Origin of the sequence: Streptomyces sp. WMMB303 (assembly GCF_029351045.1) — a bacterium.
Lineage (GTDB): Bacteria > Actinomycetota > Actinomycetes > Streptomycetales > Streptomycetaceae > Streptomyces.
On record NZ_JARKIN010000001.1, the window covers coordinates 2331425 to 2389095 of the forward strand.

A 57671-nucleotide genomic window follows, 5' to 3' on the forward strand; every position below is an offset into this window, starting at 1 on the left:
GCGCGAGATGCGGCTGCTCTCCTTCCACTCCGAACCCGAGGAGACCCGCTTCCCGGACGCCCCGGTCGGCTACGTCCTGCTGGTCGTGCGGCACGCCGAGAAGCTGCTGATGGTGCACGTACGCAGCCGCGCCTGCTGGGAGCTGCCCGGCGGCGGCATCGAGGAGGACGAGAGCCCACGTCAGGCCGCCGTCCGCGAGCTGCGCGAGGAGACCGGCCAGGCGGTCGACCCGGCGGCCCTGCGCTTCGCCGGGTTCGCACGCACCTCGCTGGGGCCCGAGCAGCGGGTGCTCTACGGCGCCGTCTTCACCGGCGAACTGTCCGAGGTGCTGCCCTTCACCCCGACCGAGGAGATCTCCGCGCTGCACTGGCGCAGCGGTTCGGAGCCGCTGCCCTACGGGCAGGTGCAGACAGTGGACGAATATCTGGTCGGCCTGTGCGACGCCTGAGGCGTACTGTCGGCGCATGCCGCAGCCACACGGATTCACCTATGAGCAGCGCGGACCCGCCGGGACGGTGGTGATCAGCCACAGAGGCCGCCCGGTCACCACCCTGCGCGACGGGCGGGCGCAGCGCTTCCTCCAGGAAGTGGCTGCGGGAGACGAGCAGTTGGTCATGGCCCGCTGGACGGGCAACTACAAGCGCGGCAACGAGCGCACCGCCCGGGCGCACCCGCGCAACCGCGGACGCTGACCGCACCAGGCGAAGCGCCCGGCGCCCGCGGCGCGGGCAGCCGGGCACCCGTGGTGCGGGCCCACGGCGCCGCACCACGCGGGCTCACACCACGGCGTGCTCGGAGCCGCCCGCCGTCTCCCCGGCGAAGGTCCGCCACAGCTCGGCGTAGCGCCCGCCGAGCGCCACCAGCTCTTCATGGGTGCCGTCCTCGGCAATCCGGCCCTGGTCCAGGACGATCACGCGGTCGGCGCGCGCGGCCGTCGTCAGCCGGTGCGCCACCACCAGTGTCGTCCGTTCCCCGGCCAGCCGGTCGGTGGCCTGGTTGACCAGCGACTCGGTCGCCAGGTCGAGCGCCGCCGTCGCCTCGTCCAGCAGCAGGACCGCCGGGTCCACCAGTTCGGCCCGGGCCAGCGCGATCAGCTGCCGCTGTCCGGCCGAGAGGTTGCGGCCCCGCTCGTCCACCTCGTGCAGATAGCCGCCCGACAGGGAGGCGATCATGTCGTGCGCACCGACGCCCCGGGCCGCCGCCTCCACCTCCGCGTCCGTCGCGTCCATCCGCCCGTAGGCGATGGCGTCCCGCACCGTCCCGGGGAAGAGGTAGGGCTCCTGGGGCACCACACCGATCCGGTGCCGGTAGCCGGTCAGATCGATGCCGCGCAGGTCCCGGCCGTCCGCCAGGACGGCGCCCCGGGTCGGGTCGTAGAACCGCGCGACCAGCTTGACCAGAGTGGACTTGCCCGCACCGGTCTCGCCCACGAAGGCGACCGTCTGCCCGGCCGGAATGGTCAGCCGGATGTCCGAGAGCGCCGCCTGCTCCCCCTGGGCGCCGGAGGGGTCCTCTGTGCCGTAGTGGAAGTGCACGTCCCGGAACTCGATCCCGCCGCGCAGCGCGGTCACCTCCTGCGGCGAGGTGGCGACGGGCGTACTGCTCTCCTCGCGCAGCAGTTCCTGGATGCGGCGCAGCGAGACGGCTGCCTGCTGATAGCCGTCGAAGACCTGCGAGAGCTGCTGCACCGGCGCGAAGAACAGCTCGATGTAGAGCAGGTAGGCCACCAGGGCCCCGGCCGTCAGCGTGTTGTTCTCGATCCGTCCGGCGCCCACGACGAGTACCGCGGCGGTCGCCATGGCGGCCAGGAGCTGTACGAAGGGGAAGTAGACCGAGATCAGCCACTGGCCGCGCACCCGCGCCCGGCGGTAGCCGTCGCTGCGGCGTTCGAACTGCTCGGCGCCGCGCTCCTCGCCGCGGAACGCCTGCACCATCCGCAGCCCGGCGACCGACTCCTGCAGGTCGGCGTTGACCACGCTGACCCGCTCCCGCGCCAGTTCGTACGCCTTGACGCTCTGCCGGCGGAAGAAGTAGGTGCCGACGACCAGCAGCGGCAGCGTCGCGAAGACCACCAGCGCCAGTTGGACGTCGAGCACCAGCAGCGCGCCGAGGATGCCCAGGAAGGTGAACAGCGACACGACAGCGGTGACCAGCCCGGTCTGCAGGAACGTGGAGAGCGCGTCGACGTCGGTCGTCATCCGGGTCATCACGGCACCCGCCTGGTGCCGTTCGTAGTATTCGAGGCCCAGCCGCTGCAGTTGCGCGAAAATCTTCACCCGCAGGGCGTACAGCACCCGCTCGCCGGTGCGTCCGGTCAGCAGCAGCGAGCCGGTCTGGGCGGCCCACTGCGCGACGACCACGGCCAGCGCCAGCCCGGAGGCGAACCAGACCGCGCCCAGCGCGCCCTTCTCCACACCGTCGTCGATGCCGTGCCGGATCAGCACGGGCAGCACCAGCCCGAACCCGGCGTCCAGCGCGGCGAAGACCAGGGCGACCAGCAGGGCGGCGCCGAAGCCGCGCAGCAGGCGGCGTAGCCCGTAGGAGTCCTCGCGCCGCTCCGCGCGCTCCTCGTCCACGTCGGGGAGGTCGTCGGCCGGGGGCAGCGCCGCCACTCTGGCGAGCAGTTCGGGGCTGCCGGGCAGGCCCGCCAGTTCGGCGCCGAAGGCTCCGGGCCGGCCGGCCTGCGCGGCGGCGGTTCCGCTGCCGCCGCCCGGCGGAGCGCCCTCGGTCCCGGGCTCCTGCTCGCGCACCCACAGCTCGGGGGTCACCCCGTCGACGGTGTCGTGCGCGTCGTGCACGGCCATTCCGGCCGGGTCGCGCTCCACGTCGCCGAGTTCGTCCGGGTCGGTCAGCAGCCGCCGGTAGAGGGCGCAGCGCTCGACCAGTTCCTCGTGGGTGCCGATGTCGGCCAGCCGGCCGCCGTCCAGTACCGCGATCCGGTCGGCCAGCGCCAGGGTGGACTGGCGGTGGGCGATCAGCAGGGTGGTGCGGCCGGCCATGACCTCGCGCAGCGCCTCGTGGATCTCGTGCTCCACGCGCGCGTCCACGGCCGAGGTGGCGTCGTCCAGGAGCAGCAGCCGCGGGTCGGTGAGCAGGGCGCGGGCGAGCGCGATGCGCTGCCGCTGGCCGCCGGAGAGGGTCAGTCCCTGTTCGCCGACGGCGGTCTCGTAGCCGTCCGGCAGCTCCCGGACGAACCGGTCGGCCTGGGCGGCCCGCGCTGCGGTGCGGATCTCCTCGTCGGTGGCGTCGGGAGCGCCGTAGGCGATGTTCTCCCGGAGGGAGGAGGAGAACAGGAAGGGATTCTCGGGGACGAGCCCGATGGCGGAGCGCAGCGAGTCCAGGGTCAGCTCGCGCACGTCCCGCCCGCCGACGCGCACCGCGCCGCCGGTGACGTCGTAGTAGCGCGGCAGCAGCATGGAGACGGTGGACTTGCCGCTGCCGCTGGCCCCCACCAGGGCGACCGTCTCGCCGGGTTCGATGCGCAGGCTGAAGCCGTCCAGCACGGGGGTGTCCGCCGCGTACCCGAAGCTGACGTCCTCGAACTCGACGGAGGCGTCCGCGGAGGCGGGCAGGTCACGGGCGTGCGGGCTCTCGGCCATCTGCGGTTCGGTGTCGATCAGGTCGTAGACCCGCTCGACACCTGCCCTGGCCTGCTGTCCGACGGTGAGCATCATGGCCAGCATCCGGACCGGGCCGACCAGCTGCGCCAGGTAGGTGGAGAAGGCGACGAAGGTGCCCAGCGTGATCTCGCCGCGGGTGGCCATCCAGCCGCCGAGCGCGAGCATGGCGACCTGGCCGAGCGAGGGTACGGACTGCAGGGCCGGGGTGTAGCGCGCGTTGAGGCGCACCGTGCGCAGCCGGCCCGCGAACAGCTTCCGGCTGACGGCCCGGAGCTTCCCGGTCTCCTGCGCCTCCTGGCCGAAGCCCTTGACCACGCGGACGCCGCTGACCGAGCCGTCCACCACCGAGGCGACCGCTCCGGCCTGCTGCTGCGCGTACCAGGTGGCGGGGAAGAGCCGCTTGCGGCTCAGGTCGGCGACCCACCACAGCAGCGGGAAGACCGCGACCGACACCAGGGTCAGCAGCGGCGAGAGGACAAGCATCACGACGAGCGCCACCAGGAACAGCAGCACGTTGCCGATCATCATCGGCAGCATGAACAGCAGGCTCTGCACGAGCTGGAGGTCGCTGGTGCCGCGGCCGACCACCTGGCCGGTGGACAACTCGTCCTGGCTGCGGCCGTCCAGCCGGACGATCGAGCGGTACATCTCGGTGCGCAGGTCGTGCTGGACGTCCAGCGCGAGCCGCCCGCCGTAGTAGCGGCGGGCGTAGGTCAGTACGTAGATGACGGCTGCCGCGGCGACGAGCAGCCCGATCCAGACCCACAGGCCGCCCTGTCCGCCGACCACGACGTCATCGATGATGACCTTCGTCAGCAGCGGGACGAGCGCCATGACGGCCATGCCGCCGAGCGAGGCGCCCAGTGCGAGCACCACCGCGCGCCTGTACCGCCAGCAGTATCCGGCCAGTCGCCGGGCCCAGCCCGGCGCACCCGCACTCTCCTCCGTCACCGCGTCCCCAGTCCCTTCACGTCGGCCCGCGCCCTACCGTTCCTGCCGAGTGCCCAACATCGGGAGAGCGGACTTTCATTCCGGACCGCGCCGGAGCGGGTGGGAACAGTCTGCCGGGAGGCGGAGCGGGGGCCGGGAAGGGACGAAGAGTGGCCGAAGGCGGCCAGGGGAGCGCGTGGCTCCACCGTGGCCGCCCCGGCCACCGACGGCGCGTCCCTGGGTGCGTGCGGGCCGGCACCCCCCACGAGGCCAGCTCCGCGACCGCTCCGCGCCGTCTTCCCGCGGGATCGCTTGTGCAGTCTGTCGATAACTTCCACGAAATGCACATCGACCGATCAAATTCAGTAACGTCCCGTATTAAACCAGTGGCGCTGCGTGACTGAGCGGATGTTTTCCAGAACCCCGTCAAGCCCCCGCCGACCTGGGCCGTTCGGCGTCCCGAACGGGAGCGGTCCGCCCGCCGGGCGCGGGGACCGTCCGCACACGTACGAACGGCCGGAGGGGCCGCGGCCGCAACACGGCCGGAACCCACTCATCCGGGGCGCTTCCGTCAGCTCCGAGCGGCCGCGATCTGCCGCGTCATCAGCGTCGTCAGCTCGTACGCCGTGTGGGAAGCCGCGACAGAGGTGATCTCCGCGTGGTCGTAGGCGGGAGCGACCTCCACCAGGTCGGCCGAGACGAGGTGGCAGTCGGAGAGTCCACGCAGGATCTCCAGCAGCTCCCTCGAGGTGATCCCGCCCGCCTCCGGCGTGCCCGTACCCGGAGCGTGCGCCGGATCGAGCACGTCGATGTCCACCGACACGTACAGCGGACGGGAACCGATGCGCTGCCGGAGCTGGTCGGTCACCTCGTCCACGCCGCGACGCATCACATCAGCGGAGGTGACGATGCCGAAGCCCATCTTCGCGTCGTCGTCCAGATCGCGCTTCCCGTACAGCGGACCCCTGGTGCCCACGTGGGAGAGCGCCGCGGTGTCCAGCAGCCCCTCCTCGGCCGCCCGCCGGAAGGGAGTGCCATGCGTGTAGGCGGCACCGAAGTAGGTGTCCCAGGTGTCCAGGTGCGCGTCGAAGTGCAGCAGCGCGACGGGGCCGTGCTTGCGCGCCATCGCGCGCAGCAGCGGCAGCGCGATGGTGTGGTCGCCGCCCAGCGTCATCAGCCGGGCGCCGGAGTCCAGCAGGGAGCCGGCCGCCTCCTCCACCGTCTCGACGGCCTCGCCGATGTCGAACGGGTTGACGGCGATGTCCCCGGCGTCCGCGACCTGCGCCAGCGCGAACGGCGAGGCGTCCTGCGCCGGGTTGTAGGGCCGCAGCAGCCGGGACGCCTCCCGGATCGCGTTGCCGCCGAACCGGGCACCCGGCCGGTAGGAGACACCGGTGTCGAAGGGGACGCCGACCACGGCGACGTCGGCACGGCCGCCCGTCTCGTCGATCCGCGGCAGCCGCGCGAAGGTCGCCGGACCGGCGTAGCGGGGCACCCGCGAGGAGTCGACGGGGCCGCGGGGAGTCGGAGCGCTGTCGGGGGTAGGTATGTCGCTGCTGGTCATACCGTCGAGCCTAGGCGGAACGCATGCGTCCGCCGTTGGACGGTTCGCAGGAGCGTTCCCCGCCTTTTGGACACTCCGTCCATCGAGCGACAGTACGAGCCACAATGGGTACATGTCGCAGCCGCTCTCGCCCGTGCCCCTGGCCCTGCCGCTCCCGCCGGCGCCCTCCCGTGCCGAGCTGACCAGCCACCTGGTGCGCGCCCGGATCGCGGGGGACGTCGCCACGCCGCGGGAGAACAACCTCTCCCACTACCGCAAGCTCGCCAACGGCGACCGCCACTACTGGCTCGGCCTGGAACTGGGCGAACGCTGGGCGGACGAGCAGGACGTCCTCGCGGTGATGGCGGAACGCTGCGGCGTCAACGACGACCCGGACTACCGCACCGGCCAGGACACCATCGACCCGGAGCTGACCGTGGCGGCCCTGGACCGGGCAGCCGCCGAACTCCGGAAGGCGGCGGAGGCACGCGCCCGGGTGCTGTTCGCCACCGGTCACCCCGGCGCGCTGCTGGACATGCACGGCACCCTCGCCACCGCGCTGCGCGCGGCCGGCTGCGACATCGTCCGCACCCCGCTGCGGGTCTTCGCCGACGAGGGCGTCATCGTCCAGTTCCAGGGCGTCGCCGTCTACGAACGGGGCGCCTCCCTGTGGCACACGCACTCCCCCCAGCCGATGGCGGGCGTCCTGCTGGGCCTGGAACAGGCCGGCGAACCGCTGCCCGACCTGGTGGTGGCCGACCACGGCTGGGCGGGCCGGGCCGCCCAGCAGGGGCTGACCACCGTCGGATTCGCCGACTGCAACGACCCCGCCCTCTTCCTGGGCGAGGCGGAGGGCACGCTGGAGGTCGCCGTGCCCCTGGACGACCACGTGGTCGACCCGCGCTACTACGAGCCGATGACCGCCTACCTGCTGTCCGCCGCGGGGCTCGCGGGCTGAGCCGCCGCCCGCCCCGCCGCGGCACCCGGCTCCTCCGCTCGCCGTGCCCGGGGAACCCGGACGACACCCTCCTGGATGACGGAGACGACGAGCCGCCCGTCACGGGTGAAGATCCGTCCCTTGCCGAGCCCCCGGCCGCTCTGCGACGTGGGCGACTCCTGGTCGTAGAGCAGCCACTCGTCCGCCCGGAACGGGCGGTGGAACCACATGGCGTGATCCAGCGAGGCCCCGACCACGTCACCGACGGCCCAGCCGCCCCTGCCGTGCGCGAGCAGCACGGAGTCCAGCAGCGTCATGTCCGAGACGTAGGTCGCCAGGCAGATGTGCAGCATCGGGTCGTCCAGCTCGCCGTCCAGCTTCCCGTTGGTGCGGAACCACACCTGGGAGCGCGGCTCGCTCCGGCTGCCGACCCGGGCGAACGGCGGCTCCTCGACGTACCGCAGATCCACCGCGGCCCGCGCCCGCAGCAGCCGCTCGGGCACCTGCGGGTCGACGAACAGCTCCCGGTAGCGCGGCACCGTCTCCTCAGCCGTCGGCAGCGTCTCCGGATCGGGCGCCGGGGGCATCGGCTCCTGGTGCTCCATCCCCTCCTCGTGCGTCTGGAACGAGGCGGACAGATGGAAGATCGGCTGCCCGTGCTGCACCGCCACCACGCGGCGCGTGGTGAAGGAGCGGCCGTCGCGTATCCGGTCCACGGTGTAGACGATGTGCGCCCCGGGGTCCCCGGGACGCAGGAAGTACGCGTGCAGAGAGTGCGGCAGCCGCCCGGCCGGGACGGTGCGGCAGGCGGCGACCAGCGCCTGCGCCGCGACCTGCCCGCCGAAGACCCGGGGCACCAGGGAGGCGCGGCTGCTGCCCCGGAAGATGTCCTGCTCGATCCGCTCCAGGTCGAGCAGATCGAGCAGGTCGGTCAGTTCCTGGCTCATGTCGCCGCGGCCGCCCGGTGCAGCCGTGTCGGCGCCGGGCCGCTCACAGGCCCATCGACTTCGCGACGATGGAGCGCATGACCTCGCTGGTGCCGCCGTAGATCCGCGAGACGCGGGTGTCGGCGTACAGATTGGCGATCGGGTACTCCAGCATGTAGCCGTATCCGCCGTGCAACTGGAGGCACTTGTCGATGACCCGGGCCGCGGTCTCGGTGGTGAACAGCTTGGCCGAGGCGGCGTCCGCGGGGGTCAGCTCACCGGCGTCCAGCGCCTCCAGCGCGCGGTCCACGACTGCCTGCATCGCGTCCACGTCGGACTTGCAGTCGGCGAGCACGAACTTGGTGTTCTGGAAGGAGGCCACCTCCTTGCCGAAGACCGTCCGCTCCTTGACGTACTCGTGGGCGAAGCGCACCGCCGCCGCCGACATCGCGTAGGCGCCGAGCGCGATGCCCAGCCGCTCCTGGGGCAGATTGTGGGTGAGGTAGGAGAACGCCTTGCCCTCCTCGCCCAGCAGGTCCTCGACCGGCACCTTGACGTCGGTGAAGGACAGTTCGGCGGTGTCGGAGGAGCGCAGCCCGAGCTTCTCCAGCTTGCGGCCGACCGCGTAGCCCTCGCTCCTGGCGTCCACCACGAGGATGGAGATGCCGCCGCGCCGGTCGGCGGGGTCCGGAGCCGCGGTGCGGGCGCAGACCAGCACCCGGTCGGCCTGGACGCCGCCGGTGATGAAGGTCTTGGCGCCGTTGAGGATGTAGTGCGTGCCGTCCTCGGACAGCTTGGCGGTGGTCTTCATCCCGGCCAGGTCGGAACCGGTGCCCGGCTCGGTCATGGCGATCGCGGTCATCATCTCACCGGAGACGAAGGCCGGGAGCCAGCGCTTCTTCTGCTCCTCGGAGCCGTACTTGAGCAGGTAGGGGAGGCAGAGCGCGGTGTGCACGCTGGAGCCGCCGAAACTGACCCCGGCGCGGGCGCACTCCTCGGTGATCACCGCGTTGTACTTGAAGCTCGTCTCCCCCGCGCCGCCGTACTCCTCGGGGACCTCGATGCCGAAGACGCCGAGCTGGCCGAGCTTCTTGTAGAAGTCCTTGGGGACGTAGCCCTGCTCGGCCCACTGCGGGTAGTGGGGGACGACCTCCGCCGCGATGAAGTCGCGGATCGTCCGGCGGAACGCTTCGTGGTCCTCGTTGAACACCGTGCGGCGCACAGCACGCCTCCTCGTCGCCTCGGCATGGCTAAGCGCTTGCTCAGCCTACACGCGTCAAAGCTACCGAGCAGTCACCTCAGCTGTCCAGGGCGAACCGGAGCCGGCCGCGGGCCGTGGCCGACCCACCCCCGGAGGAGAACCGCCTCGCCTGCCGTCAGACCGGGGCGCCCGGCTCCCCGTGCCCCGCGGGCGGGTACGCGGCCCGCACCACGGGGCCGCCGCCCGGCCCCTCCGGCGCGGGCGCGGCCGACGAGAGCGCACCCCGGGCCAGGCGGTGCAGCAGCGCCGCCGTCGTCTCCCGGTCCGGCAGCGCCGAGGGGCCGCTCAGGTGCGGCGTCGAGTTCAGCAGCCCGAAGACGGTGTGCACCGAGACCCGGGCCTCCAGCTCGGTCAGTCCCGGGTACAGCGCACGGACGGCCGAGACCCACAGCTCGACGTACTGCCGCTGGAGCTTGCGGACCTGCTTGCGGTCGGCCTCCCGCAGCCGGTCCAGCTCGCGGTCGTGCAGGGTGATCAGCTCGCGGTCGTCCAGCGCGAAGTCGATGTGCCCCTCGATCAGCGCGTCCAGCGCGGCACCCGGCGGCAGATCCGCCGCCGACGACTCCTCGGCCCGGCGGCGCCCCCCGTCGTAGAGCCGCCGGCTGATCCCGACCAGCAGCTCGGCCAGCATCGCGTCCTTGCCCGCGAAATGGCGGTAGAGGCCGGGGCCGCTGATGCCGACCGCCGCCCCTATCTCGTCGACCCCCACCCCGTGGAAGCCGCGCTCGGCGAAGAGCCGTGCGGCCTCCCGCAGGATCTGCTCCCGCCGGCTGGGTGCGGCCGTGCCTGCCGTCTTCGTGCTCATGCGGACCATTCTAGACAGCCGCGTTAGTCAGCGTTAACCTTGAGGCGTCGAGTTAACGATGACTAACCGCCTTCGCCGGCCACGGTGATCGCGTTGGCCGCGTCGACTCGTGGTGCGCCGTGCCGGACATGAGGTGGTGCGGCGGAAAGGGCGTGGTGTCGTGCGAGCGAGGGGGCCGGTCGGATGAACGAGCGAGCAGTGCGGGACGTGAGCGGGCACGGACCCGCGGCGCCGCGCCTGAGCAGCACCCTCGACCCCGGCTCGGACTCCGCCGGGGAGAACCGCAGGGCCCACCGCGAACTGGCCGGACAGCTCCGGGAGAAACTCGCGCGTGCCCGGCTCGGCGGTGGAGCCCGGGCACGCGAGCGGCACACGGCGCGCGGAAAGCTGCTGCCGCGGGATCGCGTGGACGCGCTGCTGGACCCCGGCTCCCCTTTCCTGGAGATCGCGCCACTGGCGGCCGACGGGATGTACGACGACGCGGCGCCCGCCGCCGGAGTGATCGCGGGGATCGGCCGGGTGGCCGGCCGCGAGGTGGTCGTCGTCGCCAACGACGCCACGGTCAAGGGCGGCACCTACTATCCGATGACGGTCAAGAAGCACCTGCGCGCGCAGGAGATCGCCCTGGAGAACCGGCTGCCGTGCCTCTACCTGGTCGACTCCGGCGGCGCGTTCCTGCCCATGCAGGACGATGTCTTCCCCGACCGGGACCACTTCGGCCGGATCTTCTACAACCAGGCCCGGATGTCCGCCGCCGGTGTCCCGCAGATCGCCGCGGTCCTCGGCTCCTGCACCGCGGGGGGCGCCTACGTCCCCGCGATGAGCGACGAGGCGGTGATCGTGCGCGGGCAGGGCACGATCTTCCTCGGCGGGCCGCCACTGGTGAAGGCGGCGACCGGTGAGGTCGTGACGGCCGAGGAGCTGGGCGGCGGCGAGACGCACTCGCGGATCTCCGGAGTGACCGACCACCTCGCGGAGGACGACGCGCACGCGCTGCGCATCGTCCGCCACATCGTCGCCACCCTCCCCGCGCCCCCCGCCGCCGCGGCCCTGCCCTGGTGCGTGCGCCCCGCCGAGGAACCGGCCCTGGACCCGGCCGGTCTCTACGACGCGGTCCCCGCCGACTCCCGCACCCCCTACGACGTGCGCGAGGTCATCGCCCGCGTGGTGGACGGCTCGCGGTTCCAGGAGTTCAAGGCGGAGTACGGCACCACCCTGGTCACCGGCTTCGCCCACGTACACGGCCACCCGGTCGGTGTGGTCGCCAACAACGGCATCCTCTTCTCCGAGTCGGCCCAGAAGGGCGCCCACTTCATCGAGCTGTGCGACCAGCGCGGCATCCCGCTGCTCTTCCTGCAGAACATCTCCGGCTTCATGGTCGGCAAGGACTACGAGGCGGGCGGCATCGCCAAGCACGGCGCCAAGATGGTCACCGCGGTGGCCTGCGCCCGGGTGCCGAAACTGACAGTCGTGATCGGCGGCTCCTACGGCGCCGGCAACTACTCGATGTGCGGCCGGGCCTACAGCCCACGCTTCCTGTGGATGTGGCCGAACGCCAAGATCTCCGTGATGGGCGGAGAGCAGGCGGCCTCGGTGCTGGCCACCGTCAAGCGGGACCAGCTGGAGGCCCGCGGCGAGGAGTGGAGCGCCGAGGAGGAAGAGGAGTTCCGCGCACCGGTCCACGCACAGTACGAATCCCAGGGCAACGCCTACTACGCCACGGCCCGGCTGTGGGACGACGGGGTGATCGACCCCCTGGAGACCCGACAGGTGCTGGGGCTGGCCCTGACCGCCTGCGCGAACGCCCCGCTGCCCGGACGCGATCCGGAGGCGCCCCGCTTCGGCGTCTTCCGGATGTGAGGGGCCGGACGTGACACAGCCGAACGCGAAACGGACCGCGGACGTGGCCGGATCCACCACCGGGGCGGAGCCCTCCGGGACCGGAAGCCACGGGGTCGTGAGGACGAGGAGAGGGCCGATGTTCGACACGGTGCTGGTCGCCAACCGCGGCGAGATCGCGGTGCGGGTGATCCGTACGCTGCGCAGGCTCGGCATCCGCTCCGTCGCGGTGCACAGCGACGCGGATGCCGACGCCCGCCATGTGCGGGAGGCCGACACCGCCGTGCGGATCGGGCCCGCTGCGGCGGTCCACAGCTATCTGAGCGCGGACCGGCTGCTGGAGGCGGCCCGCCGCAGCGGCGCCCAAGCTGTCCATCCGGGGTACGGCTTCCTCGCCGAGAACGCGGCGTTCGCCCGGCGCTGCACCGAAGCGGGCCTCGTCTTCATCGGCCCGCCCGCGGAGGCCATCGAGCTGATGGGCGACAAAATCCGCGCCAAGGAGACCGTGTCCGCGGCGGAGGTGCCGGTGGTGCCCGGCTCCGCGGGCACCGGGCTGACCGACACCGAACTGGCCGCCGCAGCCCGGCAGACGGGTCTGCCGGTCCTGCTCAAGCCGTCGGCGGGCGGCGGCGGCAAGGGCATGCGGCTGGTGCGGGACGAGGCGGCACTGCCCGACGAGATCGCCGCGGCGCGGCGCGAGGCCAAGGGCGCCTTCGGCGATGACGGACTGCTCGTGGAACGGTGGATCGACCGACCGCGGCACATCGAGATCCAGGTCCTGGCGGACGGCCACGGCACCGTCCTGCACCTGGGCGAGCGCGAGTGCTCACTCCAGCGCCGCCACCAGAAGATCATCGAGGAGGCACCCAGCCCGCTGCTCGACGCGGCGACACGCGAGGCGATGGGGCAGGCGGCGGTGAACGCGGCGCGCTCGTGCGGCTACCGGGGCGCGGGCACGGTCGAGTTCATCGTGCCGGGCGACGGCTCCGGGTCCTACTACTTCATGGAGATGAACACCCGGCTCCAGGTGGAGCACCCGGTCACCGAACTGATCACCGGGCTGGACCTGGTGGAGTGGCAGGTGCGGGTGGCCGCCGGGGAGCCGCTGCCCTTCGGGCAGCAGGAGATCGCCCTCGACGGTCACGCGGTGGAGGCCCGGATCTGCGCGGAGACGGCGCGGCGCACGCCCGGTGCCGAGGACGGGCACGTGGACTTCCTGCCCTCGGCCGGGCGGGTGCTGCTGCTGGAGGAGCCGCAGGGCGACGGGGTGCGCACCGACTCCGGGCTCGCCGAGGGCACCGAAGTGGGCACGACCTACGACCCGATGCTCTCCAAGGTCATCGCCTGGGGCCCCGACCGGGCCGCCGCGCTGCGCGGGCTGCGCGCGGCACTCGCCCGCACGACGGTGCTCGGGGTGGAGACCAACACGGCGTTCCTGCGCGCCCTGCTCGGCCACCCCGAGGTCGCCTCCGGCGACCTGGACACCGGTCTGGTGGACCGCGTGGCGGCCGAACTGCTGCCCGGGAGCGTGCCCGACGAGGTGTACGGCGCCGCAGCACTGCTGCGGCAGGCGGCGCTCGCTCCGGGGGCCGGGACGGCACAGCCCCCGATCGGCCCGCCGCAGAATGCGGCCGCCGCGTCCGCGGCCGGCGGCTGGGTCAGCCCGTTCTCCGTGCCGTCCGGGTGGCGGCTCGGCGGGCAGCGGGCATGGACGGTGCACTCGCTGCGGGTACCGGGCCGCGACCCCGTGGCGGTCCGGGTCCGGCCCACCGCACCGGACGGCAGGCGCCCCGAGGAACTACCGGCGCCGGGCGAGATGGAGGTCAGCGTCGACGGCGCCACCCCGGTACGGGCGCGGCTGGCACCGGGCACCGAGACCGACGGCCCGACCGTCCGGCTCGACTGGGACGGCATGAGCCGCACCCTCAGCCGCGTCCGATGCGGGGACGGTGACACCCCGGGCGTGTGGCTGGGCAGGGACGGCGAAGCCTGGCAGGTGCGCGACCACGACCCGGTGGCGGACGCGTTGCGGCGGGCCGGTGGCGCACACGGTGCCGACGCGCTGACCGCGCCCATGCCGGGCACCGTCACGGTGGTCAAGGCGGCCGTCGGCGACGAGGTCGCCGCGGGCCAGAGCCTGCTGGTGGTGGAGGCCATGAAGATGGAGCACGTGATCACGGCACCGCACGCGGGCCGGGTGGCCGAACTGGAAGTCACGGCGGGCAGCACCGTGGCGATGGACCAGGTGCTCGCCGTCGTGGACCCGGCCGCCGACGGCGCACCGGCGACCGGAACGGAAGCGGCGACGGAGGCGATGGGATGACGGACGCGACGAACTCTGCGGAACACACCGCTCCGGGGCGCCCCGCGGCTCCGGCCGCCGGCCCGGCGGACAGCGGCGGCACCCCGGGTGAGCTGCCGATGGTCTTCCCCATGGAGGGGCTGCCCACCCGGGTGCGGATCCACGAGGTCGGGCCGCGGGACGGGCTGCAGAACGAGTCGGCGATCGTCCCGGTCGAGGTGAAGGCGGAGTTCATCCGGCGGCTCGCCGCGGCCGGGCTGAGCACCGTGGAGGCCACCAGCTTCGTGCATCCCAAGTGGGTCCCCCAACTCGCCGACGCGGAGGAACTGTATCCGCGCCTGGCAGAGCTGGAGGGGGTGCGGCTGCCGGTGCTGGTGCCCAACGCGCGCGGCCTGGAGCGCGCGTCGGCGCTGGGCGCGCGGGAGGTGGCGGTGTTCGCGAGCGCCACGGAGTCGTTCGCCAAGGCCAACCTGAACCGCACGGTGGACGGCGCGCTGGAGATGTTCGAGCCCGTGGTGGCGCGCGCCAAGAGCGCGGGCCTCCGGGTGCGCGGCTATCTGTCGATGTGCTTCGGCGACCCGTGGGAGGGCCCGGTCCCGGTCGACCAGGTGGTGCGGGTGTGCCGGGCGCTGGCGGGGATGGGCTGCGACGAGCTGAGCCTGGGTGACACGATCGGCGTGGCCACTCCCGGCCATGTCCACGCGCTGCTCACGGCGCTCGGTACGGCAGGGCTGCCCGCTTCGGGCGTGCCCGCCGATTCCGCTCCGCCCGGCGGCCCCACGCTCGCCGTGCACTTCCACGACACCTACGGCCAGGCGCTCTCCAACACCCTGGCGGCACTCCAGCACGGAGTGGCCACGGTGGACGCCTCGGCCGGCGGGCTGGGCGGCTGCCCGTACGCCAGGAGCGCCACCGGCAACCTCGCCACCGAGGATCTGGTCTGGATGCTGCACGGCCTCGGCATCGAGACGGGTGTCGACCTGGCCCGGCTCAGCGCCACCAGCACCTGGATGGCGCAGCAGCTGGGCCGCCCCAGCCCCTCCCGGACGGTTCGCGCCCTCGCCGGCCCGGCCGCTTCCTCCGCTTCCCCCTCTTCCGCGGAGTCCCGGAACACCCCGGACTCCCCCGCCCGCAAGGAGCAGTGAGCATGGCACTCGACCACCGCCTCACCCCCGAACACGAGGAACTGCGCCGCACCGTCGAGGAGTTCGCCCACGAGGTGGTCGCCCCCAAGATCGGTGAGTTCTACGAGCGGCACGAGTTCCCGTACGAGATCGTCCAGCAGATGGGCTCCATGGGCCTGTTCGGCCTGCCCTTCCCGGAGGAGTACGGCGGGATGGGCGGCGACTACCTCGCGCTCTGCCTCGCCCTGGAGGAGCTGGCCCGGGTCGACTCCTCAGTGGCCATCACGCTGGAGGCGGGGGTGTCGCTGGGCGCGATGCCCGTGTACCTCTTCGGCACCGAGGAGCAGAAGCAGGAGTGGCTGCCCCGGCTGTGCGCGGGCGAGCTGCTGGGCGCCTTCGGACTGACCGAGCCGGAGTGCGGTTCGGACGCGGGCGGCACCCGCACCACCGCTGTCCTGGACGAGGAAGCCGGGGAATGGGTGATCAACGGCAGCAAGTCCTTCATCACCAACTCCGGCACGGACATAACGGGCCTGGTCACGGTGACCGCTGTCACCGGGCGCAAGGAGAACGGCGGCCCGCGCATCTCCACCATCATCGTCCCCTCCGGCACCCCTGGGTTCACGGTGGCGCCCGCCTACTCGAAGGTCGGCTGGAACGCGTCGGACACCCATGAGCTGTCCTTCACGGATGTGCGCGTACCCCGCGCCAATCTGCTCGGCGAGCAGGGCCGCGGCTATGCCCAGTTCCTGCGGATCCTGGACGAGGGCCGAATCGCGATCTCCGCGCTGGCCACCGGGCTCGCGCAGGGCTGTGTGGACGAGTCGGTCCGCTACGCCAACACCCGTACGGCGTTCGGCAAGCCCATCGGCGCCAATCAGGCCATCCAATTCAAGATCGCGGACATGGAGATGCGGGCTCACACCTCCCGGGTGGCCTGGCGGGACGCAGCCGCCCGGCTGCTGGCCGGCGAGCCGTTCAAGAAGGAGGCGGCGCTGGCCAAGCTGTACTCCTCCGAGAGCGCCGTCACCAACGCCCGTGAGGCCACCCAGGTCCACGGCGGCTACGGATTCATGAACGAGTACCCGGTGGCACGCATGTGGCGGGACGCGAAGATCCTGGAGATCGGCGAGGGCACCAGCGAGGTCCAGCGCATGCTGGTGGCCCGCGAGTTGGGCGTGGGCGAGTGACCCCCGTACCCCGCGGCTGAACAGAGCCCCCGGCCCCGGCCGCCCCCCCGTCCCGGAGGGATGCGCGCCCTTGATGCTTCGACCGGGGCGGGGTTCTGGCCGTCATTCGTGGTGCCGGTTGCGGCGATAGAGGGCGTCGACCGACTCCGGAACGGCATCGGGATCGACAGGCAGCCGGGCACACACCCCGCACCGCCACTCCTCCAAACCGGGACCGGTGCACCGGGCATGGATGACCAGGCGCAGATCCCACCTGGCGGGGCAGACCGCACAGCGGTAGGGAGCTGCGGGCAGCGCCCCGGTGCGGGCAGCGGCCAGAAGCCGCACACACGCCTCCAGTTGCACGGGTGGCGGATCATGCGCCAGCCAGTACAGACCGAAGCGGACCGGCGGAAGACCCACGCCCGCATCGCGGGCCACTCCCCACGCCCACGCCTCCCGCTCGGCAGCCAACGCCAGACGACTGGCCGGATGCGTGGCCGGATACCGGATCTCCGCACCCCGAGCCCGCCACGCCAGATGCGAGAGAACCGCCGTCCTCTCGGCAAGCGGTGCATCCGTCCACACGGTGGGGGCGGCCACCTCGGCGCCGTCCCCGTGCTGTCCCAGCCCCTCGACCACGACCCCCAACAGAACGAGCGGCACATCCTGGCCAGCGGTCACGACTCACTCTCCCGAGCGGCGGCCTCGGGCAGGCAGTATCGGCAACGAGCACTGACCACGCGCCCCTTCCCCTTACGGTTGCTGGTCAGTTCGAGGGGCTGCGCGCAACGACGGCAGGTGCCGTACCAGGCACCGCGCCGAGGCACTCTCGCCCGGGACTCAGCCGACACCGCGAACGCCCCCTCCCCAGCAACGCGCACACCGACACGGCGGCCACGCCGAGCTGACAGCGCAACGTCCACGGCCCCGCAGTCGGCGCCACCGCCCCCAGGTGCGACCTCCATCACGGGAGACCCGGACCCGCAGCGCGCTCATACCCGACGACTCCCCACCAACCGCCGTCCAAGCTCACGCAACCCGCGAAGTCTCCGCTCCAACGCGGCGTCGTGCTCCGCACACTCCCCGGCCGTGGCAGGACGCACGTCCTCCGGGCGAGCCCGCCACTCACCGCCGGTCGGAGCCACCAGGACATACCGCGCCGGAGAACCACCGCAGACAAGCTGGGCCCGCCCCACCCATGGCACCTCGGACGGCACCACCTGCCGCGTCGCCTCATCCACCACATAGTCACCACGCCTGTGGCGCGGGGTGTCCTGCCGTTCGGCATCCATGACGACTCCTCTGCTGAGTGATCAGACAGTCACCGAACGTAGGAGTCGCAGCGAGCAAGAGGAGACACAGAATGTGCCCCCTCCATACGGGTGACGCTCAGGCCGCCAGGACGCCGATCCTCACCGCGAGTTCGGCGGCCCTGCGCCGCCGCTCCGGGCTCCTGGCCTCTGTCTCCTCCAGCACGATCCGCCGCGCGTAGCCGTTGTAGCGGATCGTTTCCGGGGCCGCCTCGAACGCCTTGTCCAGCGTGGCCAGCGCCGCCTCCGGCTGCCCGTCCAACTGGTAGCCACGCGCCTCCTCGATACGGTGCCGGGAGCGGCGGGGCCGGGAGGGGATCGTGGTGGCGTCCGCAGCGGCCGCCTGCCGCGCACTCTCGCCACCTGCGTGGAGCTCCACGGCGATCGTCAGGGCGTGGGCGTCCATGATGGGTCGCGAGAAGGACGTGACCGGGTGGTAGTACGTCTCAGGCAGCCGAAGGGCCTTCGCACGGGCCTTGTCCCACCATCCCCACGCCGATCCGGTGTCGCCCCGCCGGGCCGCGGTGTATCCCGCCTCGAACTCCAATGCCCCCGCGATGGCGAGAACCTCGTGACCGGCGTCAGGAAGGCCGGACTCGAGGTACTCCAGGGTGCCCATCGTGACGGCGTCGGCGGCATCGAATTGTGCGGAGTCGCGGTGAGCCTGGGCGGTGAGCCACGCGGCGACACCGATGGCGTGCGGATCCTCCGACTCCTGCGCGGCGACCATGGCACGCTCGACGATGCGCCACAGCAACGCCGGATCCGGCTGGTAGGCGACGAAGAACTGCGCCAGGCAGTACACCTCGGACAGCACGGCCTGTGCGGCCCGCCGGTCAGCGGCTGTGTCCGCCTGGCGCACGGCGAGTTGCGCGTCGCGGATCAGATCGGGCAGGAGCACGCCGATGACGTCTCGATGGTTCGCCGCCTGGTGCCGCGCCGTCCATGCCTGGGCCAGCCGAGCGGCGACATGCTCGCGCGGGGACGCTTCCCGTCCGAGGTCCAGAGGGAAGCGACCCACTGCCGCGGCGACCGCGGGAAGGCGTGCATGCCCGGGACCGATGAAGAGATCCACGTCCGCGCGCCGGTCGCCCGTCAGCTCCGCGAGGGACCGGACGCGGAGGATCTCGGCGATGCGCAGGATCATGGGAAGTCTCGGGGTCTGGAGCCGACCGTTCTCGACCTGCTTCACCCAGCTCGGCGACATGCCGAGCAGGCCGGCGAGCACGGTGCGCGGGATGCCACGCCGTTCGCGGAGGATCTGCATCCGCTGGCCGAATGCCAGCGGCTCGGTGTCAGGGATCGGGGAACCATCTCGAGACACTGCCTTGCCCCTCTCTGCACGGCTCGACGCCGCCAGGATATGGGCGTGGGGCCGTAGTTGTACCCAGGCCGAGAGCGCACCTCGTCGCCGATGGTGAGCCGCACCCGCGAAGCGGGCAGGCAGCGCGGCATTCCGGTGGGAACGGCGACTCGAAAACCGGGTATGCGCCGGCGAGCCGATGGAACTGCTCGAAGCGGGCTCCGCAGGGGTCTGGGGTCTCCGCAGGGCCCGCGGCGCCGCGCGGTGACGGCGCCGCGGACCCGGTACCGCCCCGGGTGCGGTCAGCGGGGCCAGGGGACCTGAGGTGAGCGGTAGTAGTTGATTCCCATCCGCTCCCAGCGGCTGCCCTGCCGGGCCAGGCGCTCCCGGTAGCCGTCCCAGTCGTGGGTGGCGGCGGGCGACCAGCCCAGTTCGGCCAGCCCCGGCAGGCGCGGGAAGGCCAGGTATTCGAGCTGTGCGCTGGTCTCGGTGGTCTCCGACCACAGCGGCGCCTCGATTCCGAGAACGGCTTCCTCGGGTACTCCTTCCAGATAGCGGGCCGGGTCCCAGTCGTAGGAGCGCCGCACCGGCACATATCCGGCCCAGGAGAGCCCCAGCGGAGTGTTCTTGTCGTACTTCATGTCCAGGTAGGCCCGGTCGGCCGGGGAGAGCACCAGCCTGGTGCCCTGCCGCGCGGCCTCGGCGACCTGGCGGCGCTCCTCGGCTCCGGTCCGGTCGTAGCCCCAGTACTGGGCGACGGTGCCGGGAGCGGGGGCGGCGGTGATCTGGTGCCAGCCGACGGCCTGCTTGCCGTGTGCGGCGACGAGGGGCTGTACCCGCCGCATGAAGGCGACGTAGTCCTCGTGGCTGGTGGAGTGCGCCTCGTCGCCGCCGATGTGGAGGTAGCGGCCGGGGGTGAGGGCCGCGAGTTCGCGGAGCACGTCGTCGACGAAGTCGTAGGTCCGTTTCAGGGGCACGCACAGGGAGCTGAATCCGACCTCGGTGCCGGTGTAGCGGGGCGGCGCCTCGCCGTCGCAGTTGAGTTCGGCGTAGGAGGCCAGTGCCGCGTTGGTGTGTCCGGGCATGTCGATCTCGGGGAGGACGGTCAGATGCCGGGCCGCGGCGTAGCGCACGATCGCGCGGTAGTCGGCCTTGGTGTAGAAGCCGCCGGGCCCGCCGCCGACCTCGGTGCCGCCGCCGTAGTCGGCCAGCCGGGGCCAGGAGTCGATGGCGAGGCGCCAGCCCTGGTCGTCGGAGAGGTGCAGATGGAGGGTGTTGATCTTGTAGAGGGCGAGCTGGTCGATGTACCGCTTGACCGCCGGGACGGGGAAGAAGTGGCGGGAGACGTCCAGCATGGCGCCCCGGTAGGCGAAGCGCGGGGTGTCGGTGATGACGCCCCCGGCGAGCTGCCAGGGGCCGGGCTGCTCGGTACGGGCTTCGACGGCGGCGGGGAGGAGCTGCCGGATGGTCTGCACCCCGTGGAAGAGCCCGGCGGCGTCCCGGGCGGTGAGCCGCGCGGCGTGGGCATCGACCTCGAGCCGGTAGCCCTCGCCGCCCGGCGCCCGGTCGCCGTCGAGCCGCAGGTGGATGCCGTCGCGCCCGGGGCGGGTGGTGATGGGCAGCCGGTAGCCGGTGGCGGGCCGCAGCAGTGCGGCGAGCTGCTCGGCCACCTCCCGTGCCGCCCGCGCGGACCCCGCCTCCTGCGCGGTGCTCGTGGTGCCGCTGTCCGGCCCGCCATGCTGCGGCCGGTTCCCGCGGCGGTCGGGCGCCCGGTCGGCCGCGGTGTGCACGCGGATCACCGTCCGCGGGGTGAGCGTGTAGGGCCTGCCCCGTTCCTGCACCGAGGCGGGTGCGGGTATCACCTGATCGAGTGGTGTGGGCCGGGCTCTGGCACGCGCGGAGGCCGCATCGGCTGCGCCGGGGGTGGCGGGCAGTGCGGAGGCGGCGAGCAGCGAGGCGCACAGGACCAGTAACGGTGTGAGTCGTCGTCCCATCAGCGATCCCTCCGGGATCCGCGGCGGGCCCGGGTGAACGGTCCTTCACCCGGGGTGGCGCACTCTCAACGAAAGCCGTGTTCAGGACACTTCGTCATACTGACGGCCGCACATGAAGCCGGGAAGGGATCGGTACGTACCTATTCTGGTCCGTTTTCGCCACGCCGTGCCCGCTATCGGGCAGATTTCTTGCGATCGGGACGCGGAAACCGCAGTATCGACGGGTGCTCGACGCCCCGACACCGGTCCACGACGACCTCATCGACCACCTGGTCCGCACCACGCCGCTGCAGCGCGGCGAGGCGGTCCGGGTGGTGCTGGACGTCCTGTCGTATTTCGACGAGACGGCTACCGAGTTCGTCCGCCGTCGGCACCGCGAGCTCCAGGCCAAGGGCCTGGCGAACCCGGAGATCTTCGAACGTATCGAGGCCGAGCTGCCACACCGGGCCGTCGCACCGCCCGAGCTGTCCCTCAGACAGCTCCGCCGCATCGTGTACGGCTGAGCGCGGAGCAGCGCCTGCAGAGGCAGACCATCCTCAACAACGGCACGACAGAGAGGCAGGGCATCAGCAGTATGTGCGGAATTGTCGGGTATATCGGTAAGCGTGACACCGCCCCGCTCCTGCTGGAGGGCCTCCAGCGACTGGAGTACCGCGGCTACGACTCGGCGGGCATCGCCATCCAGACCGGTACGGGCGGCAAGGCGGGCGGACTGAAGACCGCCAAGACCAAGGGCCGGGTCCGGGACCTGGAGGAGCGCGTCCCCAAGCGGTTCACCGGCAGCGCCGGCATCGCCCACACCCGCTGGGCCACCCACGGCGTGCCCAACGACGTCAACGCCCACCCGCATCTGGACCCGGCCGAGAAGGTCGCCGTCGTCCACAACGGCATCATCGACAACGCCGCCGAACTGCGCGCCAAGCTCACGGCGGAGGGCGTCACCTTCGTCTCCGACACCGACACCGAAGTGCTGGCCCACCTCATCGCCGCGGCGCAGGCCGAGCGCCTGGAGGCTCGCGTCCAGGAGGCGCTGCGCCACGTCGAGGGCACCTACGGCATCGCCGTGCTGCACGCCGACTTCCCGGACCGCATCGTGGTGGCGCGCAACGGCTCGCCCGTGGTGCTGGGCATCGGCGAGAACGAGATGTTCGTCGCCTCGGACGTCGCCGCGCTGGTCTCCCACACCCGCCAGGTGGTCACGCTGGACGACGGTGAGATGGCCACCATCAAGGCCGGTGACTACCGCACCTACACCACCGAGGGCTCCCGCACCTCCTCCTCCCCGGAGACGGTGGAGTACGCCGCCGAGTCCTACGACCTGAGCGGCCACGACACCTACATGCACAAGGAGATCGCCGAGCAGGCGGACGCGGTGGACCGGGTGCTGGCCGGGCGTATCGACGACCGGTTCGCCACCGTGCACCTCGGCGGCCTCAATCTCGACCCGCGCGAGGCCCGCGCCGTGCGCCGGGTGAAGATCCTCGGCTGCGGGACCTCGTACCACGCCGGCCTCATCGGCGCCCAGATGATCGAGGAGCTGGCCCGCATCCCCGCGGACGCGGAGCCCGCCAGCGAATTCCGCTACCGCAACGCGGTGGTGGACCCCGACACCCTCTACATCGCCGTCTCGCAGTCCGGGGAGACCTACGACGCGCTCGCCGCCGTCCAGGAGCTCAAGCGCAAGGGCGCCCGGGTGCTCGGGGTCATCAACGTCGTCGGCTCGGCCATCGCCCGGGAGGCCGACGGCGGGGTCTACGTGCACGCCGGGCCCGAGGTCTGCGTCGTGTCCACCAAGTGCTTCACCAACACGGTGGTCGCCTTCGGGCTCCTCGCGCTGCACCTGGGCCGCATCCGCGACCTGTCGGTGAAGGACGGCAAGCGCATCATTGAGGGGCTGCGCCGGCTGCCGGACCAGATCGCCGAGATCCTCAAGCAGGAGCCGGAGATCGAGAAGCTGGCGAAGCTCTACGCGGACGCCCGCTCCATGCTCTTCATCGGACGGGTGCGCGGCTACCCCGTGGCCCTGGAGGCGTCCCTGAAGCTCAAGGAGGTCTCCTACATCCACGCCGAGGCGTATCCGGCCTCCGAGCTCAAGCACGGGCCTCTGGCGCTGATCGAGCCGGCGATGCCGACGGTCGCGATCGTGCCCGAGGACGACCTGCTGGAGAAGAACCGGGCGGCGCTGGAGGAGATCAAGGCGCGCAGCGGCCGCATCCTGGCCGTGGCCCACCAGGAGCAGGAGAAGGCCGACCACACCATCCTGGTGCCGAAGAACGAGGACGAGCTGGACCCGATCCTGATGGGCATCCCGCTGCAGCTGCTGGCCTATCACACGGCGCTGGCCCTGGGGCGGGACATCGACAAGCCCCGCAACCTGGCCAAGTCGGTCACCGTGGAGTAGGGGCGGTCCGCCCCCGGGTGCGGGGCCCGGATGGGCGGGATCCCGCGCGGGCCACCAACCGCGCGGGATCCCGCCTCCCCTGTGCCGGCGTCGCCCATTACGCCGGCGGGTGGGCCACGGGACGGGACCGTCACCTCCCGCCCGGTGGCGCGCCCTCGGGTCTCGGCCACCCGTGTGCTGTCTGTATGCCCCTCACAAGCGCACAACCCACCTCTACGGGTGGGTAGATTTATCGATGCACCCGGTGCCACGCCGACCGCGCGGCTCACCGGGGACTACCGCCGGACGCGGTCCAAGTCGGCTTCCCTGCACAGGAGTCGGCGCAGTTCGGAGTCGGCGCACGCGGGACTGAGGGACGCCGACCCGCGGCGCCGGAGCACACTGCGCGCCACCGTGTTCGGGGAAGGACGCCGCGTCGGCTCAGGGGACGACGATGACCGGGCGCTGGGCCCGCCGGGCGAGGCGCCCCGCGACCGAGCCGAAGATCCGCCCGACGAGTCCGTGCGTCGAGCCGACCACGATGGCGTCGGCCGCGTACTCGCTGCCGACCTCCTCCAGCTCGTGGCAGATGTCGCCGCCCCGCTCCACCAGGATCCAGGGCACCTCCGCCAGATGATCGGCGCAGGCGAGTTCCAGCCCGAGCACTTCCGTGCGGTGGTCGGGAACGTCGACGAAGACGGGCGGTTCGCACCCCGCCCACACCGTGGTGGGCAGCCGGTTGGCGACATGGACGATGATCAGACCGGAGCCCGAGCGGTAGGCCATGCCGACGGCGTACGCCAGCGCGCGCTCGCTGGAGACCGAGCCGTCGAATCCGACGACGACGCCGTGCTGGAAGGCCGGATCGCAGGAGTGGCGCGTCTCGTCCGCCGCTTCGGGGATCGCCGTGGAGTCGGCGACCTGCCTGCGGTCTGCTGGTTCAGGGATCTCGTGTCCTGCCATGAGTGTCTCGGCGAAGTGAGTCCTCTGTGCAGAGGGACGACGGACGGCTTGCGCTCTCTCGGATCTGCTCGGACGAATCTGCTGGGTGCTGCGCGGCCTGCTCACGAAGACCGGGAATCGTCTTCCCAAGTCCCTTACCCAAAGGGTACGGCCGCACTCCCCGCTTGCCCAGGCAATGCGGAGCGGGTGCCCGGAGCGGTTGACCCCGGAGCATGCCTGAGCGCGGGCCGCAGCGCAATGCCGCGTTACGCCCCTTACGCGCCTCCTTGACCGACGCGTAACAGGCCCACCGCCGGAAGTGGCGCGGAACCGTCCGGTCCGCCGCCTCGCGCACCTCCCGTGTCGCATCGATCACGTTCTGTGGGAGCGCCCCCTCCGCGCCGCATCGCCGGGGAACCCGGCGCGGGGTGGCACGGCGGGAGCATTCTGTCCCGATCATTGCGTTGGCGCGAGACCGTCTCTCACGGCGCGCACCGGCACACACCGGCGCGCACAGAGCCACAAAAGGTCACGCACCGTCGCATGTTGCACACGCTGAGCGCACCTCATGCGCCCCACATACCTCATACACATCAGGAATCACGAGATCGCACCACGAGGGTGACCGAATCGCACGTCTGCTTCCCCTCGAATTTCAGCCAACTTGGCACAGCGTCAGAACCGGTGCCGCCTCTCCCGTCCGACCCCCTGCCACCAGGGAGGAAAGGAGCGTCGAGCGGGTGTGCACCCTACGTTGATGGGGCAGAGAGGGCATGCGTACTTCCCAGCAGCGCAGTTGAGTGAAACGCTTCGTGATCGAATGCTTCACGCCAAGTTGCCTTATCGACATAGCGCCGGATGCCGAACTTGCACCGCCCACCTCATCCGACGCAGTAGATTCGATCTTGGCTTTCACTGCGGGGGAGAGCGGGGGAGATGTGTATGGACCGAGAGGAACACAACGATTGAGGGGGGCTTAGTTCCAATGAGCCAGGACTCCACGAACGGCCCAGTCGAGACCCGCAAGCTGGCCGCGCGCCGCCGGCGCGAGATCGTGGCGGTGTTGCTCTTCAGCGGTGGTCCCATCTTCGAGAGTTCCATCCCGCTCTCCGTCTTCGGAATCGACCGCCAAGACGCCGGAGTACCGCGCTACAGGCTGCTCGTCTGCGCGGGCGAGGACGGACCACTGCGCACCACCGGCGGGCTCCAGTTGAGCGCGCCGTTCGGACTGGAGGCGATCTCCCGCGCGGGCACCGTGGTCGTGCCCGCCTGGCGCTCCATCACCCAGCCGCCGCCACCGGGGGCGCTGGAGGCACTGCGCAGGGCACACGAGGAGGGGGCCCGCGTCATAGGCCTGTGCACCGGCGCCTTCGTCCTCGCCGCGGCCGGACTGCTGGACGGGCGCCCGGCCACCACCCACTGGATGTACGCGCCCACGCTGGCCAAGCGCTATCCGGCCGTCCACGTCGATCCACGTGAACTGTTCGTGGACGACGGGGACATCCTCACCTCCGCCGGTACGGCCGCGGGCATAGACCTGTGCCTGCACGTCGTGCGGAGCGACCACGGAGCCGAGGCGGCCGGTGCGCTGGCCCGCCGGCTGGTCGTCCCGCCGCGCCGCGGCAACGGCCAGGAGACCGGCGGCCACCCCCGCCACCTGGACCGCTCCTTACCAGAGGAGATCGGCGCCGACCCGCTCGCCGAGGTCGTCGCCTGGGCGCTGGAGCACCTCCACGAGCAGTTCGACGTGGAGACCCTTGCCGCGCGCGCGTACATGAGCCGCCGCACCTTCGACCGGCGCTTCCGGTCTCTCACTGGGAGCGCTCCACTGCAGTGGTTGATCACCCAGCGCGTGCTCCAGGCGCAGCGCCTGCTGGAGACGTCGGACTACTCCGTGGACGAGGTGGCGGGCCGCTGCGGCTTCCGCTCGCCCGTCGCGCTGCGCGGCCACTTCCGCCGCCAGCTCGGCGCCTCGCCCGCCGCCTACCGGGCCGCGTACCGCGCGCGCCGGCCGGACGGGGAGCAGGCCCACGAGGGCACGGGGGTGCCACCGGGAGCGGCGGGGAGCGCCGGGAACGGCGTTCCGGGCCCGGGGCAGGGCGGCGAGAGTCCGCTGCGCCTGCCCTACCAGTCCCATCAGTCCCACCATTCCCCGCCGGGGCAGGGATACGGCCAGCCCGGCCACGCCGGACCGGCCGGGCACTCCGGACATCCGGGGCATCCGGGCGGCCACGAGCCGGGAGCGGGGGGCGGGCCGTCGGCGTACGGCACCAGACAGGAGACCCGACAGGAAGCGAGGGAGTACCGAAGCACTCCGCACAACCGCATAGAACAGGGCAAACCGGAATCGGACGCGTTCGCCCCGCGGGTTCCCGGCCAGCGCGGCCGGGGGACGAGCTGAGCGGGCCGGGTCACGTACTGTGAAGAGCATGAACGATCGCATGGTGTGGATCGACTGCGAGATGACCGGCCTCTCGCTGTCCGATGACGCGCTCATCGAGGTGGCCGCGCTGGTGACCGACTCGGAGCTGAACGTACTCGGCGACGGCGTGGACATCGTGATCCGCCCGCCCGCGCACGCAGTGGAGGCGATGCCGGAGGTGGTGCGCGAGATGCACACCGCCTCCGGCCTGCTCGAGGAGCTGGACGGCGGCACGACGCTGGCCGACGCCGAGGCCCGGGTCCTGGCCTACGTACGCGAGTGGGTGCCGGACGCCCGCCGGGCGCCGCTGTGCGGCAACTCCGTCAGCACCGACCGCGGCTTCCTCGCCCGCGACATGGCCGCGCTCGACAGCCACCTGCACTACCGCATCGTGGATGTCTCCTCGGTCAAGGAGCTGGCCCGCCGCTGGTATCCGCGCGCCTACTACAACAGCCCGGAGAAGAACGGCAACCACCGGGCGCTGGCCGACATCCGCGAGTCCATCGCGGAGCTGCGCTACTACCGGGAGGCCGTCTTCGTGCCCCAGCCGGGACCCGACTCGGAGACGGCGAAGAAGATCGCGGCCCGGCACGTGCTGCCCCCGGCGGACTGACCGGAGGGGTCTCCGGGCCCGGCAGCACCCCTGCCGGGCCCGGTACCGGAAACGTGTGCGCGAGCACGGCGCCGGACCCTGTACACTCGTAGCGGCCGGTCAGGGAAGATCTTCTCTCCCGCACCGGACGTGGTGGTCGTAGCTCAGTTGGTAGAGCACCTGGTTGTGGTCCAGGATGTCGCGGGTTCAAGTCCCGTCGATCACCCTTCTCTCGGAGGCCCTGTGGCCGGCGGAAACGCGGGTCACAGGGCCTCTTACTTGTGTGCACGGCTCAGCGCGGCGGGGGTTGCTTCTCTTGGTCTTGGTCATGGTCTTCGGCATCGCACTGCTGGTCGCCGTACTGCTGTCCGGACTGGCCGCCCGCTCGGTGCTCTCCACCTCGCTGCTGTTCCTGGTGGGCGGCGCGCTGGTCGGGGACGGGGCGCTCGGGCTCATCCACGTCGCGCCGGAGAGCGACATCGTCCGCGTCACGGCCGATCTGGCGCTCTTCGCCGTGCTGTTCACCGACGGCATGCACGTCCGCTTCGCCGATCTGCGCGAGCGCTGGAAGAGCCCGGCCCGGGCGCTCGGGCTGGGCATGCCACTGGCATTTTTCGGCATCGCGCTGCTCACCCACTGGCTGGTCGGCTTCGACTGGACCACCTCCTTCCTCGTCGGCGCGGTGCTCTCCCCCACCGACCCGGTCTTCGCCTCCGCCATCGTCGGGCACCGCCGGGTGCCGTCCCGGCTCCGGCAGCTCCTCAACGTGGAAAGCGGCATCAACGACGGGCTGGCGCTGCCGTTCGTACTGATCTTCCTGGCCGCCGCCGCACCCAGCGGGCACGGCGAGCACGCCTCGGCCGGCAGCATCGCCCTGGAGCTGGTGCTCGGGCTGGCCTTCGGTATCGCGGCCCCGCTGCTCGTCAACGGGCTGCTGCGGTTCCGGCTGCTGGGTGCCGAACCGAAGCTGCAGCCGCTGGGGCCGCTGGCCATCGGCGTGATCCTGTACGCCGTGTGCGCACTGACCCACGCCAACTCCTACCTGGCCGCCTTCAGCGCGGGCTCGGTGCTCGCGGCGGTCTCCCCCGAGGCCAAGCAGGCGTTCGAACCGCTGGGTGACTCGCTGGCCGAACTGGCCAAGTTCGCCGCGCTGCTGATCTTCGGAGCGCTGCTGACCGGGGAGCTGTTCGGGGACCTGTCGTTCGGTGGGTACGTGGTCGCCGTGCTGGCGATCGTCCTGATCCGTCCGGCCTCGCTGCTGCTGTCGCTGCTCGGTACGTCCTTCGACAGGCGGGAGAAGCTGACCGCGGCCTGGTTCGGTCCCAAGGGCTTCGCCTCGGTGGTCTACGGACTGCTGGTGCTCCAGGCCGGTATCCCGCACGGCGAGGAGGCGTTCAACCTGATCGCGGTCACCATCGCCTTCTCGATCATCGCCCACAGCAGCTCGGACGTGCCCATCGCCCGGCTGTTCGACGTCGAGGAGCTCGTGGGCATCCCGGACGACAATCGCGGCCCCCGGTGGCCCTTCGGCACCGGGGCGCGGAAGACCGGGAGGCCGGCGGACGCCGACCGCGGACCGGACGACGCGGAATCCGTTGGCGGGGAGCCGCACCGCGCGGAGTCCGCACAGCGGGACGCGGAACCCGGCGGGGACGGCGCGGACTCCGGTCCGGACGGCGGCCGGGGCGCGAAGCGGACCGGCGCGCAGCGGTAGCGGGCGGCGTCGGCAGGCGAGCGGCCGGGGCGCCGGGAGTGGCGTCGGGAGTCGCAGGGGGGCCGCAGAAAACACTGCGTTCCCGGCCTCCCTGCGGGAGACGGGAACGCAGCGCTGACGGGCAGGCAGAGCTGGTCTCTGCCAGGGGAAGGTACTCGGGTCAGTCGTTCTGCATCGGGCCGAAGACGAAGATGACCGAGTCGCTGATGATCCTGTCGTCGTCGGAGATGGAGACCTTCTTGATCTCCTTGCTGACCGACTCGTGCACCCAGTTGTACTGGTGCCCCTTCGGCCAGGCGGCGGCCGAACCGGCGCCGGCACCGGCCAGGCCCAGGACGGCGAAGCCGACGGCGACGGAACGCGCGAGCGTGCGCATACGCATGTGAACCTCCGAGGGTTGGTTGGACGAGGCACCACAATGGCGGCCGAAGTGTCACTTTTTGGTACAACACGACAACGCGGGGACGGAATGAACCCGGACGGCGCACCCCTGTTTCATTCGAACTAATATTCGTATCGTGAGTGAGTGGAGTGACCGAGCGGGCCCGTGGGCGCGGGCCCGGATGCCGGACGGACAGGAGCTGGACGTCGTCGTCACCGGCCGCTCCCGCACGCCCGACGGCCACTGGTGGTACGAGTGCGAGGCGATCCTGCCGAGCCGCCACCAGCACCCCGACGGGCACACCGAGCCCAAGAGCGCACCGACCGCGATCAGCGTCGCGGCCGAGGACATCACCCCGATCCCCGGCGAGAGCTACGCCGCGGTGCCGACGGCCGGTGCCGTCGCGGGCCGCCAGTGGCTGGCCGTCCGGATGCGCGGAACCGGCGACGCGGAGCCCTGGTGGTGCGTGCACCGCCGGGACTGCTGGCAGGCCCGCGACGGCTGGCTCACCCGGCGCGTCACCGCCCGGGAGGCGGTGAAGCTGCTGGCCCGCACCGCCGAGGCACGGGTGTGCGACATCTGCCGCCCGGACCGCGTACTGGACCGGCTGGGCCGCTGACCGGCAGCGGGCCGGGCGCATCCGGGGCGCACGGGGACAGCTCCCGTTCGGCCCCGGCCCGGCCCGGCCCCCGCCGACCGTCCCTCAGCCGAGGCGTACACCGTGGTCGGCGAGGTAGCGCACGGGATCGATGTCCGAACCGTAGCCGCGCTGCTCGCGCACCTCGAAGTGCAGATGCGGGCCGGTGGAGTGACCGGTGTTGCCCGAGCGGCCGAGCCAGGTCCCGGCCCGCACCGTGGCTCCCTCCCGGACGAAGACCTCCGAGAGGTGCGCGAAGAGGAGGTACTTGCCGTCCTCCATCCGCACGGTCACCGCCTTCCCGTAGTCGCCCGCCCACCCGGCGGCCACGACCGTCCCCGGGCCGACGGACCGCACGGGGGTGCCCACCCGGACCGCCAGGTCGACCCCGGTGTGATAGCCCGCCGCCCAGCCGCCCTCGACCCCGTACGCCTGTGAGATCCGCACCGGGAATTCGGTGACGGGCGAGACCCATCCGCTCTCCGCCGTCGACGGCGGGTCCGCGGGCGCGGCCGGTTCGGCCGGGTCCGACTCCGCGCGCGCAGCACCGGTGTCCCCGGGGGCTCCGGGGTCACCCGAAGGCCCGGAGGCCCCAGGAGGCCCGGTGGTTCCGGAAGTTCCGGGGGGTCCCGAGGGGCCGGACGACCGGGTGCCGCCCGCCTCCGTGCCGGGGGCGCCAGAGGTACGGGAAGGGCCGGGGGGTGCGACGAGGCGGGGCACGAGGCTCCGCCTGCCGTCCGCCTGCGGCTCCGCACCGCCCGGTGCCGCCCGGCCGGGGGCCGAGGACGCGTGCGGCGCGGCGGGTGCTGCGGGCGGAGCCGAGCTGCCGGACCGCTGGGGAGGAGCGGGGCTGTGCGACGACGTGGCGGTGAGGGCGAGGAAGGGTGCGGGCAGGGCGAGGAGGGTGACGGCTGCCAGGGTGCAGCCGACCAGGGGACGGCTGCGGCGCCGAGGTGCCGCGGTCGTCCGGGTGTTGCCGGTCCCGGTGCGAGCCATGTCTGCGATGCAACGGCCCCCGCGGGTCCGGCGCACCCGGAGCGCCGCCTATGGGGTGAGTGAGCTTCCGTCAGGAGGAGGCGCGGGTCACCAGTTCGGTGGACAGCACGCGGTGCAGGCTGTCGGTTCCCTCCCCGGCCGGTCGCGCACCGGCGTCCACGCCGGAGCCACCCGGTGTCCACTTGCCCAGCAGCTCCAGCAGCACCCGGGCCATCTCCCCGCCCATGGCGCCGATCGGCTGACGGACGGTGGTCAGCGGCGGATCCGTATGGCGGGCGACGACCGAGTCGTCGAACCCGACCAGCGCGACGTCGTCGGGTACCGACCGGCCCGCGGCGCGCAGTGCGCGGCGCGCGCCCGCGGCCATCACGTCCGAGGCGCAGAAGACGGCGTCGAGCCCCGGAGCGCGTGCCAGGAGCCGCCGCATCGCCAGCTCCCCGCCCTCCTCGGTGAAGTCGCCGCAGACCAGCAGGGATTCGTCCGACGGACGGCCCGCCGCGCGCAGCGCCTCACGGTAGCCGTCGGTGCGGCAGCGGGCCGCGTACACGTCGCCCGGCCCGGTGATCGTGGCGATCGTGCCGCGCCCCCGTGCCAGCAGGTGGGCGACGGCAGTACGGGCGCCGCCGGTGTTGTCGCAGTCGACGTACGGCACGGGTTCCGCGGCCCGCCGGCGGCCGCCCAGCACGGCGGGGATCTCGGACCGGGCCAGCAGGTCGGGCAGCGTGTGGTCGGCGTGCACGGAGACCAGCAGCACCCCGTCGATGTGGTGGGAGGCGGCGTACTGCGCGAAGCGGTCCCGTTCCTTCGGGCCGTGCAGCAGGGTGAGCAGCAGTTGCATGTCCGCACGGGCGAGTTCGGCGCTGATGCCGCGCACGATGGCCGGGAAGTAGGGCTCGGTGAAGAACCGGGACTCCGGTTCGGGCACCACCAGCGCGACGGTGTCAGCGCTGCCCGCAGCCAGGGCACGGGCCACCCGGTCGGGCACGTATCCCAGTTCGGCGACGGCGTCCTCGACCGCGGCGCGGGTGCGGTCGCTGACCCGGGCGGAGCCGTTGACGACCCGGGAGACGGTGCCGCGGCCCACTCCGGCGCGGCGTGCGACCTCCTCCAGGGTCGGCCCGGACCGTGCGGTCCTGCGGGCCCGTCCGCCGCGCACTGCTGCCATGGTGCCCTCCCCTGCCGCGGGCCCCGGCCCCGCGGGACCCGGGCGAGGAGAACATTCAACTACAACCGCCCCCGGCAGCAGGAGGGGTGCGGGCCGCAGGACGGCGGCGGAAGGACGGGGCACGACGGCGGTGTGGGGGGGGGTGGGTGCCGTCGCGCCCCGCCCGGTGGGGGGTGGCCGTGGGGGGTGGCCGTGGGGGGTGCGGGGGTCCGGATCAGCCGGCGAACGCCTTGCTGAAGTCGTCGGGCTTCTGCTCGATGCTGGAACAGGTCGGGTCGGCCTGGTCCTTGGGGCCGCCGGGGCACGGCTTGTCCCTGGTACCGGACCACATGGAGAGCCGTCCCATCCCGTGCTCGTCGGCGAACGCGCGGACCTGTGCGGCGTCCTCGGGCGTGAAGATCTCCACGTTGACGTCGTTGACGCCGATCATCGGGGTGACGGCCAGCGCCTTCCAGGCGGCCTCGTCGTCCAGTCCGAGCGCGGCGGCCACCTGCTCATGGGCCGCGGTGGCCGCCTGGGTGGCGTATGCGCCCATGTCGCCGTCGTAGGAGGAGCCGTAGTCCATCGCCATGATGTTGACCGCCGACACCCGCACACCGTTGGCCTCGGCGTTCTCCAGCAGTTCCACGCCGGGTGCGGTGAGTCCCTCGGGCATCACCGGCAGGGTGTAGGAGACGTCCAGGTCCTGGTGGCTCTTCTGGAGCGCGGCGAGGGCCTTGGCGCGCCGCTCGTTGGCCCCGGTGTCGGGCAGGGCCGCGCCCTCGATGTCCAGGTCGATCTTCGTGAGGTCGAAGGTGTCGATGACCTTGCCGTACGCCGCGGCGAGCTCGTCCGCCGAGTCGCAGGCCGTACCGAGCTCGGTCCCGTTGGCGCCGCCGAACGAGACGCGCACGTCGCCGCCCTCGGCCCGCAGGTCGGGGATCTGCCGGGCGACGGGGTCGTCCTCGAGCTCCTGGCCGCCGCCCCACTTCGGGACGCAGCCGCCGCCGCTGGTGACGAAGGCGAGGTTGTACTCCTGCACGCCGGTCCGCGCGGCGCTCGCCACAAGGTCGTAGGAGGGCTGTAGCGAGGTGTCGACGTACGGCGCGAAGGGCGTGCCGGACGCGTCGGCCGACGCGTCCTCGCCCGCCGTCGCGTTGCCCGCGAGCAGGAGGCCGCCGCCCGCCACGAGCGCCGCGGCGGCGGCGCTCATGGCCGTCCTGGCGGCCCGGCTGGTGCGGCGGCGGTGGCCTGCGGTGTTCGTCATCGTGTTGCTGCCTCGTTCCGTGGGGGATCCGCTGGATGGAGCGAGCAGCACGTTACTGACATCGAATCGGGCAGATGCCGCCTTGCGGACATCGACCGGAGTCCTTAGGGCGCGCTTAAGGCAGCGGAAAGGGCCGCGTTAAGGGGCGCGCCCCGGTGGCGGGAGGCGTCCGGCACGGCCCTCGACCCCGCCGGTTGCTCCGTTCGCCGCACGGTTCCACCACTCCGTGGAGTGACGGTGGGGCGCTGGTCGGAAAGTCACAACGACCTGACCCGTCTTGCTGTGCCTGGATAGTGCGCAAGTTGTCTGTCTCCTGGAGGAAGAACACCATGCTTCGTCACGTGACCACTGCCGCCTGCGCCGCCGCCCTCGTCCTGGGCGGGGCCTCCGCCGCGGCCGCCGACGCCGGTGCCCAGGGCGGCGCCGCCAACTCGCCGGGCGTGCTCAGCGGCAACGTCGTCCAGGTTCCGGTCCACATCCCCGTCCAGGTGTGTGGCAACTCCGTCAACGTCATCGGGCTGCTGAACCCGGCCCTGGGCAACAAGTGCATCGCTAAGTAAGCGACGGCGGACGCACAGCGCCGCCGGGTCCGGACCCCATGTGTCCCGGACCCGGCGGCGTTCGCCGTTCCCGGCTTCTGCGCGGCCGGATCAGACCAGGCCCAGGCCGGGGTCACCGGTGTAGGCGCGCGCCACGGCGAGGGAGTCCTCGTAGATGCGGAACGAGGTGATCAGTCCGTCCGCGGTCGTGAAGCGGACGACGAGCTCGTCCTCCAGCACCTCTTCCGAGGGGTGGAACCGGAAGGTGAAGCGGCCGTTGACGAAGACCGCGCCTGCGGACGCGTGGCTGTGCAGCACGTCGAACGCCAGCGGCTCGACGGCCTCGAACAGCGGGGCGTAATACCCGTAGCGCAGCGTCTCCCGCCCGCGGTGCGTCCCCACCCAGGGCACGATCTGCGCATCACCCGGAATGATCCAGACGGCCTCCTGGGCCACCAGCCCCAGCAGCCGGTCCGCGTCGCGGTCGGCGAAGGCGGCCAGGTAGGCGTTGACAGCGGGATCCTCGGTAGGACCTTCGGCGAGTGCGTCACTGCTCATGGAGTCCAGCTCTCCTTCCGGCGGATGCGGTGTGCGGCCCCACCCTCCCCCGGTCTCCGCGCTCCGCCCCGGCGGCGCACAGGAGCCGGGCACTCCACCACCCCCGCGCACCGCAACCGGGCGCGTCCCGCCCCGCTCCCGCACACGTCCGGTTCAGCGGCGGGCCGGGCGCCGGAGCCGACGGCGCACGCGGCGGCTCGCCCGGGACCGCTGCCCGGCGCTGCCGCGCAACGCGAGCCACATCCGCACCTCGGTGCCCCCGAGCACCGAGCGGCCCAGCCGTACGTCACCGCCGGTGGACTCCGCGACACGGCGCACGATGTCCAGACCGAGCCCCGTGGAGCCCGGGCCGCCGTCGCCGTGGCCGCGGCGCAGTGCCGCCTCCGGGTCGGGGATGCCGGGACCGGCGTCCGAGACCAGCACGATGACGGCCTCGCTGCCGGGGCCGCCGCTGTGCAGGTCGACGGAGAACGCGGTCCCCTCGGCGGTGTGCCGGAAGACGTTGCCCAACAGCGCGTCCACGGCCGCGGCGAGTTCCGCGCGGGCCACCGGCACCCGCACCGGGCGCTCGGCCCCGGCGACGCGCGCCTCGCGCCCCTCGTCCTCGGCCAGCGCCGACCAGAAGGCCATCCGTTCGCGGATCACCTCGGCCGCGTCGGAGGCGACCGCGCGCGACGTGCCCGGCGACTGGGCGCGCTGTTCACGGGCCGCCCCGATGATCCGGTCGACCTCCGCCTCCAACTGCGCGACGGCGGCCCGCATCTGGTCGGCGGTGTCCCCCTCGCCGAGCGAGGCGGCGTTGAGCCGCAGCACGGTGAGCGGGGTGCGCAGCCGGTGGGAGAGGTCGGCGGCCAACTCGCGCTCGTTGGCGAGCAGCTGGACGACCTGGTCGGCCATGGAGTTGAAGGCTGCCGCGGCCGATCGCAGTTCGGTCGGCCCCTCCTCGGGCACCCGCACGTCCAGGGCACCCTCGCCCAGGTCGTGCGCGGCTCCGGCGAGCCGCTCGGCGGGCCGCACCATCCGGGTGCCGAGCCGGTCGGCGACCGCGACCGAACCGAGCACCAGCGCGATGCCGACCCCGGCGAGCATCATCCAGGAGGTGGCCACACCCCGGGTGACCTCGGCATCGGGGACGAACACCTCGACGACCGCGATCTCCCCGCCCGCCACGGCGATGGGCCGCAGCAGCGCGTACCCGCCCCCGACCTCGACGGTGGTGGCGCGGCCGAGCCGCCGCGCGGCGGCCAGCCGGTCCCGCGGCGCACGGCTGCGTCCGACGCGCAGCGCCTCTCCGCCGCTTCCGGAGGTACCGCCCGCGGCATCGGACCCGGAGGTTCCGATCGGTACATGCACCGCGATCCGGCCCTCGGCCCCCGCCTGGGTGATGGCGACGGCGCGCTGGAGTGCGCGGCGGTCGCGGGTGAGGGCCAGTACCGGGCCGACCGCCGACGCCTGCCGCTCGGCGCCCGCGAAGGCGCGGTCGCGAGCGGTCTCCTCGACCACCAGCGCCAGTGGCACCGCGAAGGCCACCACCACCATCACCGTCACGGCGAGGCAGACCTTCACCAACGCCCATCTCACGCGGGCCCGCCGCTCACCCGGGCCCGTCCTCGTCCCGCGGGGGTTCCAACTTGACGCCGACACCGCGCAGGGTGTGCAGATAGCGCGGCCGGGCGGCCGTCTCCCCCAACTTCCGCCGCAGCCACGAGAGGTGCACGTCGATTGTCTGGTCGTCCCCGTAGGACTGCTGCCACACCTCGGCCAGCAGCTCCTTGCGCGGGACGACGACACCGGGCCGCCCCGCCAGGAAGGCGAGCAGGTCGAACTCCCGGCGGGTGAGGGCGAGTACAGCGCCGTCCAACTGGGCCATCCTGCGCAGCGGATCGACCACGAGGCCGCCCACCCGCAGTACGCCGTCCCCGGCGCTCTCCCCGCTGCCGCCGCCGAACTCCCCCGCGCGGGTACGGCGCAGCACGGCCGCCATCCGGGCCGAGAGGTGGGCCACCGAGAACGGCTTGACCAGATAGTCGTCCGCGCCCGCGTGCAGCAGCCGGACGATCTCGGCCTCGTCGTCCCGCGCGGTGGCGATGATCACAGGCACGTCCGTGACGCCGCGCAGCATCTTCAGGGCCTCCGCACCGTCCAGGTCCGGAAGTCCGAGGTCGAGGACGACCACGTCGAAACCGACCTGCGCCACCTCACGCAGGGCCTCCAGCGCCGTCCCCACGCTGCGGACCGCGTGCGCGGCCTCGGTGAGGTGCCGGATGAGGGCGGAGCGCACGAACTGGTCGTCCTCGACCACGAGCACACTTGCCATGGGCGGAACCGTACGACATTCCGACTGGCTCTACCCTGACGGGGATGCAGCACCTGAGTCGACGTTCCGGAACGCGCTGGCTGCCCGTCGGCGTCTGGCTCCTGACGACCGGCGCCGCCACCGCGCTCTCCTGGTTCGGCGTCCACGCGGTGCTGGACAACACCGCCTACGACAGCCCCGGGGCGCTGCCCGTCTCCGACGGGAGCACGGACCGCGCCTCGCCCCGGGCCTCCTCCACCCACCGGCCCGAACCCCGCCCCTCGTCCGCGTCGCCCACCCCCTCCGAGACGCCGGCTCCGAAGAAGCCGAGCACCCCCGCCGCCTCCGCCTCCCGTTCGGACGACGGCCCGCGCAGCCCGAGCGGACGCCCCGCCGGTCAGGTCAGAGGCGTGACCGTGCGCGGCGGCAGAGCGGTCTTCGACCTCAGCGGCGGCACCGGGGCGCTGGTGTCCGCGACTCCGGACCCCGGCTGGCAGATGAAGGTCTGGCACGCGCCCGGCTACATCCGGGTGACGTTCACCGACGGCTCCTCGTCCTCCTCGGTCTTCTGCCGCTGGGACGAGTCGGCGCCCCGCGTGGAGACCTTCGCCGGCTGACTGCCCGCGGCGGCGAGAAGTCCGCCGCCGTCCTGGAACGGGAATACCGGAATTCGGCATTTCGCTTTTCGGGTGCCACCGAGGGGCACCTTCAGGGATCCGCGTTTTCGGGGATCCGCGTTTTCGGGTTTGGCGTTTTCGGGGATCCGCGTCTACCGGCTACCCGAACGTGCCCTCCGGCGGGGGCGGGGATGCCGTTGCCGTCGCGTCCGTCACCACCGCGGCGCCGGCCGTGAACGCCTCCAGGGAACGCCCGGCCTCCACCCGGCCGGGATGCGGATCGCCCGCCGTGCGCCGGGTCAGCTCGGCGACGGGCAGCTCGCCCGCGGCTGCCAGCAGCACACCGTTGCCGAACCTGCGGCCGCGCAGCACCGCGGGGTCGGCGAGCAGGCAGCGCTCCGGGAAGACCGCGGCCGCCGTGGCGGTCTGGGCCCGCAGGTGGCGCAGCGACTTGCCGTCCACGATGTTCGCCGCGTACCACCCGTCGGGGCGCAGCACCCGCCGCACCTCGTGCAGAAATTCCACGCTGGTGAGGTGCGCGGGGGTGCGGGCTCCGCCGAAGACGTCGGCGATGACGAGATCCGCCCACGCCTCGGGCAGCTTCTCCACAGCGGCGCGCGCGTCGCCGCTCCGCACCCTGAGGCGTCGGCCCGGCTCCAGCGGGAGGTGCTCGCGCACCAGCCGGGTCAGCGCCTCGTCCACCTCCACCACCTGCTGTGTGGAGCGCGGCCGGGTGGCGGCGACGTACCGCGGCAGCGTGAGCGCCCCGCCTCCCAGGTGCAGGACCTGGACCGGGCGGCCGGGAGGCGCGAGGACGTCGACCACGTGCCCGAGTCTGCGCTGGTACTCGAAGCCGAGGTGGGTGGGGTCGGCGAGGTCGACGTAGGACTGCGGGGCCTCGTCCAGCAGCAGGGACCAGGCGTGCGGGCGGTCGGGGTCGGGCACCAGCGCCGCCACGCCGCCATCCACCTCCGCGCGGACGACGCCGGCGCCCCGGCCCCTGCTCCGCGGTGCGGAGCGCTGTCCGGAGCGCCCCGCGTCGCTCGCCCTGCCGCCGCGCTCGTCGGCGTGCCGCCGTGCCGTACCCCGTGCCATGCAGCCATTGTCCGACACTCTTCCCAGGTAACCCACACGAGCGGTTTCCCGATGGCGCCGCGCGCCCGTACGGGATCGTTCCCCCTCGTCCCGTAGGGTGCGGCGGCTCAACTCCCGTTGAGTGACTACAATACGAAAAGTGCGGAATTCTTGCTTTCGCCTTTGACCGTCCTTGATTCTCTCTTTTGTCGCTCCGAAATCGAGCGACCGGCTCTGTCGGCCGTGCGACTGAGGAAAGAGGAAAGGAATGAAAGTTCGGAATTCCCTGGCTTCGCTGGGCATGAGCGCGGTACTCGCGCTCGGAATCGGCGGCGCAATGGCTCCCGCGGCGGCAGCCGCGGCACCCGGCGCCACCGCACCCGGCGCCACCGCACCCGGCGCGGCCGCGGCCGGCGCTCCCACACCCGGGGTGGCGGCGAACGCGGACTACGCGAGCAAGGACCTGAAGACCGGCGGGATCCGGACCGGCAAGGCGTCGCCCGCCGGCCGGTTCGGACAGGCCCTGCCTCCGGCGCGGGCCTCCCTGCGCTGCTGGAGGCCCTACCTCTCCGGACGGGTCTTCGCGATCTCCTGCTCCGGGTCGGCGTACCGGGTCTTCGTCGACTGCTCGAACCGGGTCCGCTACGTCACGCCCGTCCTGTCGGGCAGCAAGCGCGTGACGCTGGTCTGCCCGGCCGGCACCCGGGCACTGCGCGGCGGCGCCTACGGGCGCTGATCCCGCGGAGCCCAGTGGGCTGCCGAGCGTTCCGGGGCGGGGCGCTGGGCAGCCCTTCGGTGCGCCGTCATCCGCGCCCGGCGGCGGCGATGGTGCGGGCCGCCTCGCCGAGAGCGGCGCGGAGTTCGGCGGGCTCGGTGGCGTGCGCGTAGGCGCCCTCCGGGGGCACCAGCCAGCCCGTGCCGGCCACCGGGGGCTCGCCCGACGCGCCGCGCGTCCCGGCTCCGTACCCCCCGGCCGCCGGCAGGGCGGTCTGGGTGCAGGCGCTGCCCGGCAGGTCCCAGCAGTCCGCGGTGCCGGGCGGGACGAGGAAGCCGAGGGTGTCCCCGGCGCGGTCGTGCAGCACCGGGCCGACACCGTCACGGAGCCTGAGGATGTCCACGGCCTCGAGCCCGTGCCGGGCGGGCACGGTCACCAGGTCACAGGGGCCGGGAACGCACCGGGCCGCCCGCGCGTCGCTGCCTACGCCAGTGTCCAACAACTCAGACGCCTCCTCGCGGTCGTTGTGCCACGTTCAACGGCTGTCTTTGTCAACGGCTACGGCGGCGAACCAGCGCATTGGATGGCACTTCATGGCAGAAGCAGGGTGAGATATCCCGTTTGTAGCCAAACACTGGGTGCCCGCACCGTCACAGCCGGTACGTTTCAGCCATGGCGTCGCCACCCTCAACGTCACCAGCACCGCAGCATCGCCCCAACACCGCTTTCCGGGCGCTGAGGGGGCATCTCTCCCCGGGGGAGTTCGCGGCGGCCGTGCGCCGCTCGGCCCGCGAGATCGGCGAGCAGGTCTCCTGCGACGCGCGCTACATCGGCCGCGTGGAGTCCGGGGAGATCAGATGCCCCAACTACGCCTACGAGCGGGTGTTCCTGCACATGTTTCCGGGCTGTTCGCTGACGGACATGGGCTTCGCACCCCGCGAGGCGGTGCGCGGTCGTGCAGCGCGCACTCGCAGGGCGCATGCGGATGAGCGTGCGCCCCTGCAATCCCCCACGCGCCGCAACGATTCCACCCACTCGCCACACCCCCCGTTCACCATCCGTTCCGACAGCCCTGGTTTCACCGCATTCCTCAACTGTCCCGAGTACGACGAGGAGAGCGACGTGCTACGTCGCGCTTTCATGACCGGCGGTCCAGCCGCCCTTGCCACCACCTCCCTGGGCGGTACCGCGCCCAGCGCCCGGGCCGCCCACCCCGCGCCCCCGGCAGTCCCCGCACACGCGCACGTGGGGGACGCCGAGGCCGGTGCCGTCGAGGACGCCGTGCGCCGGATCCGGCTGCTCGACGACCGGCACGGCGGCACCCGGCTCTACCGCCGGGCCATCGGCTCGCTGCAGGCCGCGTACGGCATGCTGGACGCGGGCACCCACCGTCAGTCGATCACCGACAGGCTGCACGCGGGGGCGGGCGAACTGGCCATCTCCGTGGGCTGGCTGGCCCACGACTCCGGCCGCTACAGCGACGCCCGCTCGCACTACGGGGAGGCACTGGCCACCGCGCGGGTCGCCCAGGACCCGGCGCTGGAGGCGCACGCGTTCTGCAACACCGCCTTCCTCGCCCGCGACGCGGGCCGCCCGCGCGAGGCCGTACGCGCCGCGCAGGCGGGCCGGCAGGCCGCGGAGAGCCTCGGCTCGCACCATCTGCTGTCGCTGCTCGCGCTGCGCGAGGCCGGGGGCTGGTCCGGCCTGGGCGACCGGGCGGGCTGCCAACAGGCGCTGGCCCGGGCCCGCCGCCTCTTCGGCAAGGGCACCCGCGAGAACGACCCCGAGTGGATGACCTTCTTCGGGGAGGCGGAGTTGGAGGGGCTGGAGGCGCAGTGCTGGTCGGCGCTGGGCATGTGGGACCGCGCCGCGGAGCACGCCGCCCGGGCCGTGCAGCTCCAGGACCCGCACTTCACCCGCAACCGCGCGCTGTTCACCGCCGAACTCGCGGGCGATCTGGCCGCGCTGGGCCAGGCTGAGGAGGCGGCGGCCGCCGGATCGCAGGCGCTGGACTTCCTCGGTCGCGTCCAGTCCACCCGGATCAGCGCCATGCTGGAGGCGGCAGCCGAACGGCTCACCGCCTTCCGCGGAGAGCCCGCGGTGGCCGCCTTCCTCCACCGCCGGGCGGCGACGGTCTGACGGGCGGCGGCCGAGGGGACCGCGGGCGCAGCGGATCGGTCAGTCCAGGTGCCCGGTGTCGTTCCAGCGCTCGACGGCGGGATCGCCGTAGGCCCAGCCGAGGACGGAGAGCGAGGCGGGGTCCAGCTTCAGGCGGGCCGCGAACGACGGGTCGTAGCCCAGCCAGCGGGCCCCCAGCACGCGCAGGATGTGGCCGTGCGCGAAGACCAGCACGTCGCGGTCGGCCGAGCGCGCCCAGCGCACCACCTCATCGGCACGGGCGGCGACCTCGGCCAGCGTCTCGCCGCCGGTCACGCCGTCCCGCCAGATGAACCAGTCGTCCCCGGCACGCTCCCGGATCTGCGGCGGAGTCAGCCCCTCGTAGTCGCCGTAGTCCCACTCCATCAGGGCGTCCCACGGCTCCGCCTGCGGGAAGCCCGCCAGCTCGCAGGTCTCACTGGCGCGCACCAGCGGGCTGGTGCGCACCTCGACGCCGGGCAGCCCGTTCCAGGGCGCCCGGTGCAGCCGCTCGCCCAGCAGCTTCGCCATCCGGCGCCCCTCGTCCAGCAGCGGGACGTCCGTGCGGCCGGTGTGCTGCCCGGTCACCGACCATGCGGTCTGACCGTGCCGGACGAGGAGGATGCGCGCTGCCATGGAGACCTCTCGGACGTGCTTCTCGGTGCTCCGGTCTGTCCGGAAACCACCCCTCCATCTTCACTCAGCCCGCGCGGAAACGACCGGGCGGGGGCGCGTTGTCAGCGCTGGATGCGAGACTTCGCCGGGTACCGCACCCTCCCCCGAGGCCACGCCGATGACTCGCTCCTCGCCACCGAAGCAGACCCCGCCGCAGGGCGCCGAACCGACGGGCCGGCGTGCCACGCCGCAGCGGCTCGCCGAGTTGCGCGGCGGGCCCGACGTGCCGCAGCGCCCGCTGGACGCGCGGGCACTGTCCGCGCTCGCCGCCAACCCGGGCTGCCGGCGCCGGGCGCTGCTGGACGGCGCGGGCGTGGACAAGAGCGCGGTCGCCCAGGCCCTCGGCGCGCCCGCTCCGTTCGGCCAGTCGCAGTTCGCGCTGGTCCGCGGCAACGTGTTCGAGGCGCGGGTGAAGGCGGACGGCGGCCAGGTCCTGCTCGAACTGCTGTGCAGCCACACCGGTGCGGACCGTCCGGATCCGGCCGAGATCACCGTGCCGGAGCTGACCGCAGACGGCCCGGCCTCGCGCGCCTTCCGCACCCGCGAGGCGCTCTCCGCGGCGGAGGAGGGGGGCTGGACGCTGCTGGATCATCCGCTGCTCTCGCTCCAGGTGGCCGGCTCCACCGCCTATCTGGAGCCGGACGCGCTGGCCGTCCACCCGGACGGCACGGTGTCGATCATCGAGATCAAGTCCTTCCCGATCCTGGACGGAGCGGCCGATCCGGTGAAGGCGGGCGCCGCCGCCCGGCAGGCGGCGGTCTACGCACTCGCGCTGGAGGATCTGCGGCCGGTGCGTGAACAGGCACTGCTGGTGTGCCCGAAGGACTTCTCCAACCTGCCCACCGGTGGCCTGCTGCCGCTGCGCAAGCAGATCGCCGCCACCCGCCGCCAGCTGAGGCGGCTGACCGGGCTGGAGGAGATCGCCGCCGAACTGCCCGCCGGCGCCCACTTCGCCCCGGCCCAGGAGCCCGGCGCGCTGGCGGCGGCCGTCGAGGCCGTGCCCGCCGCGTACGCACCGGAGTGCCTGTCCACCTGCGAGCTGGCGTTCCACTGCCGCGACCGGGCCCGCCGGGAGGGCGAAGTGGTCGCGCTGGGCCGCTCGGTGCGAGGCGAGCTGGGCGGCCTGGGGACGGTGTCCGAGGTGCTCGCGGCGGCCTCCGGGGATCCGGCGGACCCCGCGCCGGATCCGGCGGCGGCGCTGCTGCGCAGGGCGGCGACGCTGCGGGCCGAGGCGCTGTCCGCCGCGCGGTCGGCCGGCACGTCCGAGACGTGCGGCGAGGATACGGCGGCTGCCGGAACCGGTGGGCCGGTGCCCGCGCCCGCCGACCCGCGGACGGAGGCGCCCTGATGTCGCTGCTGAGCGCGCTGGCGCGGATGGAGGCCGCCGCGAGCGGCCGCGCGCGGCCGGTGGCGACCGTGCGCCACCGGCATCTGGCCGAACGCCCGCTCGTTCTCGTCCCGTTGACGACCGCAGGTGAGAACGGCGCGCCACTGGGGGTGATGCTGGGCACCGAACGGACGGCGCCCGAGGTGTTCACCGTGGCGCAGCCGCGCGACCGCGATCTGCGGTTCGCCTTCCTGGGGCGGCTGGCGGAGGCGATGCTGCCGCACCTGGAGTCCTGCCAGGACGAGGTGGAGCTGGTCGAGCGCAAGGAGACCGACCCGGAGACCGGAAAGCGGGTCACCGTCGAGGCGGAGCTGTGCGCCGACGCGCCGCAGGTGCTGGTCCCCACCGGCCCCGGCGTGGATTTCGTGCGGCTGCTGGGACGCTCGACGCGGTTCCGGCGGACCGCCGAGGAGGATCCGGAGGCCCAGCATCCGGCGCCGCCCCGGGTGCCGCTGCTGGGCCGCTGGCTGACGCACTACGGCGAACGTGCCCGGGTGCCGGGGTCCTCACTGCTGCTGCCCATGACGGGGCTGCTGTCCCGGCACTGGGCCACCGGACAGAGCCAGTTGGAGGACCAGCACCTGGGCGCGCTGCTGGCCTGGCTGGCGCCGCCGGACGGGCTCGGCGGAGCCGAGGCGGCGCTCCGGGCCGAGCTGGGCCGGGACGAGCGCGGCCAGCTCCTGGTGCCGCCCGCCGGACCCGCGACCGACCCGGCGTTCGACAACGAGCTGCTGGCCCCGGCGCTCGCGCGGCACGACCGCGGGGTGCCCGGCGCCGCCCAGGAGGTGCACGACCTGGTCGCGGGCCAGCTCAGCGCCACCTGGGAGGCCATGTGGCAGGGCGTCGACCTGCTGCGGACGCTGCCGGACGCCGCGCATCTGCCCGACAGGTGGCGCCGCGACCGGCAGTCCTACACCCACCATCGGGACCGGCTGCGGGCCGGCGAGCCGCCGCAGCCGCGCCGGGACGACGCGGTGACGGCCGCCCGCAAGCTCGCCATGCGCGAGCAGCGGCAGGCGGAGCTGGACGCCCAGGAGGCGCTGGACGACCCACTGGTGATGGCCGTGCGGCGGCTGGCGGGCGAGGCGTTCCTGGCGGAGGTGCTGGAGGTCGAGATGGCGTACTCGGACGGCAAACGGCCCTCGCCTCGCCCGCTGGTCACGGTGCACACCCAGGACGCGCCGCTGCTGTCCGACGGGGACAAGCTGCACCGCCGGCTGCCCGCCGGCGGCCGGCAGCGGGCCGAGCTGGCGGAGCTGGCGGGGCCCGGGGAGTACGTACTGCGGCTGGTCGGCGGGATGGGCCGGGGCAAGGAGCCGGCGCCGGGCACGGTGCCGGAGAAGGGTGATCTGACGTGCTGGACGGTGTTCGAGCACGCGCCGCGGGGCGGGCCCGGGCTGCCGGAGCCGGAGGAGACGCCCTGGACGCACGGCGGCCCGCCGGGCGACCGGGTCGCGGAGCAGCCGGACCCGGTGACCGCGGAGGACGTGCTGTGACGGCGCTGGTGGAGCAGCCCGGGGGCCCGCCGCGGGCGGGAGGCGGGGACGCGGAGGGCACGGCCGACCCGGGCCGGGCCGCCGCCGCGGCCACCGAGGCGATCCTGGCCGACACGCTGGGGGGCGCGCACCGGGGCGTGGTGGTGAACTCGCCGCCCGGCGCGGGCAAGTCCACCCTCGTGGTGCGGGCCGCGCGCGAGCTGGCCGCAGCCGGCCATCCGCTGATGGTCGTCGCGCAGACCAACGCGCAGGTGGACGACCTGGTGGACCGGCTGGCGACAGCCGACCCCGAGCTGCCGGTGGGGCGGCTGCACAGCAGTGAGCCCAGGCCCTACGACCCGATGCTGGACCGGCACCCCTCGGTGCGGCCCTCCGCGAAGCCCGCGGATCTGGCGGGGCTGGAGGTGGTCGTCTCCACCGCGGCGAAGTGGGCGTGGGTGGCGCCGGAGCAGCCGTGGCGGCACGCGATCGTCGACGAGGCGTACCAGATGCGTTCGGACGCGCTGCTGGCCGTGGCCGGGCTGTTCGAGCGGGCGCTGTTCGTGGGCGATCCGGGGCAGCTCGATCCGTTCAGCCAGGTCGGGGTCGAGCAGTGGGCGGGCCAGGCGCACGATCCCTCCGCCGGTGCGGTCGGCACGCTGCTGGCGCACAATCCCGGGCTGCCGCAGCATCGGCTGCCGGTCTCCTGGCGGCTGCCCGCCTCGGCCGCCGAGCTGGTGTCGGACGCGTTCTATCCGTACACGCCGTTCCGCAGCGGGACGGGACCCGGCGAGCGGCGGCTCGCCTTCACCGGGCCGGCCGACGGCTCGCCGCTGGACGCGGTGCTGGACGAGGCCGCCGCGGCCGGTTGGGGCCTGCTGGAGCTGCCCGCGGCCCGCACGCCCCGGACGGACCCGGAGGCCGTCGCGGCGGTCGCGCGGCTGGTGCACCGGATGCTGGAGCGGGAGGGCCGCACCCGCGGCGAGAAGCACGGCGACGGCGACCCGGACTCGCCGCTGTCCGCCGACCGGATCGCGGTGGGCACGGCGCACCGGGACCAGGCGGCGGCGGTCCGGGCGGCGCTGGCCGCGCCGGGCGGGGCCGGGGGCGACGCCGCGGCGCGGGTCACCGTCGACACGGCCAACCGGCTCCAGGGGCGGGAGTTCGACGTCACCGTCGTGCTGCACCCGCTGTCCGGGCGGCCGGACGCGACCGACTTCCATCTGGAGACGGGACGGCTGTGCGTGCTGGCGTCGCGGCACCGGCACGCGTGCGTGGTGGTGTGCCGGGCGGGCGTCGCCGCCCTGCTGGACGACCATCCGGCGACCGAACCGGTGCAGCTGGGCGCCGCGGCGCCCGCTCCGGACGGCTGGGAGGCCCATCAGGCGGTGCTGGCGCACCTGGCCCGGCACCGGGTGCGGGAGGAGTGACCGCGCGGGCCCGCCGGCTGCGGAGCAGCCGCTTCCGCGGGCCGTGCGGAGGCGCGGGTGCGGAGCGCACAATGGAGGGCGGCCCACCGTCTTGGAGGTATGTACATGGCTGAGCCGCACGCGGCTCCGGACCCCGCGCACTCGTCCGGCGGAGGGAGCGGGGGCGGCCCGCTGCACCGCCGACCGGCACCGCTGCTGTTCGAGCCGGCCGAGGCGGCTCCGGACGACGAGCATTTCTTCGGCCTGGAGTCGCTCACCGATCCCAAGGAGCTGCTGGACCGGGCGACGGAGCTGGTGCACGCGTTCCGTGCGGCTGCCGACCGGGCGCAGGAGTACCAGGCGTCGGCGGCCGCGCAGCTCGCCGACCCCAAGCGCTTCGACAAGCTGCCGGACGAGGCGATCGCGGACCGGGGCGGCTGGAGCGAGGAGTACGCCCGGAAGATGATCCAGTTCGGCCAGGATCTGCTGCGCGACCGGGTGCCGGGCACTCGGCCGCCCGGTCGGCAGTGAGTCTCCCCGGACCCGTCCCGGGCCTGGGGCGCGGCGTCGCAGGTCGGGACGGGGGCGTGCGGAATATCGATTTTCGCTTCACCGGATCGTGGTGCTAAGGTCTACCACGTCAGCAGGCGCCGCTAGCTCAGTTGGTTAGAGCAGCTGACTCTTAATCAGCGGGTCCGGGGTTCGAGTCCCTGGCGGCGCACAGACAGTCGAAGGCCCCTCGCGGAAGCGGGGGGCCTTCGTCGTGCGTGCGGCCGGTCCGGAGCGCGGAGCGGCGTGGGCCCCCGGGACCGGACACGGCGGATGGCGGGCAGCCCCACTCCCGATAGTTGGACTATCTATCAAGGGTGGGAGAAGGTGCACATGGCCCCCGTGCAGAGCGGAGAAGGGAAACCGATGCGCATTGCGGAGCTGAGTCGACTCAGCGGAGTGCCCGCACCGACGATCAAGTACTACGTACGGGAGTCGCTGCTGGCACCCGGCGAGCGCACCGGCCGCAACCAGGCCCGGTACGACGAACAGCACGTGACCAGGCTGCGCCTCATCCGCGCCCTGCTGGAGGTGGGCGGACTCTCGGTCGCCGCCGCCCGCGACGTCGTCGCCGCGCTCGACAGCCCGCAGCGCGGCAGCCGCAAGGTGCTGGGCGCCGCCCGGCAGACCGTGCCCGCCGCCCGGACGGGGCCGGCCCACCCCGACGAGCCGGGGCAGCGCGCGGCTCTCGCCGAGATCCGGGCCCTGGTCGCGCGCCAGGGCTGGCAGATCGAGGAGCACGCTCCGGCCCTGGACGCCGCGGCGCGGGCCCTGGGCGCACTGCGGGGGCTGGGCCAGGACGACTTCGCCGACCAGCTCGACACCTACGCACGCGCCGCGGACGCCGTGGCCGCCACCGATCTGGAGGTCGTCCGCAAGCGCCCGGACGCCGACGCGAGGGCCGAGGCGGTGGTCCTGGGCAACCTCCTGGGTGACGCGCTGCTGGCCGCGCTGCGCAGCCTCGCCCAGGCGCACCGGTCGGCCGAGCTGTGCGACTGACCCGCCCTTCGCGGCGCCCGAGCCGCCGCCGTCCGGCCCCGGGCCGCCCGCTGCCCGCCCACCGGCCCCGGGGCGCCCGCCGCGTGCGGTCCGTCAGTCCCTGACCACGCGCAGTTCCCAGTCGCCGTCCGGGGTGCGTCCGGTGACCTCGACACGGAGGGCGTCCCGGGGGTCGGACCAGGTCTCGCCCACGCCGAGCGGCGCGTCGGCGAGCTGGCTGTGCACGGAGATCTCGCGGCAGCGGGAGGTCCCCGGATGACCGTCGACGACCTGCACGGGGCCGTGTGTGGAGGGTGTGTCGCTGCTCACCCGGTAGATCAGCAGACCCTCGGAGCAGGCCCCCGCGTCGTTGCCCGCGCGCTCGCGGATCTCCATGACCAGGGCCCGGTGGGCGCCGGTCCGCAGGACGAGGAGCCGGACTCCGTCCGCGCCCGTCGCCGGGGCCACCCGCTCGGGTGCGGTCGGCGGCCCGGCCCCGGCCGTGACCGGGCGCCGCACCTCGTGGCGGGCCCGCGCCCGGTGCGCGGGGGCGGCCAGGGGCCGCAGCGTGTAGCGGGTCCGGGGCGACTCCGCGTGCGCCTGCTGCCGGGCCGCGTCCCCGGTCGTCGGGATGCAGGCCACGTTGGACCGGTCCAGCCAGCCGAGCTTCCACTTGTGCCAGCCGAACGGCTCGGGTGCCAGTCCGAACTGGCTTCCCATCAGGTCCCAGTCCCCGACCCTGGTGTCCCAGTCCGCCTTGCCGTCGGCGGGCCGCTGGTAGAGGTCGGGCAGATCGAAGAGGTGCCCGGTCTCGTGGGCCAGGACATTGCGGTCGGGTGGACTCTGTTCGAACACGGTGACGATGCGGTCGAGCTCCACCCCGTCCGCGTGCAGCGGCTCATTCAGATTGACCACTTTCGTCGCATCGGGATCCACACCCGGGGCATCCGGGTCCGCGATCAGGTAGACGACGTCGTAGCGGCCGAAGTCCACCCGCGGGTCGGCGGCGGCAACGGCATCGCGCAGGTAGGAGTTGCGCAGGTCAGCGCGCCAGTCCCGCTGTATGTCGTACTCCGCCGCGGGGCGGGGCATCCGGATCCAGCGGTCGACCGGACGCGGTCGCAAGCGGAACTTTCCGTAACTCGCCCGCTTGAAAAAGTCTGATGTAGCAGGGAAATGGTCATTCACAAGCTCGCGAGGGGTGGCCATCGGGGTCGCATCGGGGAAAGAGAGAAAGAGAAGGGCGGCGTCGAGCGTCCCCTCGGGACGCGGATAGGAGGCGTTCCAGGTGTCCAGACCCAGCGAGTGGTGCGCATCGGTGCGCGGCAGGGCGCACGGCATGCCCACCGCGACGGCCTGCACGGGGCCGGCCACCAGGCCGACCCCCATGAAGGCGGTCAGCGCCATCAGCACCGCTCCCACCCGGTGCCGGATCCCGGGCCCAAGGGAGTCCGCGCCGCGCCCGGAACGGTGCGGAGCCACTCCGTCGGGTACAGACGCACGCGCCACGCGAAGACCTCACCGGAAGAGGACGGATGGACCCCCTCAGATTCGCGCCATATGTCCGGATACGCGCTGTTTCGATAGACCGGACGAGTCAACCGCAGTATGACTACTCTTCGTAATAGGCGGTCGATAGTGGTCAGGGCACACTCAGGACCGATGCGGAAACGGTCACCCGTGCGCCCGTACCCGAGCCCCGGCCACCCGACCGACCGGGAGCCCGAGCGGAGACACTGGCTCCACTCGGGCGCCAACCTCTATGATCGGCACATTTCCAGCGCGGATCCTCCCCTGGGCGGCCCACGGGCAGCCGGCCGACCGATCCGCACGAGACGAGCCCCCCGCGGAGCGATCGGTGAACGGACCCCTCGAAGGACCGGGCAAAGACTCCGGCGAAGCCCTCGTAACCCAATCCCAGACCATCACGGAAAGTAGCCACAAGCGCTGGCGGCGGCGCGCACACCACGGGCACAACGAGAGCGACTTCCGGGCCGCCTTTCACGCGGCGCAGTTGCCGATGGCCATCGTCGACCCCAACGGCCGGGTGCTGACGGCCAACCGGGCGCTGGGAATCCTGCTGGGCGCCGAACCGAACCGGCTGACCGCACGGCCCATCGCCGAACTGGTCGGGCTCGGCCTGGACGGACGGGTGCGCAGCGCGTACCACGAGGCGCTGCAGGGCCGTACCGACCGGATGTCCTGCACCCGCAGGCTCAAGCACGCCGACGGACACACCCTCTGGGCCGAGATCACGGTGACCCCCACCGCGCGCGGCGGCGAGGCGCTGCTGTCCATCGCCGACATCAGCGAGCGCCGCGACCTCCAGGAGCGGCTGCGGCATCTGCAGATGCACGACCCGGTCACCAGGCTGCCCAACCGCACCCTCTTCTTCGAACGGCTGGCCGGAGCACTGGCCGACTCGGCGACGGGCCGGACCGGCCTGTGCTACCTCGACCTGGACGGCTTCAAGGCCGTCAACGACACCCTCGGCCACCGGATCGGCGACAGCCTGCTGGACGCGGTGGCACAGCGGCTGACCCGGTGCGCCGAGGCGGGCGGGGAGGACGGCGGCGGCCATCTGGTGGCCCGGCTCGGCGGTGACGAGTTCGCACTGCTGGTCGAGTCGTCCACCGGCACCGAGCAGCTCACCCAGCTCGCCCAGTCCGTCCTGGCCACCCTCCAGCGGCCGTTCGACCTGGCCGGGCAGCGGCTCTCGGTCTCGGCCAGCATCGGGGTCGTCGAGCGGGAGACGGCAGGCACCACGCCCACCGAACTGATGCAGGCGGCCGACACCACGCTGTACTGGGCCAAGGCCGACGGCAAGGCCCGCTGGACGCTCTTCGACCCGGAGCGCAACGCCCATCGGATGACCCGGCAGTCCCTCTCCTCCACCCTGCGCCGGGCCGTGGAGCGGGGCGAGTTCGTGCTGGAGTACCAGCCGATCGTGGGCTTCGCCGACGACCGGCTGCGCGGGGTCGAGGCGCTGGTGCGCTGGCAGCATCCGCAGTTCGGAATGCTCAGCCCGGACCGGTTCATCGGCCTCGCGGAGGAGAACGGCGCCATCGTGCCACTGGGCCGCTGGGTGCTGGAGGAGTCCTGCCGGCAGGCGCGACGCTGGATGCGGGAGCACCCGGGACCGCCGCTGTACGTGAGCGTCAACGTCGCGGTGCGCCAGGTATGGGACTCCGACCTGGTGCGCGACGTGGCCGAGATCCTGGAGGAGACCGGGCTGCCGGCCGGGCTGCTCCAGCTGGAGCTGACCGAGTCGGCGGTGATGGGGTCGGCCGGGCGCCCCCTCCAGGCGCTGCAGGCGCTCTCGGAGATGGGGGTACGCATCGCCATCGACGACTTCGGCACCGGCTACTCCAACCTGGCCTACCTCAGCCGGCTCCCGGTGCGCGCGCTCAAACTGGACGGCACCTTCGTGCGCGGCTTCCGCACGGCACGGCACCAGAACCCCGCGGACGAGACGATCGTGACGGCCCTGGTCCAGCTCGCGCACAAGCTGGGCCTGACCGTCACCGCCGAGTGCGTGGAGGGCCCGGCGCAGGCCGAGCGCCTCCGCCGGATCGGCTGCGACACGGGGCAGGGCTGGCACTACGCCAAACCCATGGCGGCCGACCGGATCGCCGAGCTGCTGGCGTGGTCGCCCCCGGAGGCGGGCAGCGCGTAGCCCTCCGCAGCCCGGTTCCGGGAGAGCGCCGCCCGGAACCGGGGGTCGCTCCTCCGGAACCGCCGCACCCGGTCAGGGGAGCCGGTAGGCGTCGGCTATCAGTTCCAGCGACCGGGCCCGGGCCTCGGGGGTGTGCGCGTTGGCGGTGAGCATCAGCTCGTCGGCGCCGGTCCGCTCGACGAGCGCGTCGAGTCCGGCCCGCACGGCGTCCGCGGTGCCGTAGGTGACGTTGCCCAGCCAGCTCTCCACGAAATCGCGCTCCACGGGGCTGAACGGGTACGCCTCGGCCTCCTCCGGGGTGGGGATCAGTCCGGGCCGTCCGGTCCGCAGCCGCACCATGGACAGGGCGCCCGTCAGCACCTGGCGGCGGGCCTCCTTCTCGTCCTCGGCGGCCAGCGCGGCGGCGCCGATCAGCGCGTAGGGCTCCGCCAGCACCGCCGAGGGGCGGAACGTCTCACGGTAGAGCTCCAGGGCCGGGAGCGTGTTGGCGGCCGAGAAGTGGTGCGCGAAGGCGAACGGGAGCCCCAGCTGCCCCGCGAGCTGGGCGCTGAATCCGGAGGAGCCCAGCAGCCACACCGGCGGCCGGTGCGCGGCGCCGTCCGCCCCGGTACCGCGAGTCTGCACGGGTCCGGGCACGGCGTGGATGCGGGCGTAGCGGTGGCCGTCGGGAAAGTCGTCGTCCAGGAACCGGACCAGTTCGGCGAGCTGCTGCGGGAAGTCGTCCGCCCCCTCGCGCAGCTTCTCGGTGCGCCGCAGCGCGGCGGCCGTCGCACCGTCGGTGCCCGGTGCCCGGCCCAGCCCCAGGTCGATCCGGCCCGGCGCGAGCGCCTCCAGCGTGCCGAACTGCTCGGCGATCACCAGCGGAGCGTGGTTGGGCAGCATCACGCCGCCCGAGCCCAGCCGGACGCGGCGGGTGTGGGAGGCGAGATGGGCCAGGATGACGGCGGGCGAGGAGCTGGCGACGCCGGGCATGGAGTGGTGTTCGGCCACCCAGTAGCGGGTGAAGCCGCGGGCGTCGGCGAGGGCCGCCATCCGGGTGGAGGTCTCCAGCGCTTCCCGCGCCGTGTACCCCTCGCCCACGTTGACCAGGTCGAGGACGGAGAGGGGCACGGGGGCCTCGCCCCGCGCCTCGCCCCGGATACCGGTCGTCGGATCCTGGTGCTGTGCGTCCTCGCCCTGCTGGCTCACGATGGCTTCGCCTTCCTGCTGCGTTCCGGTACCCGGCCCGCGCGCCCCGTGCCGGGGTCCGCGGGCCACGAGCCGGTACAACGCGCCGGAGGGCCGCTGTCTTCCCGGGTGCGGCAGACCGGCCGCAGGTCCGGCGCGGGACGGGCGGAGAGCGCGCCGGGGAGCCGCCGCGCCCGCCCGGTCCCCCGGTGGCCGGTTCGGCGCCGGAGGACCGGAAGCGCGGACGGGACCGCGCCGGTCAGGAGAAGAGCGCGCCCAGCTCCGGGCAGTGCACCTTGCGGTCCAGCAGCCGCAGCCCCTCCTTCGCGGTGACCTGGTTGGCTGTGAGGACGGGCTTGCCCAACTCGGCCTCCAGGGCGGGGATGTGGGCTGCGGTGTGCAGGGCGGTGTCCGGCAGCAGTACGGCCTGCGCGTCGGGGTGGTCGCCGCCGCGGGCCAGCGCCAGCACCTCCTCCTCGCCCCAGGTGCCGACCTCGGCGGCGGTGATGATGCCGCTGCCGCGCATGGCGACCACCTCGGCGCCCGCGGCCTTGAGGAAGCCGGTGAACAGCTCGGCGACGTCTTCCGGGTAGGTCGCCGCGATGCTGACGCGGTCGACATCGAGGTCGCGGACGGCGTGCGCGAAGGCGAAGGAGGTGCTGGAGGCGGGGAGCCCCGCCGTCTCTCCCAGCTCCCGGACCTGCTCGTGGGCGCCGTCCCAGCCGAAGACGAAGCTGGCGCTGGTGCAGGCCCACACGACGGCCTGGATGTCCTCGCCCTTGACCTCCTCGACCTTCGCGGCGAGCCGGGCCGCGGACCCCATCTCCAGCAGGGCGTCCACCCGGTGGGCGTCCTCGCCGATGTCGGTGTGCACGAGCGGCAGCCGTACCTCGGCGCCCGCCTCGGCGAGGATCCGCTCCAGCCTCGGGTAGTCGTCCTCGGCCGAGTAGCCGGGGTAGAGGAATCCGACCGCCGGTGCCGATGCCGCCTGTGCCATCTACGCCTCCTGTGGGTGCTGAAAGGTGTGCTGCGCTGTGTGGTCCGCTGCGAGTGCTCGCATGCGTGCGGGACCGCCGTACTGCCGGTGGCGGTACGGCGGTTGGTTCGTACGGCGGGCCGTACGGAAGGGGATCCGCACGGCGACCGTACGGAAGGGGATCCGCACGGCGGACCGTGCGGAGGGTGGGCCCGTACGGGATGCCGTGCGGGCGGGTGCGGACGGGGAAGGGTCAGACCGGGGGCTGGGGGCCGCTGCCCCACTCGTCCGGGAGCCCGGGATGCCCGTAGCCGAGGTCGGGGGTGCCCTCCAGCGGGTCGCCGGGCTCGGTGCCCGCTCCCGCCAGCGCCGCCTCCGGCTCGTGGCCGACCTGCTGCTCCTCGGGCTCGACGAGTCCGTCCGCCTCGTGCGCCACCGGCTGGGTGCCGGTGGTGGACGTCATGGCGGCCGGGCCGCGCCGCGCGACCGGGTCGAGGAGCGCCTGGTAGGGGCCGACGGCCTGCTTGCCGACCGCGCGCAGGGCCGCCCACATGGTGACCTGGTTCGCGGAGAGCACAGGCATCCGCAGCTCGGCCTCCAGCTGCGGGATGACGTCGTAGGTCGGGAGGTTGGTGCAGGAGATGAACAGCGCGTCGGGCGCGTCCACCACCGCTTCCCGGGCCATGTCGACCACGTCCCGGTAGGCCACCCGCCAGATCTCCCGGGTGAGCCCCATGTAGCAGCGCCCGGTGATGCCGATCCCGGCCTCGTCCAGGTAGTCCTCCAGGGAGTCGGTGACCGACTTGGTGTAGGGGGTGACGATCGCGATGCGCCGTGCGTCGATCTCACGCAGCGCGTCCAGCATCGCACCCGAGGTGGTCAGGGCCGGCATCTCACCGGCGTCCGCCATTGCGGTCGCCATGGCGCGTTCACCGGCCGTACCGCCCACGAAACTGCCCGATGTGCAGGCGTAGGCCACGACTTCCGGGGCCACGGCGCACAGCGCGCGGGTCGCCTCACGCAGCGTCTCGTGCTCGCTGACCAGGCGTGCGAGGTCGAGGCTGACCTCGACGGGGACGAAGGGGGTGCGGGTCAGGTGCAGGGACACGTCGTCCGGCACCCAGCGCCAGAGCTCACGGTCCAGTGCGAAGTCGAAGGGAGCGACGATTCCCACGCCGCGCTGCGGCAACGGTCCGCCGAGGAAGGAGACGTCCATTTCGGACCCCAAAAGAACGGAGGGGAAGGCTCATGGCCAGAAGGCCCCTGAGTCAAGGGAAGTCAGAGGAAAAGCAAAGCCGGTCAGAAGCCGGGACGCCGGGACAGATGTCTTTGTTGACGAAGGTAGTTTCTGCTCCCTACCGTGGTCAATCCCGCCATCTGAGGCTGGTTCCCGTCCCTCCCGGCTCACCCCTTCAGCCAACCGTCCCTGCGTTTCGAAACGGTTTCCTACCTATGTCCGAAACCTGCGTTCTTGTCCTCGATGCCGAGCCGCTTCCCCGGCTCGACCGACTCGCGGGACGCGCACGCGTCGTGCATGCCGACGAGAAGACGCTCGCCGACCAACTTCCCGAGGCCGACGTCCTGTTGGTCTGGGACTTCCTCTCCGACGCGGTACGCGACGCCTGGCCGGGCGACGGCCCCCGGCCACGCTGGGTACACACCCCGAGCGCCGGTGTGGACCGGCTGCTGCCGGAGCTGGCCGACGGTCGCGAGACCGTCATCACCAATGCACGGGGCGTGTTCGACCGCCCGATCGCCGAATACGTCCTCGGGCTCGTACTGGCCATGGCCAAAGACTTCCGTGGCACCTGGGAATTGCAACGACAGCGCCGCTGGCGGCACCGAGAGACATTCCGTGTCGGAGGAAGTCGGGCGACGGTTGTCGGTTCCGGGCCCATCGGCCGGGAAATCGGGCGCGCACTGCTGGCACTCGGTGTCAAAGTGGACCTCGTCGGCCGGACCGCACGGGACGGGGACCCCGAATTCGGGCGCGTGCACAGCACGGACTCGCTGCCCGGCCTGCTCGGCGACTCGGACTGGGTCGTGTGCGTCGCACCGCTGACCCAGGAGTCGACGGGTATGTTCGACGCCGCGATGTTTGCGCGGATGAAGCCCGAAGCGCACTTCGTGAACGTCGGGCGGGGCGCGCACGTGGTCGAGGACGACCTGGTGGACGCGCTGCTCAAGCACCACATCCGGGGCGCCGCGCTGGACGTGTTCGCCGAGGAGCCGCTGCCTGCCGACAGCAGGCTCTGGGACGTGCCCGGACTGCTCGTCTCGCCGCACATGAGCGGTGACACGATCGGCTGGCGCAACGATCTCGCGGAACAGTTCCTGGACAACTTCGACCGCTGGGAGGCGGGCGAGCCGCTGCTGAACGTCGTCGACAAGGACCTCGGCTACGTTCCGTCGGCCCCCGCCGCGCGGACGGACTGACCGGCCGGGCACGGGGCTCCCCGGCGCCCCGTGCCCGCCGGAGCCGCTCCGGCGGGGCCGTGGTGCGCTCCGGCTCCACCGGAGCGTTCTTCCACGGGTTCTCCTTCTCCTCCGTCGCCGGTGACGCTCGCTGTCACCGGGTCGTTTCTTCACGCCTCGGGTGCGGTGCGGGCCCGGGGCTCGTCGTCCTGGCGGTCCGCCGTGCGCGGGCCGCCCGGTCTCTCGGGAGGTTTCGTCATGTCCGATCTCAACGCCCTGACCGCGACCCAGCTCGTGGCGGGGTACGAAACGGGGGACTTCACCCCCGTGGAGGTCACCCGGGCGGCGCTGGAGCGCGCAGAGGTGACCCAGGAGCGCGTCAACGCGTTCGTCCGCATCGACGGCGAGGCCGCGCTGCGGCAGGCCGAGGAGTCCGCCGGGCGCTGGGAGCGCGGCGAACCGGCCGGCCCGGTGGACGGGGTGCCGGTGACGGTGAAGGACATCCTGCTGCAGCGCGGCGCACCCACCTTCAAGGGCTCCTGGGCCACCGGCGAGGGCGGGCCCGGGGACGAGGACGCCCCGTCGGTGGCGCGACTGCGGGAGAGCGGCGCCGTCTTCCTGGGCAAGACGACGACGCCCGAGTTCGGCTGGAAGGGTGTCACCGACAGCCCCCGGCACGGCGTGACCGGCAATCCGTACGCGCCCGACCGCACCGCGGGCGGCTCCAGCGGGGGCAGCGCGGCGGCCGTCGCGACGGGCGCCGGACCGCTGTCGCTGGGTACGGACGGCGGCGGGTCCGTGCGGATCCCCGCCTCGTTCTGCGGCATCTTCGCGCTGAAGCCCACCTACGGGCGGGTACCGATCTACCCCGCGAGCGCCTTCGGGACCCTCGCGCACGTGGGTCCGATGACCCGGGACGCGGAGGACGCCGCACTGCTGATGGACGTGATCAGCGCGCCGGACCCGCGGGACTGGTCGCACCTGGGCCCGGTGGCGCACAGCTTCCGCGGCGCGCTGGCAGCGGGCGCGGAGGGGGTGCGCGGGCTGCGGGTGGCCTTCTCGCCCGACTTCGGCGGCCGGGTGCAGGTCGATCCGGAGGTCGCCGCAGCCGTTCGGAGCGCGGTGGCGGTGCTGGAGGAGCTGGGTGCGGTGGTGGAGGAGGCCGACCCCGGCTTCGCCGACCCGGTCGACTCCTTCCACACGCTGTGGTTCAGCGGGGCGGCACGCGTCACCCAGGGATTCAGCCATGATCAGCGGGAGAGCCTGGACCCGGGCCTGCAGGAGATCTGCGCGGACGGGGCCGCCCGCAGCGCGCTGGAGTACCTCGCCGCCGTGGACGAGCGGATGGATCTGGGCCGGCGGATGGGGGCCTTCCACGAACGGTACGACCTGCTGGTGACGCCGACCATGCCGCTCACCGCGTTCGAGGCGGGGGTGGAGGTGCCCCGCGGCTCCTCGCTGACCCGGTGGACGGGGTGGACGCCCTT

At 72.9% G+C, this 57671-nt stretch carries 48 protein-coding genes and 2 tRNA genes (2 of these 50 running past the window's edge); 27 read left to right on the top strand and 23 right to left on the bottom strand.

What is annotated here, in order from left to right:
* Positions 1-448, top strand: the 3' portion of a protein-coding gene (locus P2424_RS10530; RefSeq protein ID WP_276475505.1) for an NUDIX domain-containing protein. The gene continues 50 nt to the left of window position 1, outside the view; 448 of the gene's 498 nt are visible here — the last part of the coding sequence; the start codon falls outside the window, past its left edge; the stop codon is at positions 446-448.
* Between the two features lie 16 nt (positions 449-464).
* Positions 465-692 carry a hypothetical protein gene (locus tag P2424_RS10535; protein ID WP_276475506.1) on the top strand — a complete coding sequence of 76 codons (228 nt, stop codon included), beginning with the start codon at positions 465-467 and terminating at the stop codon, positions 690-692.
* A gap of 84 nt (positions 693-776) precedes the next feature.
* Here P2424_RS10535 and P2424_RS10540 read toward each other — a convergent pair whose 3' ends face one another.
* Together P2424_RS10540 and speB are read right to left on the bottom strand one after the other, a co-directional pair.
* On the bottom strand, positions 777-4571 hold the full coding sequence (locus P2424_RS10540; RefSeq protein WP_276475507.1) for an ABC transporter ATP-binding protein: 3795 nt from the start codon (positions 4569-4571) through the stop codon (positions 777-779).
* Between the two features lie 550 nt (positions 4572-5121).
* On the bottom strand, positions 5122-6114 hold the full coding sequence (speB, locus tag P2424_RS10545; protein WP_276475508.1) for an agmatinase: 993 nt from the start codon (positions 6112-6114) through the stop codon (positions 5122-5124).
* A 112-nt stretch (positions 6115-6226) separates the two neighbouring features.
* Between speB and P2424_RS10550 the strand changes: the two genes are divergently transcribed.
* The gene (locus tag P2424_RS10550) at positions 6227-7051 is read left to right on the top strand and encodes a phosphatase (RefSeq protein ID WP_276475509.1); all 825 of its coding nucleotides are present in this window, start codon (positions 6227-6229) and stop codon (positions 7049-7051) included.
* Here the strand turns inward: P2424_RS10550 and tesB are convergent.
* The 3 genes from tesB to P2424_RS10565 form a co-directional block, all read right to left on the bottom strand.
* On the bottom strand, positions 7018-7977 hold the full coding sequence (gene tesB, locus P2424_RS10555; RefSeq protein ID WP_276475510.1) for an acyl-CoA thioesterase II: 960 nt from the start codon (positions 7975-7977) through the stop codon (positions 7018-7020). The genes P2424_RS10550 and tesB overlap by 34 nt on opposite strands.
* Positions 7978-8020: 43 nt before the next feature.
* Complete coding sequence (locus P2424_RS10560) at positions 8021-9178, bottom strand: acyl-CoA dehydrogenase family protein (protein ID WP_276475511.1); 1158 nt, start codon at positions 9176-9178, stop codon at positions 8021-8023.
* Positions 9179-9332: 154 nt separating this feature from the next.
* On the bottom strand, positions 9333-10031 hold the full coding sequence (locus P2424_RS10565) for a TetR/AcrR family transcriptional regulator (protein ID WP_276475512.1): 699 nt from the start codon (positions 10029-10031) through the stop codon (positions 9333-9335).
* Positions 10032-10205: 174 nt separating this feature from the next.
* Between P2424_RS10565 and P2424_RS10570 the strand changes: the two genes are divergently transcribed.
* From P2424_RS10570 to P2424_RS10585, 4 genes are all read left to right on the top strand, one after another.
* Positions 10206-11882: a carboxyl transferase domain-containing protein gene (locus P2424_RS10570; protein WP_276475513.1), complete on the top strand. Its 1677-nt coding sequence runs from the start codon at positions 10206-10208 to the stop codon at positions 11880-11882.
* A gap of 118 nt (positions 11883-12000) precedes the next feature.
* A complete protein-coding gene (locus P2424_RS10575; RefSeq protein ID WP_276475514.1) occupies positions 12001-14184 on the top strand; it encodes a biotin carboxylase N-terminal domain-containing protein in 2184 nt (727 codons plus the stop codon).
* Positions 14185-14282: 98 nt separating this feature from the next.
* Complete coding sequence (locus tag P2424_RS10580) at positions 14283-15308, top strand: hydroxymethylglutaryl-CoA lyase (protein WP_276478915.1); 1026 nt, start codon at positions 14283-14285, stop codon at positions 15306-15308.
* Positions 15309-15310: 2 nt separating this feature from the next.
* Positions 15311-16477, top strand: coding sequence for an acyl-CoA dehydrogenase family protein (locus tag P2424_RS10585; protein ID WP_276475515.1), 1167 nt, complete (start codon positions 15311-15313; stop codon positions 16475-16477).
* A gap of 102 nt (positions 16478-16579) precedes the next feature.
* On the opposite strand, the gene P2424_RS10590 is transcribed toward P2424_RS10585, so the two are convergent.
* From P2424_RS10590 to P2424_RS10600, 3 genes are all read right to left on the bottom strand, one after another.
* The gene (locus P2424_RS10590; RefSeq protein ID WP_276475516.1) at positions 16580-17140 is read right to left on the bottom strand and encodes a hypothetical protein; all 561 of its coding nucleotides are present in this window, start codon (positions 17138-17140) and stop codon (positions 16580-16582) included.
* A 708-nt stretch (positions 17141-17848) separates the two neighbouring features.
* A complete protein-coding gene (locus tag P2424_RS10595; protein WP_276475517.1) occupies positions 17849-19093 on the bottom strand; it encodes a helix-turn-helix transcriptional regulator in 1245 nt (414 codons plus the stop codon).
* 281 nt (positions 19094-19374) lie between these two features.
* Positions 19375-21066 carry a beta-N-acetylhexosaminidase gene (locus P2424_RS10600; protein WP_276475518.1) on the bottom strand — a complete coding sequence of 564 codons (1692 nt, stop codon included), beginning with the start codon at positions 21064-21066 and terminating at the stop codon, positions 19375-19377.
* Positions 21067-21290: 224 nt separating this feature from the next.
* Here P2424_RS10600 and P2424_RS10605 point away from each other — a divergent pair, with 224 nt between their 5' ends.
* Together P2424_RS10605 and glmS are read left to right on the top strand one after the other, a co-directional pair.
* Positions 21291-21569: a hypothetical protein gene (locus P2424_RS10605; RefSeq protein WP_276475519.1), complete on the top strand. Its 279-nt coding sequence runs from the start codon at positions 21291-21293 to the stop codon at positions 21567-21569.
* A 71-nt stretch (positions 21570-21640) separates the two neighbouring features.
* Positions 21641-23467: a glutamine--fructose-6-phosphate transaminase (isomerizing) gene (gene glmS / locus P2424_RS10610; protein ID WP_276475520.1), complete on the top strand. Its 1827-nt coding sequence runs from the start codon at positions 21641-21643 to the stop codon at positions 23465-23467.
* A 420-nt stretch (positions 23468-23887) separates the two neighbouring features.
* Here the strand turns inward: glmS and P2424_RS10615 are convergent, their stop codons facing one another.
* Positions 23888-24409, bottom strand: coding sequence for a universal stress protein (locus tag P2424_RS10615; RefSeq protein WP_276475521.1), 522 nt, complete (start codon positions 24407-24409; stop codon positions 23888-23890).
* 964 nt (positions 24410-25373) lie between these two features.
* On the opposite strand from P2424_RS10615, the gene P2424_RS10620 reads away from it, so the two are divergent.
* From P2424_RS10620 to P2424_RS10635, 4 genes are all read left to right on the top strand, one after another.
* Entirely contained in the window at positions 25374-26789 is a 1416-nt protein-coding gene (locus P2424_RS10620) for a helix-turn-helix domain-containing protein (RefSeq protein ID WP_276475522.1), read from the top strand.
* Positions 26790-26817: 28 nt separating this feature from the next.
* Positions 26818-27423, top strand: coding sequence for an oligoribonuclease (gene orn / locus P2424_RS10625; RefSeq protein WP_075001471.1), 606 nt, complete (start codon positions 26818-26820; stop codon positions 27421-27423).
* 132 nt (positions 27424-27555) lie between these two features.
* Positions 27556-27628, top strand: a tRNA-His gene (locus P2424_RS10630).
* Between the two features lie 90 nt (positions 27629-27718).
* Positions 27719-29116 carry a cation:proton antiporter gene (locus tag P2424_RS10635; RefSeq protein ID WP_276475523.1) on the top strand — a complete coding sequence of 466 codons (1398 nt, stop codon included), beginning with the start codon at positions 27719-27721 and terminating at the stop codon, positions 29114-29116.
* Positions 29117-29276: 160 nt separating this feature from the next.
* Here P2424_RS10635 and P2424_RS10640 read toward each other — a convergent pair whose 3' ends face one another.
* Positions 29277-29498 (bottom strand): hypothetical protein, encoded by a 222-nt coding sequence (locus P2424_RS10640; RefSeq protein ID WP_276475524.1) that lies wholly within the window; start codon positions 29496-29498, stop codon positions 29277-29279.
* A gap of 136 nt (positions 29499-29634) precedes the next feature.
* Here P2424_RS10640 and P2424_RS10645 point away from each other — a divergent pair, with 136 nt between their 5' ends.
* The gene (locus P2424_RS10645) at positions 29635-30117 is read left to right on the top strand and encodes a DUF6233 domain-containing protein (protein WP_276475525.1); all 483 of its coding nucleotides are present in this window, start codon (positions 29635-29637) and stop codon (positions 30115-30117) included.
* 84 nt (positions 30118-30201) lie between these two features.
* Here the strand turns inward: P2424_RS10645 and P2424_RS10650 are convergent, their stop codons facing one another.
* The 3 genes from P2424_RS10650 to P2424_RS10660 all read right to left on the bottom strand — a co-directional run bounded on the left by P2424_RS10650 (position 30202) and on the right by P2424_RS10660 (position 33542).
* Complete coding sequence (locus tag P2424_RS10650; RefSeq protein WP_276475526.1) at positions 30202-31131, bottom strand: peptidoglycan DD-metalloendopeptidase family protein; 930 nt, start codon at positions 31129-31131, stop codon at positions 30202-30204.
* 70 nt (positions 31132-31201) lie between these two features.
* Complete coding sequence (locus tag P2424_RS10655) at positions 31202-32296, bottom strand: LacI family DNA-binding transcriptional regulator (RefSeq protein WP_276475527.1); 1095 nt, start codon at positions 32294-32296, stop codon at positions 31202-31204.
* 214 nt (positions 32297-32510) lie between these two features.
* Positions 32511-33542, bottom strand: coding sequence for a chitinase (locus tag P2424_RS10660; protein ID WP_346660076.1), 1032 nt, complete (start codon positions 33540-33542; stop codon positions 32511-32513).
* A gap of 329 nt (positions 33543-33871) precedes the next feature.
* Here P2424_RS10660 and P2424_RS10665 point away from each other — a divergent pair, with 329 nt between their 5' ends.
* Positions 33872-34102 carry a chaplin gene (locus P2424_RS10665; protein WP_026004704.1) on the top strand — a complete coding sequence of 77 codons (231 nt, stop codon included), beginning with the start codon at positions 33872-33874 and terminating at the stop codon, positions 34100-34102.
* 90 nt (positions 34103-34192) lie between these two features.
* Here the strand turns inward: P2424_RS10665 and P2424_RS10670 are convergent, their stop codons facing one another.
* The 3 genes from P2424_RS10670 to P2424_RS10680 all read right to left on the bottom strand — a co-directional run bounded on the left by P2424_RS10670 (position 34193) and on the right by P2424_RS10680 (position 36956).
* A complete protein-coding gene (locus P2424_RS10670) occupies positions 34193-34639 on the bottom strand; it encodes a nuclear transport factor 2 family protein (RefSeq protein ID WP_276475528.1) in 447 nt (148 codons plus the stop codon).
* Positions 34640-34792: 153 nt separating this feature from the next.
* Positions 34793-36220, bottom strand: a complete 1428-nt coding sequence (locus P2424_RS10675; protein ID WP_276475529.1) for a HAMP domain-containing sensor histidine kinase — start codon at positions 36218-36220, stop codon at positions 34793-34795.
* 13 nt (positions 36221-36233) lie between these two features.
* Positions 36234-36956 (bottom strand): response regulator transcription factor, encoded by a 723-nt coding sequence (locus P2424_RS10680; protein ID WP_276475530.1) that lies wholly within the window; start codon positions 36954-36956, stop codon positions 36234-36236.
* Between the two features lie 44 nt (positions 36957-37000).
* Between P2424_RS10680 and P2424_RS10685 the strand changes: the two genes are divergently transcribed.
* A complete protein-coding gene (locus P2424_RS10685) occupies positions 37001-37552 on the top strand; it encodes a hypothetical protein (protein ID WP_276475531.1) in 552 nt (183 codons plus the stop codon).
* Between the two features lie 159 nt (positions 37553-37711).
* Here P2424_RS10685 and P2424_RS10690 read toward each other — a convergent pair whose 3' ends face one another.
* Entirely contained in the window at positions 37712-38647 is a 936-nt protein-coding gene (locus P2424_RS10690) for a fused MFS/spermidine synthase (RefSeq protein WP_276475532.1), read from the bottom strand.
* Positions 38648-38894: 247 nt separating this feature from the next.
* Between P2424_RS10690 and P2424_RS10695 the strand changes: the two genes are divergently transcribed.
* A complete protein-coding gene (locus tag P2424_RS10695; RefSeq protein WP_276475533.1) occupies positions 38895-39362 on the top strand; it encodes a hypothetical protein in 468 nt (155 codons plus the stop codon).
* 67 nt (positions 39363-39429) lie between these two features.
* Here the strand turns inward: P2424_RS10695 and P2424_RS10700 are convergent, their stop codons facing one another.
* A complete protein-coding gene (locus P2424_RS10700) occupies positions 39430-39840 on the bottom strand; it encodes a hypothetical protein (protein ID WP_276475534.1) in 411 nt (136 codons plus the stop codon).
* Positions 39841-40013: 173 nt separating this feature from the next.
* Here P2424_RS10700 and P2424_RS10705 point away from each other — a divergent pair, with 173 nt between their 5' ends.
* A complete protein-coding gene (locus P2424_RS10705; RefSeq protein WP_276475535.1) occupies positions 40014-41480 on the top strand; it encodes a tetratricopeptide repeat protein in 1467 nt (488 codons plus the stop codon).
* A 39-nt stretch (positions 41481-41519) separates the two neighbouring features.
* Here the strand turns inward: P2424_RS10705 and P2424_RS10710 are convergent, their stop codons facing one another.
* Positions 41520-42113: a histidine phosphatase family protein gene (locus P2424_RS10710; protein ID WP_276475536.1), complete on the bottom strand. Its 594-nt coding sequence runs from the start codon at positions 42111-42113 to the stop codon at positions 41520-41522.
* A gap of 157 nt (positions 42114-42270) precedes the next feature.
* On the opposite strand from P2424_RS10710, the gene P2424_RS10715 reads away from it, so the two are divergent.
* From P2424_RS10715 to P2424_RS10740, 6 genes are all read left to right on the top strand, one after another.
* A complete protein-coding gene (locus P2424_RS10715; RefSeq protein ID WP_276475537.1) occupies positions 42271-43500 on the top strand; it encodes a hypothetical protein in 1230 nt (409 codons plus the stop codon).
* Entirely contained in the window at positions 43500-45035 is a 1536-nt protein-coding gene (locus tag P2424_RS10720) for a hypothetical protein (protein WP_276475538.1), read from the top strand. Before P2424_RS10715 ends, P2424_RS10720 begins: the two co-directional genes overlap by 1 nt.
* A 5-nt stretch (positions 45036-45040) precedes the next feature.
* Positions 45041-46444 (top strand): AAA domain-containing protein, encoded by a 1404-nt coding sequence (locus P2424_RS10725; RefSeq protein ID WP_276478916.1) that lies wholly within the window; start codon positions 45041-45043, stop codon positions 46442-46444.
* Positions 46445-46549: 105 nt separating this feature from the next.
* Entirely contained in the window at positions 46550-46954 is a 405-nt protein-coding gene (locus P2424_RS10730) for a hypothetical protein (protein WP_276475539.1), read from the top strand.
* Positions 46955-47070: 116 nt separating this feature from the next.
* Positions 47071-47144, top strand: a tRNA-Lys gene (locus P2424_RS10735).
* A gap of 194 nt (positions 47145-47338) precedes the next feature.
* Positions 47339-47971, top strand: coding sequence for a MerR family transcriptional regulator (locus P2424_RS10740; protein WP_276475540.1), 633 nt, complete (start codon positions 47339-47341; stop codon positions 47969-47971).
* A gap of 93 nt (positions 47972-48064) precedes the next feature.
* On the opposite strand, the gene P2424_RS10745 is transcribed toward P2424_RS10740, so the two are convergent.
* The gene (locus P2424_RS10745) at positions 48065-49357 is read right to left on the bottom strand and encodes a M6 family metalloprotease domain-containing protein (protein ID WP_276475541.1); all 1293 of its coding nucleotides are present in this window, start codon (positions 49355-49357) and stop codon (positions 48065-48067) included.
* A 451-nt stretch (positions 49358-49808) separates the two neighbouring features.
* Here P2424_RS10745 and P2424_RS10750 point away from each other — a divergent pair, with 451 nt between their 5' ends.
* Complete coding sequence (locus tag P2424_RS10750; protein WP_276475542.1) at positions 49809-51626, top strand: EAL domain-containing protein; 1818 nt, start codon at positions 49809-49811, stop codon at positions 51624-51626.
* A gap of 72 nt (positions 51627-51698) precedes the next feature.
* Here the strand turns inward: P2424_RS10750 and P2424_RS10755 are convergent, their stop codons facing one another.
* The 3 genes from P2424_RS10755 to P2424_RS10765 all read right to left on the bottom strand — a co-directional run bounded on the left by P2424_RS10755 (position 51699) and on the right by P2424_RS10765 (position 54985).
* Positions 51699-52814 (bottom strand): LLM class flavin-dependent oxidoreductase, encoded by a 1116-nt coding sequence (locus P2424_RS10755; protein WP_276475543.1) that lies wholly within the window; start codon positions 52812-52814, stop codon positions 51699-51701.
* A gap of 238 nt (positions 52815-53052) precedes the next feature.
* A complete protein-coding gene (locus P2424_RS10760; protein WP_276475544.1) occupies positions 53053-53790 on the bottom strand; it encodes a decarboxylase in 738 nt (245 codons plus the stop codon).
* A gap of 232 nt (positions 53791-54022) precedes the next feature.
* Complete coding sequence (locus P2424_RS10765) at positions 54023-54985, bottom strand: decarboxylase (protein ID WP_276475545.1); 963 nt, start codon at positions 54983-54985, stop codon at positions 54023-54025.
* 236 nt (positions 54986-55221) lie between these two features.
* On the opposite strand from P2424_RS10765, the gene P2424_RS10770 reads away from it, so the two are divergent.
* Entirely contained in the window at positions 55222-56205 is a 984-nt protein-coding gene (locus P2424_RS10770; RefSeq protein ID WP_276475546.1) for a D-2-hydroxyacid dehydrogenase, read from the top strand.
* 237 nt (positions 56206-56442) lie between these two features.
* Positions 56443-57671, top strand: partial view of an amidase gene (locus tag P2424_RS10775; RefSeq protein ID WP_276475547.1) — the 5' portion only. The gene runs 184 nt beyond the window's last position; the window shows 1229 of its 1413 coding nt (coding positions 1-1229); it begins with the start codon at positions 56443-56445; its stop codon lies off the right edge, out of view.

Bases quoted from the DNA above. Each gene is read 5' to 3' on its own strand.
- P2424_RS10535 (WP_276475506.1), top strand. From the start codon at position 465: ATGCCGCAGCCACACGGATTCACCTATGAGCAGCGCGGACCCGCCGGG.
- speB (WP_276475508.1), bottom strand. From the start codon at position 6,114: ATGACCAGCAGCGACATACCTACCCCCGACAGCGCTCCGACTCCCCGC.
- P2424_RS10550 (WP_276475509.1), top strand. From the start codon at position 6,227: ATGTCGCAGCCGCTCTCGCCCGTGCCCCTGGCCCTGCCGCTCCCGCCG.
- tesB (WP_276475510.1), bottom strand. From the start codon at position 7,977: ATGAGCCAGGAACTGACCGACCTGCTCGATCTGCTCGACCTGGAGCGG.
- P2424_RS10565 (WP_276475512.1), bottom strand. From the start codon at position 10,031: ATGGTCCGCATGAGCACGAAGACGGCAGGCACGGCCGCACCCAGCCGG.
- P2424_RS10570 (WP_276475513.1), top strand. From the start codon at position 10,206: ATGAACGAGCGAGCAGTGCGGGACGTGAGCGGGCACGGACCCGCGGCG.
- P2424_RS10575 (WP_276475514.1), top strand. From the start codon at position 12,001: ATGTTCGACACGGTGCTGGTCGCCAACCGCGGCGAGATCGCGGTGCGG.
- P2424_RS10580 (WP_276478915.1), top strand. From the start codon at position 14,283: ATGGTCTTCCCCATGGAGGGGCTGCCCACCCGGGTGCGGATCCACGAG.
- P2424_RS10585 (WP_276475515.1), top strand. From the start codon at position 15,311: ATGGCACTCGACCACCGCCTCACCCCCGAACACGAGGAACTGCGCCGC.
- P2424_RS10600 (WP_276475518.1), bottom strand. From the start codon at position 21,066: ATGGGACGACGACTCACACCGTTACTGGTCCTGTGCGCCTCGCTGCTC.
- glmS (WP_276475520.1), top strand. From the start codon at position 21,641: ATGTGCGGAATTGTCGGGTATATCGGTAAGCGTGACACCGCCCCGCTC.
- P2424_RS10615 (WP_276475521.1), bottom strand. From the start codon at position 24,409: ATGGCAGGACACGAGATCCCTGAACCAGCAGACCGCAGGCAGGTCGCC.
- P2424_RS10620 (WP_276475522.1), top strand. From the start codon at position 25,374: ATGAGCCAGGACTCCACGAACGGCCCAGTCGAGACCCGCAAGCTGGCC.
- orn (WP_075001471.1), top strand. From the start codon at position 26,818: ATGAACGATCGCATGGTGTGGATCGACTGCGAGATGACCGGCCTCTCG.
- P2424_RS10640 (WP_276475524.1), bottom strand. From the start codon at position 29,498: ATGCGTATGCGCACGCTCGCGCGTTCCGTCGCCGTCGGCTTCGCCGTC.
- P2424_RS10650 (WP_276475526.1), bottom strand. From the start codon at position 31,131: ATGGCTCGCACCGGGACCGGCAACACCCGGACGACCGCGGCACCTCGG.
- P2424_RS10655 (WP_276475527.1), bottom strand. From the start codon at position 32,296: ATGGCAGCAGTGCGCGGCGGACGGGCCCGCAGGACCGCACGGTCCGGG.
- P2424_RS10660 (WP_346660076.1), bottom strand. From the start codon at position 33,542: ATGACGAACACCGCAGGCCACCGCCGCCGCACCAGCCGGGCCGCCAGG.
- P2424_RS10665 (WP_026004704.1), top strand. From the start codon at position 33,872: ATGCTTCGTCACGTGACCACTGCCGCCTGCGCCGCCGCCCTCGTCCTG.
- P2424_RS10670 (WP_276475528.1), bottom strand. From the start codon at position 34,639: ATGAGCAGTGACGCACTCGCCGAAGGTCCTACCGAGGATCCCGCTGTC.
- P2424_RS10680 (WP_276475530.1), bottom strand. From the start codon at position 36,956: ATGGCAAGTGTGCTCGTGGTCGAGGACGACCAGTTCGTGCGCTCCGCC.
- P2424_RS10685 (WP_276475531.1), top strand. From the start codon at position 37,001: ATGCAGCACCTGAGTCGACGTTCCGGAACGCGCTGGCTGCCCGTCGGC.
- P2424_RS10690 (WP_276475532.1), bottom strand. From the start codon at position 38,647: ATGGCACGGGGTACGGCACGGCGGCACGCCGACGAGCGCGGCGGCAGG.
- P2424_RS10695 (WP_276475533.1), top strand. From the start codon at position 38,895: ATGAAAGTTCGGAATTCCCTGGCTTCGCTGGGCATGAGCGCGGTACTC.
- P2424_RS10705 (WP_276475535.1), top strand. From the start codon at position 40,014: ATGGCGTCGCCACCCTCAACGTCACCAGCACCGCAGCATCGCCCCAAC.
- P2424_RS10710 (WP_276475536.1), bottom strand. From the start codon at position 42,113: ATGGCAGCGCGCATCCTCCTCGTCCGGCACGGTCAGACCGCATGGTCG.
- P2424_RS10715 (WP_276475537.1), top strand. From the start codon at position 42,271: ATGACTCGCTCCTCGCCACCGAAGCAGACCCCGCCGCAGGGCGCCGAA.
- P2424_RS10720 (WP_276475538.1), top strand. From the start codon at position 43,500: ATGTCGCTGCTGAGCGCGCTGGCGCGGATGGAGGCCGCCGCGAGCGGC.
- P2424_RS10730 (WP_276475539.1), top strand. From the start codon at position 46,550: ATGGCTGAGCCGCACGCGGCTCCGGACCCCGCGCACTCGTCCGGCGGA.
- P2424_RS10740 (WP_276475540.1), top strand. From the start codon at position 47,339: ATGCGCATTGCGGAGCTGAGTCGACTCAGCGGAGTGCCCGCACCGACG.
- P2424_RS10745 (WP_276475541.1), bottom strand. From the start codon at position 49,357: ATGGCGCTGACCGCCTTCATGGGGGTCGGCCTGGTGGCCGGCCCCGTG.
- P2424_RS10760 (WP_276475544.1), bottom strand. From the start codon at position 53,790: ATGGCACAGGCGGCATCGGCACCGGCGGTCGGATTCCTCTACCCCGGC.
- P2424_RS10765 (WP_276475545.1), bottom strand. From the start codon at position 54,985: ATGGACGTCTCCTTCCTCGGCGGACCGTTGCCGCAGCGCGGCGTGGGA.
- P2424_RS10770 (WP_276475546.1), top strand. From the start codon at position 55,222: ATGTCCGAAACCTGCGTTCTTGTCCTCGATGCCGAGCCGCTTCCCCGG.